Genomic DNA, 57671 nt, shown 5'->3' on the forward strand with positions numbered 1-57671 from the left:
GGCTGACGGCCAGCCCTGGGCACGGGGCGTGGAGTGTGGGGCGAACACCATTCCAGCCGCTAGGCGGGCTCCTCCTGGTTCACGCCTGGAATGCGGGGGTGGCCCCCGTCCCCCCGCTTGCGGGGGGGAAGGGTGCGGGACGGGGGCCCGCAAAGCCTGAGCACAATCCTTCATCGTCGCGCCGAGCGGCACTGCCCCCCACCCCGGCCCTCCCCACCGCAAGCGGGGGGAGGGAGCAGCCAGCGTCGCGCACGAGGCGCTTGAGACGATTTCCTTGGGGACACGGCCGACAAGATTGGCGGCCGGCTGCAGCGGGGGTCAACGCCGCGGGGCCGTCTTCAATCCTTGCGCCGCCTGCTTTCGTGACGGGTGATATGCAAGCGTACCCTGCGTGGCCGAGGTCAGCAGTCCGCGAAAGGTCGGGCATTCCAGATGCGTCGGCGCCGGACAATCGGCGATATGGCGCAGCATGTCGCGCAGCGAAGCCAAATCGCGGATCTGGCGTTCGATCTCGTCTGCCTTGGCGCGAAAGCGATCGCGGGGCAGATCGGCCCGGCCATTGCCGCCGAAGATGGCGGCGATCTCGACCAGCGAGAAGCCGGCCGCCTTGCCGAGGCCGATGAGCGACAGCTTCAGCAGCACATCGGCATCGAATTGCCGGCGCAGGCCGCTCCGCCCGAGAGATTCGATCAGGCCGATCTCCTCGTAATAGCGCAGCGTCGAGGCCGGCACGCCCGAGCGCCCGGCCACCTCTCCGATATCCAGCACAGGCATGCTTGACCTCAAGTTGACTTGAACTTGTAGGCTCTCCCCAACGCTCGATTGGCGCAAGGGGGAGATCATGGAAAACCTGCAAAATGCGATACCGACACCGGTCTGGCGCGACCGGCGCGCCATCGCGCTGCTGATGGCGGCATCGCTGACCACGATGGCCAATGCCACGATCAGCCCGGCCCTGCCCGGGCTGGAGCGTCTGTTCGCCGACGATCCGGACGCTGCGCTGCTGACGCGGCTGCTCGTCCCGGCACCATCGCTCAGCGTGGCTCTGTGCGCGCCCTTCGCAGGCCTCCTGGCCGACCGATTCGGGCGACGCAGGATGCTGCTATCAGGCACGATCCTGTTCGTGATCGCCGGATGCGCCGGCCTTGTCCTGCCCGACCTGCGCACGATCTTCGCCAGCCGCGTCGTGCTCGGCCTAGCGGTTGCCCTGATCATGACGGCGCAGACCGCCTTGATCGGTGACTATTTCACCGGCAGGGATCGAAATGCGCTGACCGGGCTGCAGATCTCGGCCCGCAATTTCGGCGGCCTGATCTTCATCTCGCTCGCAGGTTGGGTCGCGGCGATCTCGCCGCGCCTGCCCTTCGCGATCTACGGTCTCGCCGCCGCCTTCCTGCCGCTGATGTGGATCGCGATCGTCGATCCCGTCCGGCCGGTGCAAGCGGTCGCCGTGCATCCGGACGCTTCTGCGGCGGATCGCCCCTCCTGGCGGGTGCATCTGGTTTTGCTGATCCTCCTGCAAGGCGTCACCAACCTGATCTTCTTCATCATGCCGACCCAGCTGGCGTTTTTCTTCAACGCGAAGGGCTACGACAGCGCGATCATGACGGGCACGGCGCTGGCTGCGCTGATGCTGACGGGCGGGAGCTTTGCACTGCTCTATCCGCGGCTGCAGCGCGCAGTGGGCCATGCCGGCCTTTTCATCCTGGGCTATGCTGCGATGGCGCTCGGCTTCATGCTGCTGCCGCTGGCGACGGGGGCACCCGCCTTTCTCGCGGCGACGGCGGCGATCGGCGCTGGCTATGCCCTGGTCTCGCCCGGCTTCATCGCGCTGGCATTGGGCCTGGCGCCGACCCGGAGCCGGGGATTGGCGGGCGGCCTGCTGACCGCTTCGATCTTCATCGGCCAGTTCTGTTCGCCGCTGCTGAGCACGCCGGTGGTCATCGGCTACGGCTTCGATACCCTGTTCCATGGCACCGCGCTCATGCTCGCAGCCATGACGGTCGCGGCGGCAGCGGCAAGCCGGCTGCGCAGGAGCGCTTGACGGATCAAGGGCCTCCGCCGCGTTGCCGCTGCTGATGCCGCAGACGACGAACTGACGCCCTTCCTCGATGCCGCACTTGCCGATCTCGCCGACGGGGACGGTGCGTGACACGCTGCGACATCGTCACCGTCGCGATGACGGGCGATGTCGGAAAGCCCCGCCCTGCCCTCGTCGTGCAGGCCGACCCCTTCGATCAGACCGGCACGATCACCGTCCTGCTGATAACGGGAACGCTCGTCGAAGCCCCCTGATCCGCCTGCCAGTCCAGCCCGAGCCGCAGAAAGGCCTGCTTAAACCCTCGCAGACCCAGATCGACAGGCGATGTCGGTCCAGCGGCACCGGGTCGGCACCGTCGTCGGGCGACTCGACGATGCGTCCATGCTGGCGGTGACGCGGTCGCTGGCGCTGCTTCTTGGGATTGCGTGAGAGGGGCGCGGCTCGTGAGGAGGCACGCAAGGTCTGAAACCGACCCATAGCCGACATGCTATCTGATGAGCCACGTCCCGTGCTGCGGGCGATCTACGACATAAGGCCTGCCGGTGCAGATCGGCGGGCCTTTCAATTGACAGAAAATAGCCGACCGATGTAGATTGCAATAAAAATCAAGATAAATACTATAGAAACGGCAAGCAATAAACTGTTATACACCTTCAACATTCTACCTACAATGTAGACTGCCAAAATTAAAATTAAAATAGTGAACTCATATTGCTGAAATATAGTCAATATCACAGCAAGGAAGACTGTGAAAATATTAAGGTCCAAGCACGCCTCCAAAAAAACAGCGTAGGCAGGTCATCCAAGGTCACTCGGTTCCACCCTCACCATAGCGCCGCTCAAAACCCCTGCCATCCTTTTCGCCGGTCAAGCCCTGCCGTCCCCACCAGCGAAACAGGTGGGCGGCTGGGCTTCTGCTATCGACCCGTTGCGGACCTCGCAGCGAGTCTTAATCTCGCATCAGCGCCGAGGGACCTGATGACCCGAGGGAAACAAGACTGGCTCTCCCAAGAAACTGACGGTCATGGTCCCAGCCAAGAACCCGCGCTCTCCAATGTTCGGGATCCCCGCGCGACAAGGAGAATGCGCGTAATAAACATCGACGTAATTCGTATCTATCTGACCCCTAATCACAGCCAAAATATCAAATCTTACTTTACTAAACACAGATGTGACTTCTCTTTTGCCCATCTGTCGAGTTCGGATGCCTTCTTCGATCTTTCCGACACTGACTTCGAGGATGATTTTCGCATCGCGCTCTAAAGGCGGGGAGGGGAAAATAGTGTGCCATGAGGGTCCACCCGGCATGCAGGCCATAGCCGCATTGTTCAAAACGCAAACAAAAAATGCCGTCGCGGTAAATCTCACTGTTAACCTCACAGGATAGTTCGACGCCCGCGACAGCGTAGCACGAACATCTCCTAACGACCCATTTCGGAAATCGAGCAGGCAAAGTTAGCCCGGCATGTTTCGATTGATCCGCTCGCCGAAGGCCTTGAGCTCGGCGGCGGATTCAGCATCGTTGGCCGTCGCCACTTCCCGGTACAAATCTTCACCAGACAGCACCTTTTCTCCCTCGCGGGTCAAGATAACCGCCGAGCCCTTGTCAGCGGCACTGTCGTCAGGCTTACGGCGTCCCAACAGTCGAGCTAGCGCATTCAAGAGACTTCTCATGATTCTATGATGCCTCGAATTGATGGCTGCTTCCGACCCAAACCCGGCTCCGTAGCTCGGGCGGCAACTCGCACTCCCCCCAACGAAAAACCCGCCGTCACCGGCGGGTTTCCTCGTCTTAGACGGCTCGCAAAAAGCCGCTCAGATGTCCTGCTCGCCCTGCAGGGCGGCGACGGGGGCCGGGCCCAACCCATCCTTGTTGTAGATGTCGTCGCGGAACTGGACGCCGCCGTCGGGGGTCGCCCAGGCGGTGACATAGACCCAGTAGCACGGCACCGGCGTGCTGATGCGGGCATTGATGCGCTCGCCGGAGGCGATGACCTGATCGATCTTGGCGCGGTCCCAGCCGGGGGTGTCCTTGAGCAGCCAGGCGATGTAGTCGCGCACGTTCTGGACGCGCATGCAGCCCGAGGAGACGAAGCGGAAATCGTCGCCGAAGATGCCCTTGGCCGGGGTGTCGTGCATGTAGACGCCGTGCGGGCTCGGGATGTTGATGCGCACGAAGCCCAGCGAGTTGAACTCGCCGCCGGGGTCCTGCCGGAAGGTGTAGCGGGTCGCCTCGTCGGAGTTCCAGTTGACGCGCTCGGGCGCGATCTCCCCGGAGGGGCCGATGATGCGGATCTTGTTCTCGGTGAGGTAGCTCGGCTCCTTCCTCATCTTGGGGATGAGGTCCTTCTTGATGATCGAGGCCGGCACCGTCCAGGTCGGGTTGAAGTTGACCTCGGGGATCTTGGTCGAGAGCAGCGGCGACTGGCGGTCGATCTTGCCGACGCCAGCCGCATGACGGGTCGCAACGACGCCGTTCTCGACCGTCTCCACCATCGCGGCGGGGATGTTGGCGACGACGTAACGGCCGCCGAGATTGCCGGACCAGGAGCGCAGGCGCACGACATTGGTCTCGAGCTGGCGGATGCGGCGGTCGATCGGCACGTTCAGCGCGGCGACCGTGGCGCGGTTGATCGCGCCGGTCGTGGAGAGGCCGACGCGGGCCTGGAAATTCCGGACGCCGGCTTCGACATAGGAGTCGTAGACATTGCTGGTGCCGGCATTGGCATCGAGGTCGCCGGTGATGATCAGGCGCTGGCGCAGAGCGACGACGCCGGGACCGCGCGAGCCGACGCCGAGCTTGTCGCCGAGCTGCACGGGCTGCCAGCCGCCGCGGGCTGCGAGATCGCGATAGGCGACGATCGCGGCTTCGGTCGCCTGCAGCGATTCCGGCGAGAGCATCGGGGTGTGGGACCGGGCAACAGCATTGCGTGCACCCGAATCGTAGCTCTGGCGCCATTCCGCCTGTTGGGCGAAGGCAGGCACGGCCGTGGTCGCAGCGGCGCCCGAAAGCAGCGCGAGTACCGTTTCACGGCGGGGCAGGCTCTTCGTCGACATCACGTCCCTCTCAAACTCGTCCATCTTGCCCGTGCGCAGACATCGCGCCACAAGAATACTGCCGCCCCGCTTTGCAAGGGCGGTTCCATCTCCAGGCGAGGCTGCCGTAGCACAGTTAACGTGGCGTGATGAGAGCGGCGAATTTAGGGCATGGGCGCGCCTTGCGCATGCATGGCAAAAGCTTGGACGGACCTGTTGCAGCGCGGACACGGCAAAGCCCCCGGCGATCAGCCGGGAGCTTGGCAGGCCGGATTGGGCGCCGAACCGAACGAAGAGCCGGTTTCAGAGCTTGTAGCGGATCTGGTCGGTCCAGAAGCGCTCCAGGCGCAGCAGCGCGTTGTTCATACGCTCGAAGTCGTCGGGCGCGATGCCACCGATCTGCTCGACCGTGCGCACGTGCTTGTCGTAGACGCCCTTCACGAGATTGTGCACTTCGGCACCCTTCTCCGTCAGGCTGATGCGCACCGAGCGACGGTCGATGCGCGAGCGGGCATGGTGGAGATAGCCGAGCTCGACCAGCTTCTTGACGTTGTAGGAGACGTTCGAGCCAAGATAGTAGCCGCGGGTGCGCAGTTCGCTGGCGCTGAGCTCGGCATCGCCGATGTTGTAGAGCAGCAGGGCCTGGACGCTGTTGACGTCGTCACGGCCGCGACGCTCGAACTCGTCCTTGATGACGTCGAGCAGGCGGCGATGCAGCCGCTCGACGAGGGTGAGTGACTCCAGGTAGAGAGGCTTGACCTTCAGATCAGCTTCTTCAGACTTTTCGACGACCGAAGTCTTGACGCTCGTTTTCATGGTATATCCCGCCTGTTGACTGCCGGTCAGGATTGATCTCCCGATCCGCTTCTGAGAAACACCGTATGCGGGCCGGATGAAAACGAGTTTAAATATCAGGATGAATCAGGGATTTACCCCTTTGGGTGAATGCAAAGTGAAGCCAGAAACGCTTAAGCTAAAGCGTTTGTTACCGTGACTCGGCGCCATCGACCGGCGCGCACGATCAGGAGCCTTCGTTCTCCGCAGCCCATGTCGCCAGGAAATAGGCGAGAATCGCGGCGACATAGCCGCCGGCGAGCCACGGCGTCATCGGCAGCAGGCGCGGGAAGAAGAAAGCAAGCAGCAACTGGCTGATCGCCGCCAAGAGCCAGAGCACGCCACCCCAGGTCGAAGTCAGCCAGAGGCCGACGGCCGCGACGAGGTCCATCACCGCGAAGTAGACCGTGATCGCCTGGAAGGAGAGCAGGCGCGCCTCGAAGGGTGGCTGTTCCTCGCCGACCAGGCCGAAGATCACCGCCCAGGCCAGAAGACCCTTGGCCATCCAGAGCACGGAGAGGATGCGCAGCATCCAGACCAGCACGCCGCGCCAGCGCGTCGAGACGGCCTCGACGCCGCCGGAGGCATGCTCGGAGCGGGCACCGCGCAGGACGTCTCCATCTCCACCGAGGCCCAAGCTCAGGACTCCAGCACGAGTTCGTCGGCGCCCAGAGGCGCGAAATAGGCTTCCGTCGCCGCAGGATCGAGCGCCTCGATCGTGGCTGGCTGCCATTGCGGCGCCTGATCCTTGTCGATCAGCACCGCCCGCACGCCCTCGTAGAAATCGTGCGCGCGGATGACGCGCGAGACGATGCGGTACTCGGTGCGCATCGCCTCCGCAAAATCCATCCCCGCGCCACGCCGCATCTGCTCGAAAGCGATGGCGATGCTGGTCGGCGATTTGACGGCAAGCGTCTGACGAACCTTACCGGCGAAGGCGCTGCCGTCAGCGGCCGCCCTGTCGAGACGCGCCAGCACGTCGGGCAGGCTCGTGGCGCCGAAGCACTCTGCGATGGTCGCCCGCTCTGCGGCGAGCTTCTGCGGGCCGGGGTCCTGAGCGAAGCCGCCGAGAATGTCGTCCAGCGCCTCGCGCCGCGTCAGGGCTTCCGCCAACTCGGCCATGCGCGCGCTGGGAACGGCGTGGGTGGCAAGCCCGATGGCCAGCGCATCCGCCGCACCGACACGGTCTCCGGTCAAGGCGAGGTAGACGCCGGTGGCGCCCGGCAGACGCGGCAACGCATAGGTCGCGCCGACATCGGGGAAGAAGCCGATCGAGACCTCAGGCATGGCGAAGAGGTAGCGGTCCCCGGCGATTCGGTGGCTGCCATGCAAGGATATGCCGACACCGCCGCCCATGACGATGCCGTCGATCAGCGAGATATAGGGCTTGGGGTAGTGCTTGATACGCGCGTTGAGGACGTATTCCTCCCGCCAGAAGCGCAGCATGTCCTCATGCTCGCCGGCGCGTCCCTGATCGTGCAGGACGCGGATGTCGCCACCGGCGCAGAAGGCTTTCTCGATCGCGCTGACGAGCACGACGCGTTCGATCTGCGGATCGTTCTCCCAGTCGTCGAGCGCGCGCAGCAGCGAGAGCACCATCGGCCGGTTCAGAGCGTTCAGCGCCTTGGGCCGGTTGAGAATAACCATGCCGGCGGCCCCGCGCTGCTCGCAGGTGAAATAGGCCTCGTCCGACATAAGGCATCCGTCCCCGATCGCTATGACGTGGCTGCGTTCTGGGCTTTGGCGGCGGCGCTTGTCAACGCGCGCTCAATGCGTGCTCTTGCACCGCCCCGATCCGCAATTGTGACCAAGGGCCCTATTTTGGAACGGTTCCGATGTGCTAGGACTGCTGCCAGCGGAATGGCCGGCGCGCGAGCGCGACGAGGGCATGACGCGTTTCGCTGAGGCTGGATATCTCATGGATTCTCGGGTCGTGCGGCCTTTTCCCACCCCTTCGGCACGCCAGGGCGAGGCCCCTTCTCTCGGCCTGACCAGGCGCATGCGCCGCAACCGCAAGGCGGAGTGGTCGCGGCGGCTGGTTCGCGAGACGCGCCTCACCACCGATGACCTGATCTGGCCGATCTTCCTGATGGATTCGAGCGAGGCGCGCTCGCCGGTCGACTGGATGCCGGGCGTCGACAGGCTCAACATCGACGAGGCGGTGCGCCAGAGCGTCCATGCGGCCTCGCTGGGCATTCCCGCGATCGCGCCCTTCCCCTTTGTCGAGAAATCGCTGCGGGACCCGACAGGCTCGGAAGCGCTGAACGCGCGCAATCTGATGTGCCGCGCGGTCAGGGCGATCAAGGCCGAGGTGCCCCAGATCGGCATCGTCTGCGACGCTGCGCTCGACCCCTACACCTCGCATGGCCATGACGGCGTGATGGAGGGCGAGCGCGTCCTCAACGACGCCAGCGTCGCGATCCTGGTGCAGCAGGCGCTGGCGCTGGCGGATGCCGGCGCAGACGTGATCGCGCCGTCCGACATGATGGATGGCCGCGTCGGGGCGATCCGCGCCGCCCTCGATGCGTCCGGCCATGAAGATGTGCAGATCATGGCCTATGCGGCCAAATACGCCTCGGCCTTCTATGGGCCGTTCCGCGACGCGATCGGCACCAATGCGACGCTGATCGGCGACAAGCGCACCTACCAGATGGACCCGGGTAATTCCGACGAGGCCATCGCCGAAGTCGCGCTCGATCTCGACGAGGGCGCCGACATGGTGATGATCAAGCCCGGCCTGCCTTATCTCGACATCGTCGCGCGGGTGAAGGACCATTTCCGGGTGCCGACCTTCGCCTATCAGGTGTCGGGCGAGTACGCGATGATCGTCGCCGCCGCCCGCAATGGCTGGCTCGACGGCGACCGGGCGATGATGGAAAGCCTGACAGCCTTCAAGCGCGCCGGCGCCGACGGCGTGCTGACCTATTTCGCGCCGCAGGTCGCGGAAAAGCTGAAGGCGGCGGGCTGACCGGCTCCACTCCTCACCAAGGCGCAGTGTCGTCCCGGGCGACCGTAGGGAGACCCGGGACCCATTCCGGAACCTGTCCGGCAAATGCTCCGGAATGGGTCCCGGATCTCCGCTTCGCTGCGTCCGGGACGACGGCGCATATTTCAAAGCGGAAGGGCGAGCGCTACCGTCGCGCGACATGCGCCATCTGCTTCCGTCGATTCTGCTCGTTCTGGCCCTCGCCTCCTGCGGCGAGCGTTTCGACACGGACCAGATGCGGCTCTGCCGGCAGGCGATCCCGGCGCTCAATCCGCCAGGTGCCGCGATTGCGATCGATCGGGTGCAGGACGGTGCGCGCCCCCATATGCTGGGCATCAGCTATAGCGTTTCGACACCGGGCGGTGTCGCCAGGCGGCGCAGGATTGACTGCCTGTTCGCGGGCGAGGGTCAGGCGCTGACGCGCGGCGCGCTGATCGGCATCGCCGCCGACGGGCGGCCGATGAGCGATGCGAGCTTCTACCTGCTGCGGCGCTTCTACCTGGAGAATCGCGAGGAGCCGCCGCCCGATCCCGGTGCATCGCCCAGCGAGGCGCTGCCGGAGATTGCGCCCGCGCTGGCCTATGGACTGCAGCAAGGGCTGAGCGCCCTGCCCTCGGCGGCGACCTACGCGCTGCTGGCCTGTGCCTATGCGCTGATCTACGGGCTGACCGGGCGCATCGTCCTGAGCTTCGGCGAATTCGCGGCGCTGGGCGCGCTGAGTGCCGTCGTCGGGGCGGCGCTGCTGGTCGCCTATGCGGCCTCGACCCCGGCGACCGGGCTCGTCGCCGCCTTCATCGTGGCGATTCTGGTCTGCGCGCTGCATGGCTTCGCCATGGGCCGCTTCGTGCTGCGTCCGCTCGAAAGCCGCTTTCACGACGATACACTTGGCCGCCAGGCTCCGGGCCAGCAGGTGCTGATCGCGACGATCGGGCTTGCCATCGCGCTGTCGGAATATCTGCGGCTGGCGCAGGGGGCCAATCTGCGCTGGCTGCCGCCGGTCTTTAACGAGCCGCTGGCCCTGGCGCGTGCGGGCAGCTTCATCGTCACCGTCACGCCGCTGGGGCTAGCCGTCGCCGCGGCGGGCTTTGCGGTCACGCTCGGCCTCATCCTGCTGATCGCGCGCTCGGCCTATGGCAGGGCATGGCGCGCGGTCTCCGACGATGCCCGCACCGCGGCGCTGTTCGGCGTCGATCCCCGCGCCGTGCATGACAAGGCGCTGATCCTCGCCTGCGCCGCCAGCGGCATGGCGGGCGTCGTCGTCACCGCCGTCTATGGCGGCATGGGCTTTGCCGGCGGCTTCTCGCTCGGGCTGAAGGCGCTGGTCGGCTCGATCCTCGGCGGCATCGGCTCACCCGCGGGCGCAGCGCTCGGCGGGCTTTGCATCGCACTCTTCGAAGTGCTCTGGTCGTCGACCATGCCGATCGATAACCGCGATATCGCCGTCTATTCGCTGCTCGCCGTGGTGCTGATCCTGCGCCCCGGCGGGTTCTTCGGCGATGGCGCGCTGGCGCCCCGTCAGGTCTGACTGCTCAACAATGGAAGCCCTGCCATGAGCGAGCCCTTCGCGATCACACCCGAGGATGTCGAGGAAGCGGCACGGCGCATCGAGGGCCATGTGCTGCGCACCCCTTTGGTGCCGGCGCCGCGCCTCTCCGAACTGACCGGCGCGACTGTCATGGTCAAGCACGAGAACATGCAGGCGACCGCCTCCTTCAAGGAGCGCGGCGCGGTCAACAAGCTTTTGACGCTGGATGATGACGCGCGCGAGCGCGGCGTCATCGCGATGTCGGCGGGCAACCATGCCCAGGCGGTGGCCTATCACGCCCGCCGCTTCGGCATTCCAGCGACCATCGTGATGCCCGAGACGACGCCGCTGGTGAAGGTCGAGAATACGCGCAGCCACGGCGCCCGCGTCGTGCTGCATGGCGAGACGCTCTACGAATCCGCGCAGAAGGCGCGCGAACTGGCCAGGGCAGAGGGACTCGCCTTCGTCCACCCTTATGACGATCCCGCCGTGATGGCCGGCCAGGGCACGATCGCCCGCGAGATGCTCGACGACGATCCCGATCTCGACGTCCTGATCATCCCGCTCGGCGGAGGCGGGCTGATGGCCGGCAACGCTGTCGCAGCGAAAGCCCTCAAGCCCGAAATCGAGCTGATCGGCGTGGAAGCCGCACTCTACCCCTCCTTCTTCAACGCCGTGAATGCCGAGGATCTGGCGATCGGCGGAGCGACGCTGGCGGAGGGCATCGCCGTGAAGACCGTCGGCGTCCAAACCCTGCCGATCGTCTCGAGCCTCGTCTCCGACATCGTGCTCGTCGGCGAGGACCTGATCGAGCGCGCCGTCTACGCTTACGCCAGTCTTCAACACAGCCTGGCGGAGGGGGCCGGAGCGGCCGGTCTCGCGGCCATGCTCCAGGAGCCAGGGCGCTATGCCGGGCGCAAGGTCGGGCTCGTGCTCTGCGGCGGCAATATCGACACGCGCCTGCTGGCTGCGATCATGGTGCGCGAACTCGAGCGCGAGGACCGCATCGTCGCCTTCCGCCTGACCACGAGCGACCGGCCGGGCCTGCTCGGCAAGGTCGCGAGCCTGCTCGGCGAGCAGGGCGCCAACATCCTCGAGGTCAGCCATGGCCGGCTCTTCCTCGACGTGCCGGCCAAGGGCGTGACGCTCGACGTCACCGTCGAGACCCGCGGGGCCGAGCATTCCGCCGCGATCGAGACCGCCCTGCGAGAAGGCGGATTCTCGCCGCATCGCGTCCTGCCGCGTGGCCTTGCAGAACCGGGCCGCTGACCAGACATTGGGGAGGCGGGCAGTCAGGCCCGTTCATGACAGGACCCGAGACGCCGATGACCGACCCACGCTACAGCCAGCCTCCGATCGTCGCGGTCGGCAGCCGCCCCGTTCAGGACGTCAGCGGCGTGCTCGGCTCGCGCATCTTCGCCTGGATCGGCGACGCGATCGTCGTGTTCTTCCTGACCAGCCTGATCGCGACAGTGCTGTTCGTGCTCGGCATCGTCACCTTCGGCGCGACCTGGCTGCTGATCCCGATCGCCGTGGCGGCGACGGCCTTCGCCTATGCCGCGATCACCATCGGCGGCCCGCGCCAGGCGACGTTCGGCATGCGGATGGCGGGTCTGCGGGTCGAAACCGTGACGGGCGGGCGTCCGGACGGTCTTGCGGCGGCCGTCCATGCGCTGCTGTTTTATGTCGCCGCCGGCACGGTCGGCCTGTGGGTGCTCGACATCCTCTGCGGCGTTGTCCGCAGCGACCGGCGCCTGGGGCATGACCTGCTGACCGGGCTGGTGGTGGTGCGCGCCTGAGCGCGACGGCTCTTGTTGACGTCGCCGCTGCTGCTACACTGAGCGGCGACCCCGCTTCCGGAGCAAGCCTGACGTGACGCGCCCGTTGCGGGATGCCCCGCAATTCTACCTGACGTCGCCGACCACGTGCCCCTATCTGCCGGGGCGCGAGGAGCGCAAGGTGTTTACGCATCTCGTCGGCGCGCGGGCGCGCGACCTCAACGATGTCCTCAGCCATGGCGGCTTCCGGCGTTCGCAGAGCATCGCCTACCGGCCGGCCTGCGAGACCTGCCGCGCCTGCATTTCGGTGCGCGTCGTCGTCGATGATTTCCGGCCATCGCGCAACTTCAGGAAGGTCCTGTCGCACAACAGCGATTTGATCGGCGAGACCCTGCCGCCGCGGCCGCGATCGGAGCATTACTCCCTGTTCCGGTCCTATCTCGACGAGCGCCACCCGGAGGGCGGCATGGCGACGATGTCGGCGCTCGATTTCGCGATGATGGTCGAGGACACGCATGTCGAGACGACGCTGATCGAGTACCGTCGGCGTGGGCCCGACAGCGGCTTCACCGGTCGCGGCCGCGGCGATCTTTTCGCGATGGCGCTGACAGATACGCTCAACGACGGTCTGTCGATGGTCTACTCGGTGTTCGACCCCTCGCTGGAAGCGCGCTCTCTCGGAACCTTCATGGTGCTCGATCACATCGAGCGGGCGCGTCGGCTGCGGCTGCCTTACGTCTATCTCGGCTACTGGGTCGATGGCTCGCCTAAGATGGCCTACAAGGCTCGTTTCGTGCCGCAGGAGCGCCTGCTGCCGCAGGGTTGGGAACGCGTCGGCTAAAACCGCCGCCCGAGCTCGCTGACCAGCAGCACCAATGACCAAACGTCATGCTGCATTAGATTTTATTCACGTCATTGCGGCAGACTGGTTGAACAGCGGCCATCGTTGGCACAGTCGGTCACGCCTTGCGCAAGCAAGGCGTACTACAGCAAAGGCTCGGGGTCGTCATGCCGCACTCCTTGTTCAAACTCGCCGCCGAGACCTCCTCGGATGCACGGCGCCGATTGCTGCATGCCGTGACCGACCTGTTTTTGCGCGATCCAGAGCCGACGGGGATGTCGAAGCATCACTATGGCGAGATCGCGCTGCAGGCTTTGCCGCATCTCGATGTCGAGGCGCGCCAGGGCTATGCCGACGAGGTCGCTGCCGAGCCCAACCTGCCGCGCAGCGTCGCCAATGCCCTGGCCGGCGACCCGGAGAGCGTGGTGGCGCGACTGGTGCTGCGCCTGTCGCCGGTGCTGACCGATGGCGACCTCGCCGCCATCGCCCTCAACCAGTCGCAGGAGCATCTCGCCGCGATCGCCGAGCGTGTCCGCCTCTCGGAGGGGCTGACCGAAATCCTGGTCGAGCGTGGCGACAACGACGTGCTGAAGACGGTCGGCGCCAATGAAGGCGCAGTCTTCTCCGAGAAGGGTTTCGACCGCCTGCTGGAGCGCGGGCGGGACGAGCCAGCGGTACCGCGGGCCGTTGCCATCCGCTCGGATCTGAACGGGGGGCGGGCCGAGCGCGTCATGCGCCTGCTGGTCGAACTCGGCGAGGACGATGATCTCGCGTTCCAGCCTGCCAGCGAGGCTGCCGCCATCGCGCGCCAGGCACGCCGGCAGCGGCTCGAGGTGAGCCAGCTTCTCAAGGATCTGGAGTCGAAGACGCGTGTCGTCGACGACGTGCTGATCATGCTCGCGGAAGAAGACCGCGCCTATCATCTCGCCCAGATCATCGCCCGCACCTCCGATATCGCCGTCGAACAGGCGCTCCGGGCCCTGCTGAGACGCGATGGCAGCGGCATCGCGCTGGCCTGCCGCGCGCTCGATGTCGGTTCTCAGGCTTTTGCCGCAGTCCTCAACCTGCGCTCGCGGCGCCTGATGTTCGCCAACAAGGACACCAAGGAGGATTTGCGCCGCTATGCCGAGATCGACATGAAGGCGGCGGAACGCGGGATGCGCCTCGTGCGGATGAATGCCAAACTCGCGTGATGGCGCGCGGCCGACGCCGGGTTCGCGGTTGGCCGTGCGGCCGATCGGGTCGGCGCATTCAGGCCTGCAGGCATTCCTCGTTTTCCTTGATAACGCACGGTCATCTTAAGGTTCGGGCAAGCGGTTTGGCGTAGGCTGCGCTGATAGCTCGGCTTGGGATATATCATGCTCAATTCATTGACCCGGATGCCCGCGGACATGTCGTCGGAGTCCCGGCGGCAGTTGCTCAATGCCGTGACCGATCTCTTTCTGCTGGACGAAGCACCCAGCGAGGCCTCGCAGGCCCATTACGGCGACATCGCCCTGCACTCCCTGCCGCATCTCGAGACCGGAGATCGCCGCGACTATGCCGAGCGCGTCTCCGCAACGCCGACGCTTCCGCGCGACGTCGCCGTGACACTGGCATCGGACCCGGATTCGGACGTCGCGCGCCTCGTGCTGAAGCTGTCGCCGGTCCTGACCGACACCGATCTCGCGGCCATCGCCGTCAGCCAGTCGCAGCACCACCTGATGGCGATCGCCGAGCGCGTGCGGCTGTCGGAAAGCGTCACGGACATCCTCGTCGAGCGCGGCGACCGCGACGTGCTGCATACGGTCAGCGCCAATGAGGGCGCGAGCCTGTCGGAGAAGGGGTTCGACCGGCTGATCGAACGCGGCGCCGGCGACAGCGGCATCAACCTCGCGCTTTCGACGCGCTCCGACCTGACGCCCAACCGGGCCGAACGGGTGATGCGCATCGTCGAGCAGCTCAGCGACGAGGGCGGTCTCTGGTCCAAGCCGAGCAGCGAGGCCCTGACGCTGGCGCGCCAGGCGCGCCATCAGCGGCTGGAGGTCAAGCTGCTCCTGGCGGACCTGGCTGCCGGAACGCGCCCGCTGGACGAGGTCATCACGGTGCTGGCGGAGGAAGACCGCGCCTTCCATCTCGCTTTGGTGTTCGCGCAGGTCGCCAGCCTGAGTACGGAGCAGTCGCTGCGGGTGCTGATGCAGCGCGACGCGAGCGGCATCGCCGTCGCCTGCAGGGCGCTCGGCCTAAGCAACGGCGCCTATGAGGCGATCCTGACGCTGCGGGCGCGCCGCCTGATCTTCGCCAAGGATCGGGTCAAGGACGATCTGAAGAGCTATGTCGAGCTCGATACAGCGACGGCCGAGCGGACGATGCGTTTCCTCAAGCTCAAGACCAAACTCGCCTGAGCGCGCTGCGCGCCACAAATCCGCGACATTCGTACCACCTCATGATAGCTTGACGTCCGTGGGACGGACGAGGACGGCTTTCGACGTGGGGTTCCGGATTTGAGACTTCCGCTTCTCTCCAGCGCGCTCTGCGCAGCCTTGCTGTTTGCAGGCGATGCGCGGGCACAGTCCTGGCTGCCCTTCACCGGCTTTGCGCCCCTGCCCTCCTTCGCCTGGTCGGAGCCGACGCTCGCACCCGGCGGCGTCAAGTGGGACGGCTCCTATGCGCGGATCTCGACAGGCTTCAACGTCACCAGCTCCAAGAGGCTGGGCACGACGGCAGGGCCGACCTTCGGGCTCGAGGCCGGCACGATGCGCCAGGAGGGCAACTTCGTCTACGGCATCGTCGGGGCGGTGGAGTACATGCCGGCCCTGGGCGGCTATGGCGCGCCGGGCTTCGGCCAGGTCGGCTATACCCGCGATTTCGCCGGAGCCTTCCAGATCAAGACCGGCGTGCTGGTGACCCCCGAGGTGCTGCTCTACACCAAGGTCGGGATATCGGCCGCCAACGAGACCCTGCGCTATGGCGCGACGCCGTGGTCGGCGCCCTTCAATCGCAGCGACATCCTGGTCCGGCCCGAGGCACGCGCCGGCGTCGAATGGGCGGTGACCAACAACCTCACGCTCGGCCTGGAAGTCGGCGTCGTCGGCCAGGCGATCCGTTGAGAGATTGATTCAGGCGGTTGCGGGAGTGATTCCGGTGGCAGGCGCAAGCCTCCGCATTTCCAGGCTTTTTTCTATCTTTACGCGTCAGGACGAGGCGCGGGGAACCCCTCTCCTGTAAGGAGAGGGGCAGGGGTGAGGTGTCGGCCCCTGGACCCGCGGAGTGCGACATCGCAGCGTCGCGGCGGTCAGGTCGCCGCCTCAATGTCCAACGGCCTACACCTCACCCTGCCCTCTCCTTACAGGAGAGGGTTCCCCGCGCCCTACCCCCCGAATTTGTTGTTCTTCGGGAAGCCCTTGGGCGGCAGGCGGCCGGCTTCGCCGCGATGGCCGAGCCATTCCATCAGCTCGCCCTGGGCCACCGTCCAGGTCCGGCCCGAGGTGTCGCGCCAGGTCAGTCCCTCAGTCAGCTTGAAGACCTTGGCGTCGGAGACGCCGCCATCCTTGTAGCGCTGCAGGCGCACGCCCTTGCCGCGGCTCATCTCGGCGACCTCCGAGAGCGGGAAGCAGACCAGCTTGCGGTTCTGGCCGATGATCGCGACATGGTCGCCCTCGGCGGGCGTCGCCAGCAGGGCCTCGACGGGCATGTCGACATTGAGAACCTGCCGGCCCTTTCGGGTGTTGGCGACGATGTCGTCGGTCGGCGCGACGAAGCCGCGACCGTCGGTCGTCACCATCAAGAGCTTCAGCCCCGGCCGGTAGGGGAAGGCCGCGACGATCTCGGCATGCTCCTCCAGCTCGATCATCAGCCGGATCGGGTCGCCGAAGCCGCGCCCGCCGGGTAGCTTCGCGGCCTCGAGCGTGAAGACCTTGCCGTTCGAGGTCAGCACCAGGACCTTGGCGGTCGTTTCGGTGAAGAAGGCCAGCCGCAGGCCGTCATCGCCCTTGAAGGTCAGCGTCGACTGGTCCTGGACATGGCCCTTGAGCGCCCTGATCCAGCCCTTCTTGGAAATGACTACGGTGACCGGCTCGCGCTCCACCATCGCCTGCGCCAGGTCGATATCGGTGGTGTCGGGCATGTCGGCGAAGCTGGTGCGGCGCTTGCCGATCGCTGTTTCCGGGCCGAAGAGCTTTTTCACCGCGCGGATATCGTGCTGGATCAGCTTCCACTGCACGGGTTCCGACGCAAGCAGCTCCTCGATCTGGCCCTTCTCGACGGTCAGTTCGTCGAGTTCGGTCTTGAGCGCCATCTCCTCGAGCTTGCGCAAGGCGCGCAGGCGGGTGTCGAGGATGGCGTTGGCTTGAACCTCCGACAGCTCGAAGAAGCGCATGAGCTCGATCTTCGGCTCGTCCTCCTCGCGGATGATCTTGATGACGCGATCGAGGTCGAGATAGACGATCAGCAGGCCGCGCAGAATTTCCAGCCGCTTCTCGATCTGGCCCAGCCGGAAGCGCGAGCGCCGCAGCAGCACGTCGCGGCGGTGGTCGAGCCAGGCGCGCAGGGCCTCGTTCAGGCCGAGCACGCGCGGTACCAGCCCGCCGGTCAGCACGTTCATGTTCATCGAGATGCGCGCTTCCAGCTCGGTCAGCCGGAACAGCGATTCCATCATCAGCGTCGCATCGACCGTGCGGGCACGGGGCTCGATGACGACGCGGATGTCCTCGGCCGATTCGTCGCGGATATCGGCGACGAGCGGCAGCTTCTTCTCGTTGAAGAGCTCGGCGATCTTCTCGATCAACCGGCCCTTCTGCACCATGTAGGGAATCTCGGTGACGATCACGACCCAGGTGCCACGGCCGAGATCCTCGACATGCCAGCGCGCCCGGGTGCGGAAGGCGCCGCGCCCCGTGCGGTAGGTTTCGGCCATCGAGGCGCGCGATTCGACGATGACGCCGCCGGTCGGGAAATCCGGCCCCTGGACGAAGGTCATCAGCTGTTCCGACGGCGTGTCGGGATGCTGGATCAGGTAGAGCGCGGCGTCGCAGAGTTCGGCGGCGTTGTGGGGCGGAATCGAGGTCGCCATGCCCACAGCGATGCCCTGCGAGCCATTGGCGAGCAGGTTCGGGAAGGCGGCGGGGAGCACGATCGGCTCCTCGTCCTCGCCATTATAGGTCTCGCGGAAATCGACCGCGTCCTCGTCGATGCCATCGAGCAGAAGACGGGCGACCTCGGTCATCCTCGCTTCGGTGTAGCGATAGGCCGCCGCATTATCGCCGTCGATATTGCCGAAATTGCCCTGGCCATCGACGAGCGGGTAGCGCTGGGCGAAATCCTGCGCCAGCCTCACCAGCGCGTCGTAGACCGACTGGTCGCCATGGGGATGGAACTTGCCGATGACGTCGCCGACGATGCGGGCACATTTCTTGTGGACCTGGCCGGGATCGAGCCGCAGCAGGCGCATCGCATGCAGGATGCGGCGGTGGACCGGTTTCAGCCCGTCGCGCGCATCGGGCAGCGCGCGGTGCATGATCGTGGACAGCGCATAGGCGAGATAACGCTCCTCGAGCGCCGATTTCAGATCGATGCGCTCGGATTCGTCCTCCGGCGGCGGATCGACCGGCTTCCCCATGGCTTGCTCACCCCCACTACGATTTCGTCCGCGCCTCTATCGCACGGCGCGAATCGCCCCGCTAGAACGATGGCGGGCGATATCCCCCTATGCAATCGATGGGGATGCGCCCGGAACCGACGGAGAGCCGCATGACGAGCCATGACCACAGCACGGACAAGGGCATCTGCTCTCTGACCGGACAGTCGGTGCCGCGGCGCGAGCTCGTCAGCATCGACGCATTGCGGCCAGCGCTGGCCGATGCGATCCGCAAGGACCATCCCGATCTGCCGGCTCATGCACTGGTCTCGCAGGACCAGATCGCGCTCTACCGCTCCCGCTACGTCAACGCGATGCTGGCGAGTGAGCGCGGCGAGATGAACGAGCTCGACCGGCAGGTCGCCGACAGCCTTGCCTCCTCCGAGCTGATCACCAGCAACACCGATGACGAAATCGACCGCGAACGGACTTTCGGCCAGCGGTTGGCCGACAATGTCGCCAGCTTCGGCGGCAGCTGGGCCTTCCTGATCTCGTTTGGCGTCGTCATCGGCTTCTGGATCACGATCAACATGACCGGCGCCACCGCCTTCGACCCCTACCCCTTCATCCTGCTCAACCTGATCCTGTCCTGCGTGGCCGCCGTGCAGGCTCCGGTCATCATGATGAGCCAGCAGCGGCAGGAGGCGAAGGACCGCGCCCGCTCGCGCAACGACTACCAGGTCAACCTCAAGGCCGAACTCGAGATCCGGCACCTGCACGAGAAGATGGACCACCTGGTCAACCGCCAATGGCAGCGGCTGGCCGAGATCCAGGAGGTGCAAATCGAGCTGCTGCAGGAATTGCGCAGCGCTCAGGCCTCGGACGCCAAGGATGCCCGCGCTGCGATCTCGACCAGCCGCGCCCGCTCCGGCGGCTCGGCCAAACCGCGCGGCTCGAAAACGTGACGGCGCAGGAAGAAACCCGTCAGCGCGAACCCGGCCGCGAGATCGGCGGCCAAGGGCTGGCGCGCGCCCTGCCCCTCGCTCAGGAAGGGCGGCAACGCCAATAGTCGATCACGCCAGGGCTCGGCTGCCTTCCGGCTGACGGCCTTGCCTGATTTCGGCGAGACATGGCTGAGATCGTCGGGCGAGCCGGTGACGGCGCAGCGCGCCAGATCCAGCCCGAAGCCCAGTTCGGCCAGCATCGCCACCTCGAAGCGCACGACCAGTGCCGGCGCCAGGTTCGGTTCGTGCAGATGCTCGATCATTACCGCCAGCGCCTCGTGCAGGCCGGGATGGGGATCGCGCTCCGGCAGCAGCCGCAGCAGGCCTGAGATCGTCGCCAGCCCATAAAGCGCGACCGGCGCCTCGATCAGCCGCGCCGCATGCGAGGCCAAAAGCTCGACCTTGTATTCGCCGAGATGCTCGTCGAGCCTGGCCCGCCAGGTCAGCGAGACGGCGTTGCCGGGCTGAAGCACCGGCTGCTGCTTTGACGAGCGGCCGCCGCGCACCAGGCCGAGATGGCGGCCATGGTCCCGCGTCATCGCCTCCAGGATCACGGCGCTCTCGCCATGCCTGCGGACGCCGATGATCGTGGCCTCGTCGCTCCATTCCATGGGATGGGTTTAGGGCAGGACACCGCAGGGCGAAACAGCGCCGGCACGTCATGGTCGGGCTTGACCCGACCATCTCGGAAACCAGAGCCCTCTCGTCTGAGAGATTCTCGGGTCTTCGCTTCGCTTCGCCCGAGAATGACGCCTAAGCCACATACTGCGCCACGCCGCCGCCGAAGGACCAATTCTCGCGCTTGACCTCGAGCAGGTTGATGAAGATGTCGTCCGGCTTCAGCCCGGGCTCCTGCTGGAGATTGGCCGCGATGGCGGCGAAGAGCGCCTTCTTCTGGGTGACGCCGCGGGTGTTTGCGACCGTGATCTGGATGATCACCAGCCCCGCCGAGCGCTGAAAGCCGAAGAAATTGGCGTCGAAGACGAATTCGTCGGCGTCGTGCTGGTGGACGACGGCGAAGAGATCGTTCTCCGGCACCTCGAAGGTCGCGCGCAAGGCGCGGTAGACGCCGTCGACGATTGTCGCGGGATGCGAGGCCGGGCGGCCGCGACGCATCGAAATCCGGATCAGGGGCATGGTCGGCTCCAGGGTACAGGCGGGGCGGCACGCCTCGCGAACGCCTGCACGCTAGGCCCCTTGCGTCGATCCTGAAACCGTATCTATGATGATAGCAATGATATGGATATTTGATCGCTCATGAACGCCACCCTGGACCTCGATGCTGTCTCCGCCTTCCTGCAAGCGGCGGAGCTCAACAGTTTCACCCGCGCGGCCGAGGCGCTGGGGACAGCGCAATCCCTCGTCAGCACGCGGATCAAGCGGCTGGAAGACGGGCTCGGACAGACGCTGCTGCTGCGGCATCCGCGCATGGTCAAGCTGACATCGGAGGGCGAGCGCTTCCTGCCTGCCGCGCGCGACCTGATGGCAGCCCATGACCGCGCGCTGGGAGCCTTCCGCCAGCCCAGCGAGCGCATCACGATGGGCATCAGCGAGCAGGCTGTCGGTGCCGAGATCCCGGCCGTCCTGGCCAGGCTCACGGCGCAGCATCCCGGCATCGTCATCAATCTCAGGATCGAGGCGTCGCGGGCGCTGGAGGCGGCGTTCGAGCGGGGCGAACTCGATGTCGCCATCATCCGCCGCCTCGGCACGGGGCGGACTGGCGAGGTGCTGCGCGAGGACGCGTTCGGCTGGTTCGCAGCGGAGAGCCTGCAGCAGCGCGCCGATGAGCCGCTGCCGCTGGTGAGCCTGATCGCAGAGTGCGGGCTGCGCCAGCATGGCATCGACGCGCTCCATCGCGCCGGGCTCGCATGGCGCGAGGCCTTCATCGGCGGCGGCATGGCAGCGGTTCTGGCTGCCGTCTCGGGCGGCATCGGGGTCTCGCCTCTGGCTGCGCGGATCGCGCCGCCAGGGGCGGTCGATGTCGGGCCGGCATGGGGGCTGCCGGCGCTGGGGCGCTCGGCGGTCGTGCTGCGCAGCCAGGTGGCGACGCCGCGCGCGAGCGCCTTCGTCAGGACGCTTGCCGCAGCGTTCAGGGCTGCAAGCTGAGCCCGCTGGCATCGGCTTTCTCCGAAAGCCGCATTCCACTTTTCAGGCCGATGCCCTACCCCACCACCCGCTCGACCCGGCTGATCACCCGCTTCTCGCGCAGTTCGCTGATGATCGCGCTGAGATGCTTCAGGTCCCAGACCGTCAGGTCGATGGTGACGTTGGTGAAGTCCTGGTTCGGGCGGTTCATCGCGACCGCGTCGATGTTGCCGTCATGCTCGGCGATGGTCGTGGTGATCTGCGCCAGCGAACCGGGCTCGTTGATCGAATGCAGCGAGATTCGCGCCGGGAAGCGCTGGGGCGCCTTGTCGTCGAGATCCCAGCGCACATCGAGCCAGCGCTCCGGCTCGTTGTCGAAGGCCGCCAGCGCCGAGGACTGGATCGGGTAGATGGTGACGCCCTCGCCAGGGGTCAGGATGCCGACGATGCGGTCTCCCGGCACGGCCCCGCCATTGGGCGCGAAGCTCACGGGCAGGTCGCCGCCGAGGCCGCGGATCGGGATCGCGTCGTCACCGGGTATCTCGGTGAGCTGCGCCTCGCCCGGCAGCTTGAACTTCAGGTTGTCGCCCTTGCGCAGCTCGAACCAGCCCTTGCCGTTGCCGGTGGTCGCGCCGGCGGATCTGGGATCGGGCGCGCCACGCTTTTCGGGCTCCAGGTCGGGATAGACAGCCTTGACCACGTCGCCGGAGTACATCTCGCCGCGCCCGACGGCGGCCAGCACGTCGTCGACGGCCGTGCGGGCGAGCCGCTTGAGGGCGGCTTTGAGCTTCTCGTCCGTGAAGGGCCGCTCGGCGCGGCTGAAGGCGCGCTCCAGGATCTGGCGGCCGAGCCCGGAATACTGCCTGCGCACGGCGGTACGGGTGGCGCGGCGGATCGCGGCGCGGGCCTTGCCGGTGACGACAAGTGATTCCCAGGCGGCGGGAGGCGTCTGCCCCTCGGCGCGGGTGATCTCGACCTCGTCGCCATTGGCGAGCTCGGTCAAGAGCGGCGCGATGCGGCCGTTGATCTTGGCGCCGACCGCGCTGTTGCCGACATTGGTGTGGATGGCATAGGCGAAATCGATCGGTGTCGCACCGCGCGGCAGCGCGATCAGACGGCCCTTGGGGGTGAAGCAGAAGACCTGGTCGTGGAAGAGCTCGAGCTTGGTGTGCTCGAGGAATTCCTCGGGGCTGTCGCCTTCCGCCAGGAGATCGACGGTGCGCCGCAGCCACTGATACGCCCGGCTTTCATCGGCATATTGCGCGAGTTCGGTGGTCCGCCCGTCCTTATAGTGGGCATGGGCCGCGATGCCGAACTCAGCGATGCGGTCCATCGTATCGGTGCGGATCTGCAGTTCGACGCGGCTGTGGCCGGGCCCGACGACGGTTGTGTGGATCGAGCGATAGTCGTTCTGCTTGGGCGTCGAGATGTAGTCCTTGTAGCGGCCGGGCACCATCGGCCAGGTCATGTGGACGATGCCGAGCACACGGTAGCAATCTTCGGGCGCCTCGACGATGACGCGGAAGCCGAAGATGTCCGAGAGCTGCTCGAAGGAGACGGATTTACGCTCCATCTTCTTCCAGATCGAATAGGGGCGCTTGCGGCGGCCGTGGACCTCGGCGTGGATGCCGCTGGCGGCGAGCTTGTCCTTGAGGTCCTTCTCGATTTCGCCGATGACGCGGCCTTCACGCTCGGTGACCTCTTCCAGCCGCTTGGTGACGGTGGCATGCGCCTCCGGCTTGATGTGGCGGAAAGCGAGTTCCTCCAGCTCCTCGCGCAGCTCCTGCATGCCCATGCGGCCGGCGAGCGGCGCGTAGATCTCGGCGGTCTCCTCGGCGATGCGCAGGCGCTTCTCGGGCGCCATGAAGTGCAAGGTGCGCATGTTGTGCAGGCGGTCGGCGAGCTTGACCAGCAGGACGCGGACATCGTCGACGATGGCGAGCAGGAGCTTGCGGAAATTCTCGCCCTGGGCCGCCTTCTTGGAGACGAGGTCGAGCTTCTTGATCTTGGTCAGCCCGTCCACCAGCCGGCGGATGTCGGGCCCGAACATGCTCTCGATCTCTTCGAGCGTGGCGGCCGTGTCCTCGACCGTGTCGTGCAGAACGGCTGCGACGATCGTGGCGTCGTCGAGCTTGAGATCGGTCAGGAGAGCGGCGACCTCGAGCGGATGGGCGAAGAACGGATCACCCGAGGCGCGCTTCTGCGTGCCATGGGCGCGCATGGCATAGACATAGGCCCGGTTGAGCAGGTCCTCGTCGGTGTTGGGATTATAGCTGCGAACCCGGTCGACGAGTTCGTATTGCCGCATCATGCCCATGGGGGGCGTCTATCCTGCCTGATCTATCGCAAATCCAAAGCATTGCTCGCGAAACAGCGCCTCCCGCCTTTTCGCGCGATGCTTTTGTCCAGAGTCCGTCAATATCGGCGCGCCTCGCATCCGCAGCAAGACCAATCTCTACGGGCAGGCATGAAAAAGCCCGGCATTGCCGGGCTTTAGCTGAACTGGTGAAGAGATCGTGCCAGATGGCCCTGCGGGCCACTCGCCGTCCGGAGGATCAATCCTCGTCGTCGGCGCTCTCGGTGGGAGGCACGAGGCCGTCGAGGCCACGCAGCAGGTCGTCTTCGCTCATGCGATCGAACTGGACCTCCGAATCGGGGATCGAGGCCCCGGGCACGGAATGGGTGAGCAGCGGCACGGTCTCGGCCTCCGGCTCGTCGACCTCGACATGCTTCTGCAGCGAGTGGATCAGGTCTTCCTTCAGATCCTCGGGCTTCAGCTTCTCGTCGGCGATCTCGCGCAGGGCGACGACGGGGTTCTTGTCGTTGTCGCGGGAGACCAGGATCGCCGAGCCCGACTGGATCATCCGGGCGCGATGGCTGGCGAGGAGAACCAGCTCGAAGCGGTTGTCGACCTTGTCGATGCAATCCTCAACGGTAACGCGAGCCATGGCGCGGCTCCTTCTGATCTTTAGCGATGCAGGGAAGATGATGTGTGCCGGCCTTACAGCCAAAGCGCGCGAGATGCAAGATTGAGCGTGGCGTTCCGGGCGCCCGCGGATCAGCTCCGCATCCGCCTGACCATCTCGTCGAGGCCCGGTTCGCGGCGCCCCTCGACGCCGACGACGCGGTCCATCGCCGGCAGCTCGCTCGGCGCGAGTTCGGCGAAGCGCATCCGCATCGTCGTCGCGACGCCCTCTCCGAAGGCGATCGCCTCGCGGTTGCCCACCGAGGACAGGAATTTCAGCGTGCTGGCGGAGGCATCCGAGATGGCGGCCCGGATGATCTGCTGGTCCACCTCGTTGGCGAGGCGCATCGCGAAGATCGTCGAGCACTGCGACAGGATGGTCGGATCGAGCTCGCCGGGGCGTTGCGTGACCACGCCGAGATAGGCGCCGTATTTGCGGCCCTCCTTGGCGATGCGTGCGATGGCCTGCCGTGTCGGCAGGAAGCCGAGCGACTGGTCGGCGGGGACGTAGCGATGCGCCTCCTCGCAGAGCAGGAGGATCTCATAGGTGCCCTGGCTCGCCATGGCGAGGTCGAAGGCCAGGCGCGCCAGCACGGAGGCGACCGCATCGACCACCTCCGAGGGCAGTCCGCCGAGCTGGAACACCGTGATCGGGCGGCCGTGATGCGGGACGCGGAAGATCTGGGCGACGATCGGCGCCATCGTCTCGATCATGTTGGCGCGGGCGAACATGAACTGGTAGCGCGGGTCGGCATGCAGCGTCTCGAGCCGTACCTTGAGCGAACGCAGCGAGGCGCGCGGCCAGCGGACCTCGTGCAGGCCGATCAATTCGTCGACGATGCGCAGCGCGTCGGTGATGCGATAGGGCGTCGGCATGTCGCCAGCGCCGCCCATTGCGTCGTCGCGACGCCCGAGCCCGGAGTCGAGCGGCCGCTTCAGCAGGCTGGAGTTGATGTCGCGCATCGGGTTGCGCTCGCTGCCGCCGCGGTAGCGCTCGCGCGCCAGGCCCACGACCTCGCGCAGGATGTCAGCCTCCTCCTCGAAGGCCGGACGACCGCGGAAGACGACCTCGGCGAACTCCTCCAGCTTGAACATCCAGAACGGCAGATCGAGCCCATCGGCGTCGATGGACAGGGAGCGGTCCGGGAAGGCGCCGGAGTATTCGTTGTGCGGATCGAGGATCAGCACGCGCAGGCGCGGCCTCGCGGCGATCGCCCGGCGCAGCAGCAGCGCCACGGCGCTCGACTTTCCAACGCCAGTGGTGCCGAGCAGGGCGAAATGGCGCGACAGCATGTCGTCGATGCAGACGGTGGCGGGAATCGAAGCGTCCTGCGTCAAGGTCCCGACAGCGACACCGTTGCGGGCGCCGAGGTCATGCACCATTGCGAGATCGCCGGTCCGGATGCGGTGCGCGATGGCGCCGATCGGCGGATAGGTCGAGATTCCGTTCTGGAAGCGTGCGCGCCCGTCCTGGCTCTCGCTGACCTCGCCCAGCAATTCGACCTGGATATGGATGACGTTGTCCGTCGCCTCGTCCCAGACCGGATTGACGGCATGCATCTCGTAGACCAGGCCGACGATGCGGGTCGTGCCGAGATTGATCGAGATCATCCGGCCGACCGTCCAGGATTCGGGGCCGAGCCGGCCCATGCCGGCAACGGTGCTGGCGATCGTCGCGCGCGAGCCGTCGCAGGAGACCACGCGCCCGAGGGCACGTTCCGGATCCTGGCTCCGATCACGCCGGTCCGGCGCGATATCGCTCTCGAAGAGCCCTGTCTTCACAGCAAGCTGCACGTTCCGCGCCCCGCCTTCCGGCCTGTCCCCCGATCGCCAAGGTTACCGCCAAGCTCTTTATGATTGCCTTATGTGCCGGCAATCATGCGCCGGGGGGTGGCGACGCGGTTACCAAATTGCGAAGACGGCGAGCCCGCCCGTCACCAACCGATCACGAAACGTGGCGTCACCCATGACGATCACTGCCTTGAGCCAAGGCCACGTCATCGTCTATGCCCCCGTTGACGGGCATTCATGACAGCGATTTCGAGGGAGCAAACCATGGCGAGCCGGCTGCGACTGGGCGTCAACATCGATCATGTCGCGACGGTGCGGAACGCCCGCGGCGGCGCCCTGCCCGACCCCGTCCGCGCCGCGCATCTCGCCGTCGCAGCCGGAGCCGACGGCATCACCGCGCATCTGCGCGAAGACCGCCGCCACATCCGCGACGCCGACATGGAACGGCTGGCGGCCGAACTGACCAGGCCGCTCAATTTCGAGATGGCGGCGACCGACGAGATGATCGCGCTGGCGGAGCGGCTCAAGCCGCATGCGGCCTGTCTCGTTCCGGAAAAGCGCGAGGAGCGCACCACCGAAGGCGGGCTCGACGTGGTCGGCCAGGAAGCCGCGCTCGCGCCGGCCATCGCGCGTCTGCGCGCCGCCGGCTGCCGCGTCTCGCTGTTCATCGAGGCCGATGCGGCGCCGATCCAAATGGCGGCCAAGCTGCGCGCGCCCGTGGTCGAGCTGCATACCGGAAGCTGGTGCGAGGCGGTGGCGGCTGGCGAACGCGACAGGGCAGACAGCGAATTCCACCGTCTGGCAGAGGGCGCCGCGCTGGCTTCCTCGCTCGGGCTCGAAGTTCATGCCGGCCACGGTCTCGACTACGACACGGCCAGGCGTCTGGCTGCCGTGCCCGGTTTCGTCGAGTTCAACATCGGGCATTTCCTGATCGGCGAGGCGATCTTCATCGGACTCGAGGCCGCCATCGGCCGAATGCGCCAGGCGATGGACGAAGGTCGCGCGGCCAAGTAGACCCTGGCCATGATCCTCGGCATCGGCTCCGACCTCTGCGATATCGACCGCATCGAGAAATCGCTGGCTCGCTTCGGCGAGCGCTTCACGCATCGCGTCTTCTCGGAGGGCGAGCGCAGCAAATCCGACCGGCGCGCGACCCGGGCAGCCTCCTATGCGCGGCGTTTCGCGGCCAAGGAGGCCTGCTCGAAGGCGCTCGGCACTGGCCTCCGCGCCGGCGTGTTCTGGCGCGACATGGAGGTGGTCAATCTTCCCAGCGGCGCGCCGACCATGCGGCTCGCCGGCGGAGCGGCCGAACGGCTGAGGGCGATGACGCCAGCCGGATACGAGGCCATCGTGCATGTCTCGATGACCGACGACCCGCCGATGGCCCAGGCCTTCGTGGTGATCGAGGCTCGGCTCATTCCGGCGCCACCGTCGCAATGAGCCCGTCCGGGACGCGCTTCCGCCGCCCCGGGATCATGGCGTAGGAGCCGCCCTCACTCGGCCGGCGCGGTTCCGACGACCGCGCCGCGCGGCTCCTCGCTGAGCCAGCGATAGACGATGCCGCCGAGCGCGCCGCCGATCAGCGGCGCCAGCCAGAACAGCCAGAGCTGCTGCAAGGCCCAGCCGCCGACGAAGAGCGCCGGGCCGGTGCTGCGCGCCGGATTGACCGAGGTGTTGGTCACGGGAATGCTGACGAGGTGGATCAGGCAGAGGCCGAGACCGATCGCCAGCGGGGCGAAGCCTGCCGGCGCCTTGCCGTGGGTCGCCCCCATGATGATGAAAAGGAACATCATCGTCATGACGATCTCGGTCAGGAAGCCCGCAAAGAGACTGTACTTGCCCGGCGAGTGATCGCCATAGCCATTCGAGGCGAAGCCCTTGGCGAGATCGAAGCCCGGCGCGCCGCTGGCGATCAGGTAGAGCACGCCGGCAGCAACGATGCCGCCGACCACCTGCGCAATGATATAGGGCAGGATCTGGTTCGTCGGGAAGCGCCCGCCAGCCGCGAGACCGACCGTGACGGCCGGGTTGAGATGGCAGCCCGAGATGTGGCCGATGGCGTAGGCCATGGTGACGACGGTCAGGCCGAAGGCGAGGGAGACGCCGAGCAGACCGATACCGACCTGGGGGAACCCAGCCGCGATGACCGCGCTACCGCAGCCGGCGAATGTCAGCCAGAAGGTTCCGATCGCCTCGGCAGCGTATTTCTTGGTGTTCATGCTTATCCCCCCGGATGTCATCGGCGGGATCGTGCACGCCGTCGAGGTCGCGGTCAATTGCCGCACCGTCGGATTCGTTTGCTGCGGCGCCGGTGAACCTTCGCCGGTCCGTTGCGTTGCAATATGATGCTACCGTCAACTCGCCCACGAGACGCATGAACCAGACTGCAATCTGGATCGGCAGCACGCTGCTGCTCGTGCCGTCCTGGCTGGCCAGCCTCGTCATCTTCGCCTGCGCCATCGCGCTCGCCCTCATCGCCCACCGGACGGTCTTTGCGATCGTGACCCGGCTGGTGGCACGAATGGACCTGTTCTGGCGCTCGCTGGTGTCGCGCACCCGTGGGCCGACGCGTTTTGCGGTCATCACGGTCGCTTTGGGCTTCGCGGCCAGCGTCTCTCCCCTGACGGTCGAGCAGGCGACGCTGATCCGGCAGTTGCTGCTGCTCTGCTTCATCGCGCTCGTCGGCTGGATCGCCAAGACGGCGCTGCATATCTGGACGACCGTGTATCTGCGTCGCTTCAAGCTCGACGCAGACGACAACCTGCTGGCGCGCAAGCACGTCACCCAGACGCGCATCCTGCGCCGCGTCGGCGACATCATGATCGTCGTCGTCGGCGTCTCGACAATGCTGATGAGCTTCGACGGCGTCCGGCAATACGGGGTCAGTCTTCTCGCCTCGGCGGGAGCGGCCGGCCTGGTCATCGGCCTGGCGCTGCAGCCGGTGCTGAAGAACATCTTCGCCGGCATCCAGCTTGCGGTGACACAGCCGATCCGCATCGACGACGCGCTGCTGGTCGAGGGCGAGTGGGGCAATGTCGAGGAGATCACCTCGACCTATGTCGTCATGCGACTGTGGGACTGGCGCCGGATGATCCTGCCGCTGTCCTATTTCATCGAGAAGCCGTTCCAGAACTGGACGCGCGACAACGCCGCGCTGATTGGCACGGTGATGCTGTATCTCGACTATGAGGCGCCGATCGATGCGGTGCGGGCCAAGGTCGAGGACATCGCTTCCGCCTCGCCGCTGTGGGACCGGCGCGTCGTCAGCGTCCAGGTCACGGATTTCCGGCAGTCGACCATGGAAGTCCGCATCCTCGTCAGTGCCGGGACAGCGCCGCGCGCCTTCGACCTGCGCTGCGAGGTTCGCGAGAAGCTGATGGCCTTCCTGCAGAAGAAGCATCCGCGTGCCCTCCCGCGGTTGCGTGCAGAAGCGCTATCCGAAAACAACGGCGCGCGGCCTCCGGCACTCGCCGCAGCAGAGGTCGCGACCAGGCAGTAAGGCAGGACAAAACGGCGGTCAGACGGGGAATTCGACTCTCGTCGACACGCCGAGATGCGACGTCCGCGAGATGGTGCCGAGCAGCTGCCTGGCCAACGCCTCGATGATGCGGTTGCCGAGACCGTGCCCGGCGGCAGTGCCCTCGGGCATGGCGTCGAGGCCGATGCCGTCGTCGGCAATGGTGAGGATCGCCGTCATGCCATCACGACGCTCCAGCGTCACCGAGATGCGGCCGGTGCGCCCCTCCGGAAACGCATGCTTCAGTGAGTTGGTCACGACCTCCGATACGAGCATGGAGAGCGTCGTGAGCTTGCGGATATCGAGGCTGATCGGCAGAACGCTGACGTCGCAGGCGACGCCGGAAACGCCGCTGGCTTCGATGACGTCGGAACACAGCTCCTCGAGATAGGTCCCGATCGGCAGCTCGACCTGATTGGGATCGTGCAGGCGCCGGTGGATCCGGGCCATCGTTTCGATGCGACCCCTGGCCTCGTCGATGATCGCCGGGGCGGCCGCTGGATCGGACAGGACACGCCGCCTCGACATGCCCAGCAGGCTCGCGACAAAGGCCATGTTGTTGGCGACGCGATGCTGCAGTTCCTCGAACATGGTGCGCTGCTGTTCGGCCAACGCGGTGGAGACACCCTTCTCGACCTCGAGCCGATGCAGCGCCTGGGTCATGGCATGGATCAGGGCGATGTCGACGGTCACGATGAAGACGTAAAACAGCAGTGCGAATCCGCTCTGGAAATCCAGGCCAAAGCCGTCAGGCGGGATGAACCAGTACCAAGCGGCGAGACCGCAGAGCACGGCGCACAGCGATCCGGCGCGCGTCCCGCAGACGAAGGTGGTCAGGATCACCGCCGGGAAAAAGGTCAGAAACGGGTAGCCGGGCGGCAGCGTACCTTCGAGCGCGAAGCGGGCCGCCAACGCACCAACGAAGATGGCGCAGCCAAGGGCCAGCGACGAGACCGGCCCCAGAGCCGAACGTGCTTGCGACAGGAATGGGATCAAGCGGTCGAAGGACTTCACAGTGACCTATTGGGACGATCGGTGGATGTCGGCGTGCGTTGCCGGGGGGCAGGGCGACGATACGCTGTCCTAATGCGCTTTTGCGCCAGGTCTATGTGAAATCATGCATGCGGGCGAAAAGGCGCCTGCAAACGCGCAACGCCGTATCGGACGCGCGCCGTTGTCTGTGAAGCGACATTCCGCTAGACCGCGCGCTGGACCATCGTCCCAGGAGCGCCCGCGTGGCCAACGACGTCGAAGCCAAGACCAAGAGCAAAGCGGCCAAAGACGAAGGCGGCGTCCTCGAGACGATCAAGGTGGTCGTCCAGGCGCTGCTGATCGCGCTGGTGATCCGGACCTTGCTGTTCCAGCCCTTCAACATCCCCTCGGGATCGCTGATCCCGACGCTGCTGATCGGCGACTATCTGTTCGTCTCGAAATACACCTATGGCTATTCCAAGCACTCGATACCGCTGAGCCCGCCGCTGTTCTCAGGAAGAGTCTGGGCCGCCGAGCCAAAGCGCGGCGACATCGCCGTGTTCAAGCTTCCGACCGACAACTCGACCGATTACATCAAGCGCGTCATCGGCCTGCCGGGCGAGCGCATCCAGATGATCGACGGCATCCTGCACATCAACAACGTCCCGGTGAAGCGCGAGCGCATCGCCGACTTCGTCACCACCGACAACTGGGGCCGCAGCACGCCCGCGATCCAGTATCGCGAGACCCTGCCCAACGGCGTGTCCCACCAGATCATCGAGCGCGAGGGTGACACCGGCAGCTTCGACAACACGCCGGTCTACGTCGTGCCGCCCGGTCATTTCTTCATGATGGGCGACAACCGCGACAATTCGCTCGATTCGCGCGACCGCAGCGTCGGCTTCGTGCCGTTCGAGAATTTCGTCGGCCGCGCCGAGATCATCTTCTTCTCGATCGAGGACGGCGCCTCGGCCTGGAAGATCTGGGAATGGCCCTGGACGGTTCGCTGGGACCGCCTGTTCAGCGGCATCAAGTGAGCAAGGCAGGCGACACCGGGCGCAAGGCCCCGGACACCGTCCGCCTGCAAGAGACGCTCGGGCATGTCTTCGCCGATCAGCGGCTGCTGACCACCGCCCTGACCCATATGAGCGCGGAGGGTCCGCGGCTGGAGAGCTATCAGCGGCTGGAGTTCCTCGGCGACCGCGTGCTCGGCCTGAGCGTCGCCGACATGCTGTTTGCGCGCTACCCTCAGGCGGAGGAAGGCGACATGTCGCGACGCCTGGCCGACCTCGTCCGCAAGGAGACCTGTGCCGACGTCGCGCTCGCCTGGAATCTGGGCGCGTTCATGCGGCTGGGCGACGGCGAAATCCTCGCCGGCGCGCGCAAGAACAAGGCGATCCTGGCCGATGCCTGCGAGGCGATCATCGGCGCGGTCTTCATCGACGGCGGCTACGAGGCGGCCCGCGGGCTGGTCGAGCGTGCCTTCGGCGAGCGGCTGCTGAAGCCCGTGCGCCCGTTGCGCGACGCCAAGACGGCGCTGCAGGAATGGGCGCAGGGCCAGGGCTACCAGACACCGACCTATACCGAGCGTGGCCGCTCGGGCCCCGATCATGCTCCGGTGTTCCGCGTCGCGGCCCGCATCAATGGGCTGACTGATGCCGAGGCGCAGGGCACCTCGAAGCGGCTGGCCGAACAGGCCGCCGCGGAAGCCTTTCTGCGGCGCGAAGGCCTGTGGAGCGAAACGATGGAGAGCGACCATGGCTGATGCAGAGACAGGCGGCGAACCCAAGCGGCCGAGCCGTTGCGGCTTCGTCGCGCTGATCGGCGCACCCAACGCCGGCAAGTCGACGCTGCTCAACCAGCTCGTCGGCGCCAAGGTCTCGATCGTCTCGCGCAAGGTGCAGACGACGCGGACGCAGGTGCGCGGCATCGCGCTGTCGGGGCCGGCGCAGGTGATCTTCGTCGATACGCCCGGCATCTTCGCGCCCAAGCGCCGGCTCGACCGCGCCATGGTGACGAGCGCCTGGGGCGGCGCCACCGATGCCGACCTGATCGGCGTGCTGATCGATGTCGAGCGCTTCGACAACGAGGAGAACACCCGCCTGCTGGAGAAGCTCGCCGAGCTGAAACAGCCGAAGTTCCTGATCCTCAACAAGATCGACATCGTCGCGAAGGAGAAGCTGCTCGAGATCACCACCAAGGTGAACCAGCAGGGCACGTTCGAGGCGACCTTCATGATCGCGGCTTTGACCGGCTACGGGGTCAAGGACATCATGACATGGCTGGAAACCCGCCTGCCCTACGGGCCCTGGCTCTATCCGGAGGACCAGATCTCGGATGCGCCGCTGCGTTTCCTCGCCGCCGAGATCACCCGCGAGAAGATCTTCGAGCGGCTGCATGACGAACTGCCCTATCGCTCGACCGTCGAGACCGAGCAGTGGCAGGAGCGGCCCGACGGCTCGGTCCGGATCGAGCAGACGATCTATGTGGAGCGTGAGGGCCAGCGCAAGATCGTGCTCGGCGAAGGCGGCCAGACGATCAAGGCGATCGGCCAGAAGGCCCGCATCGAGATCGCGGAGGCGGCCGAGGCCAAGGTCCATCTCTTCCTGTTCGTGAAGGTGCGCGAGAACTGGAGCGATGACCCAGCACGCTATCGCGAGATGGGGCTGGAGTTCCCGAAGGGGTGAGCGCGGCCACTTCGTCATGCTCGGGCTTGACCCGAGCATCTCCGGCCGATGCGAACCTTCCAGGAGATTCTCGGGTCTGCGCTTCGCTGCGCCCGAGAATGACGCCGGGCGCTTGTCATCTCTTGCACCTGGCCGCGATCCAACGCAAAGACGCCGCCGACCGATTTGCGCGCAGGAGCCAACCATGACCGACGACGAGGTTCTTTCCGAATTCCGCGAGGCCGGCGCGCTGCTCGAGGGCCATTTCATCCTGTCCTCGGGGCGTCGCAGCGCCGTCTTCCTGCAGAAGATGTTCGTCTTCCAGGACCCGGTGCGGACCGAGCGGCTGTGCAAGGCGCTCGCAGCCAAGATCGAGGCCCGGTTCGGCAAGATCGACTATGTCGTGTCGCCGGCCATCGGCGGCATCGTGCCGGGCTACGAGACCGCCCGCCATCTCAAGGCCAAGGCCGTTTTCGTCGAGCGCGAGGGCGGGACGTTCAAGCTACGCCGCGGTTTCGTACTGCCGGCGGGGGCGCGCTGCGTCATCATCGAGGACATCATCACGACGGGCCTGTCGCTGCGCGAATGCCGGGATTCGGTGATGGATGAGCCTGGAACCATCGTCGGAGCCGCCTGCCTGATCGACCGCTCGGCCGGGCGCGCCGAGCTCGGCATGGATCTGGTCAGCCTGATGGATTATGATGTCCCCGATTATGCGCCCGATGCATTGCCGCCGGAACTCGCCGCGATCCCGGCGATCAAGCCGGGCAGCCGGGGCCTGAGCGCCTGAAACCGGATGATTTGCCGACCGGGGCGAGAGGTCACTGCCGGAGGCCGCCCCTCTCTGACATTTGATTGCGAACCAACACCGTTAGACCGCGTTTCGATTGCATCGCACCTATTCGAATTGATTCATCCGGAGTGATTTCCATGGCGGCCGACCCGCGCATCGCGCTTTTCATCGATGGCGCCAATCTCTATGCAACCGCGAAGCAGCTCGGCTTCGACATGGATTATCGTCGGCTGCTGCGCGAATTCCAGGGTCGCGGCAACCTGATCCGGGCCTTCTATTTCACCACGCTGGTCGAGAGCGAGGAGTATTCCTCGATCCGGCCGCTGGTCGATTGGCTCGACTACAACGGCTACCGCGTCATCACGAAGGCCGCCAAGGAGTTCACCGACGCCACGGGCCGTCGGCGGATCAAGGGCAACATGGACATCGAGCTCGCCATCGAGATGCTCGAACTCGCGCCGCACCTCGACCAGATCTATCTGTTCTCAGGCGATGGCGATTTCCGGCCACTGGTCGAGGCCGTGCAGCGCAAGGGCGTCAAGGTCTCGGTCGTCTCCACCGTCTCGACCAGCCCGCCGATGGTCGCCGACGATCTGCGCCGGCAATGCGACGAGTTCATCGATCTGGCGCAACTGATGCAAAAGATCGGCCGCGACCCCTCCGAGCGCAATGCCCGCAGCGTCGGCGCGCCGGGCGCTCCGGGGACGCCGGGCAATCCCGGGCTGGAGCGGCGCTACGGCATCCGCCAGGGCGACGAGACGGTCGAGGGGTAAGGCGCACCGAAAGCCCCGGCCGGCTGGACGCCGCGGGTTTTCGGGCTCTACGAGGCGAATCCGAGGGGATGCGCGGGACGAAGTGGCGTCGCAGTCGACGGCTGCGTGCCGATGTCGATGTCGAAGTCGAGATGTCGAAGCAGCGCCGTCAGCCGCCGCCTCGCCCCGCGCGCGATTCTCTGGGGCCCGTCGTCATTGGGAGTCCGGCGAGGACCCGGGCCTGCCTGTTTCAGCCCGGATGACGAACGGCGCCTCCATGACGCCGGCCCGCAACGGCCGGACGCCATGAACACCGCAACCCCGCCCGGCCGCACGATGCCTCGCGACAGCCCCCTTGGTCGGGCGGAGCGAGCGCAGGATAGGGGCGGGTTCGGGGCGCGGGGATAAGATTGTCCGCGCCGTCATGCTCGGGCTTGACCCGAGCATCTCAGGACGAGAAGCCTCCGGCGCCTCACCCGGCCGGAGATTCTCGGGTCTGCGCTGCGCTCCGCCCGAGAATGACGGGCTCTTCCCCTCTTCCCTTCTCCCCTCGCGGGAGAAGGGAACGTTACTCACGCACCGCCCTTCAAGATCCTGGCCTTGTCGCGGTTCCAGTCGCGGTTCTTTTCGGTTTCGCGCTTGTCGTGGAGCTTCTTGCCGCGGCCGAGGCCGAGCTCGACCTTGGCCCTGCCCTTGTCGTTGAAATAGACCTTGAGCGGGATCACCGTGTAGCCGTCGCGCTGGATGGCGCCCATCAGCTTGTTGATCTGGCGGCGATGCAGCAGCAGCTTGCGGGGCCGCTTGACGTCATGGTTGAAGCGGTTGGCCTCGAGATATTCCGGGATATGGGCGTTGAAGAGGAAGAGTTCGGTGCCCATCGGCCCGGCATAGCTCTCGCCGATCGTGGCGCGGCCGCCGCGCAGCGACTTGATCTCGGTGCCCTGCAAGGCGATGCCGGCCTCCAGCGTCTCCATGATCTCGTAGTTGTAGCGCGCCTTGCGGTTGTCCGCGGCGAGCCTGAAGCGTTCGGGGTCGAGCTTGCTCATCACATCCTGCCCGCGGTCCGGGCTCCCTGGCGTCGACCGGGAGGCCCGAACGAACGCAGCATCCTTATCTAGGCATTCAGCAGGCCGGCGAACACCATCGCCTCGCGAATGACCTTGCCTGTCGATGCCGTCACCGGCAGCAGCGGCAGACGGACCTCCTCCTCGATGCGGCCGAGCAGGCTGAGGCCATGCTTGGCACCGGCGAGGCCGGGCTCCTTGAAGATCGCGTCATGCAGAGGCACGAGCCGGTCCTGGATCTTGAGGGCGCCCGCATAGTCGCCCTTCATCACAGCCGCCATCAGCTCCGCGCAGAGCTGCGGCGCGACATTGGCGACCACCGAGATGCAGCCATGGCCGCCCGCCGCCATATAGGCCAGCGCCGTCATGTCCTCGCCCGAGAGCTGGATGAAGTCCGCCCCCATGGCGTGGCGTTGCTGCGAGACGCGGGCGAGATTGGCCGTGGCGTCCTTGACGCCTACGATGTTCTTCAGCTCGTAGAGCCGCGCCATCGTCTCGACCGACATATCCACGACCGAGCGCGGCGGGATGTTGTAGATGATGATGGGGATGCCAATCGCGTCGTTCACCGCCTTGAAGTGCTGATACATGCCCTCCTGGGTCGGCTTGTTGTAATAGGGCGTGACGACGAGGACCGCATCGGCGCCGGCCTTCTCGGCATGAACCGCGAGTTCGATCGCCTCGGTCGTGTTGTTCGAGCCGGCACCGGCGATGACCGGCACCCTGCCCTTCGCCTCATCGATGACGATCTCGACGACGCGCTTGTGCTCGTCATGGGAGACGGTGGGGCTCTCGCCCGTGGTACCGACCGGAACGAGCCCCGACGAGCCGCTCTCGATCTGCCAGGCCACCAAGCCACGCAGAGCCGCCTCGTCGATCTTGCCGCCCTTGAAGGGTGTCACCAGTGCGGGAAGCGAACCGGTGAAAGCGGGGTGCTTGGTCATGAGAGCGGCATCCTGACACGAAACGGCCATTTGGAGGGCGTCACACATAAACCCTCCCCCGCCGCAGGCAAAGCCGGCAACCCATTAAAATCCGCGGCCTCATGGTTAAGCCTTCATAAACGCCGTTCCGCGACCATCACAGGCTGACGCACCCGACCGTGGAGCCTGCCATGGCCTTAGCCACCGCCCGCACGGGGCTGATCTGCCTCACCGCTGTGGCTCTGCTCGCGGCCATGCCTGCGGACGCCGCCGATGACGGCGCCCATCGCGCACAGCAAGCCCGCGCCGATATCGTCGATGTCGAGACCACGGCGTCGCTGCCGCCCTATCCCGGCGAGGCGTTGACGGCCGGCGCGGCCAATCCGGACAGCGTCAAGAGCGCGGTTTTGGCCTATCGCCGCGGCGCGCTCAGTGAAGGCGACGCGATCGCAGCGACGATCGACGACCGCGTCGTGCGCGCCTTGCTGGAATGGGTCGCGATCCGCTCAGGTGCCAATCTGATCCCGTTCACGCGGATCGACGCCTTCCTCAAGGCCTATCCGAACTATCCCGCGACGACGCTGTTCAGGCGCCGCGCCGAGGAGATGCTGATCGCAGAGAAGAAGAGCCCGACGGCGATCCGAGCCTTCTTCCATGGCCAACGGCCGGCGAGCCCGGCCGGGCGGATCGCGCTCGCGCTCGCCTTGAAGGCCGAGGGCAAATCCGAGGAGGCTGCGGCGCTGGCCCGGCAGAGCTGGCTCCAGGACCATCTCGGCTCAACCCTGGAAAAGGTCGCTCTCGACGCTTTCGGCGACAGGCTGACCACGGCGGACCATCGCCTGCGCGCAGAGCGCTACATCTTCCGGGGGAACGACACGGCGGCGCTGCGCAATGCTGCGCGCGTCTCGGCCGATTACGTCGTGCTGGCCCGGGCAAGGCTGGCGAGCGGCCAGGCCAAGCGGCCCATCGCCCCCGCGCTGATTGCGGCGGTGCCGGCGTCACTCAAGAGCGACCTTTCCTTTGCCTTCCTGTTGGCCCAGCAGGCCAGACGCTCCGACAAACTGCTCGAGGCCGCCCAGGCGCTGGCGAGCGTTCCGCGCGATTCCACCCTGCTCGGCGACGGCGACGAGTGGTGGACCGAGCGACGGCTGATCGCCCGCAAGCTGCTCGACACCGGCGATGCCGCCCGGGCCTATGAGGTCGCGGCCGGCCATGGCGCCGAGGATGCCGCCGAGCGCATCGACGCAGAATGGCATGCCGGCTTCATCGCGTTGCGCTTCCGCGACCAGCCCGGCATCGCGCTGGAGCATTTCCGCGAGGCCGGCGGGCATGCCGAGACGCCGATCTCGGTCGCACGCGCGGCCTATTGGCAGGGCCGTGCCAGCGAGGCGATGGGCAAGGCGGAGGATGCCAGGGCGGCCTATGAGCGCGCGGCCGAGCATCCGATCGCCTATTACGGCCAACTCGCCCGCGCGCGGCTCGGCCTGCCGGATCTGCCGTTGCGGCGTTCGGCATCCGCCTCGCTGATGCATCTGCCCGGCCATCAGGGCGTGCGCCTGCTCTACCGCATCGGCGAGCGCGATCTCGCCGTGCAGCTGCTGATCGACCTTGCCCAGCGGCTCCACACGACGCCGGCGCTGGAAGCGCTCGCCGCCATCGCCCAGCGCGAAGGCGACACGCGCGCCTTGCTGGCTTTAGGGAAAACGGCGCTGCAGCGCGGCTTCCCGCTCGACACGGCCGCTTTCCCGATCTCGGGCGTGCCGGAGTTCTCCGTGCTGGGCGACCCGATGGAGCGGGCCATCGTCCATGCGATCGCCCGCCAGGAAAGCGCCTTCGATCCGACTGCGATCTCGCATGCCGGCGCACGCGGGCTGATGCAGATGATGCCGGCGACCGCCCGCGAGACGGCGCGGCGTGCGAACCTGCCCTTCGACTGGCCGAGGCTCGGGCGCGACGCGCTCTATTCGGCACAGATGGGCGCGGCCCATCTCAACGACCTGCTGAAGGAGTGGCGCGGCTCCTACATCCTGACCTTCGCCGCCTACAACGCCGGCTCCGGCAATGTGAAGAAGTGGATCGAGGCCTATGGCGACCCGCGCAAGCCCGAGGTCGACGCCGTGGACTGGGTCGAGCGCATCCCGTTCTACGAGACGCGCAACTATGTGCAGCGGGTGATGGAGAACCTGCAGGTCTACCGCCAGCGCCTGAACCAGCGCACCGCCTATCTGATCGACCACGACTTGAAGCGCGGCGGCCGGCGGGATTAGGGTCGGGCTCTGCTTTCGTTACCAACCTCAGCGCCGGTCATCCCGGGCGACCGCAGGGAGACCCGGGATCCATGCCTGAACCTCTCGAAAACAGCGTTCCGGAATGGATCCCGGGTCTGCGCTGCGCTCCGCCCGGGATGACGGCGCGGGAGGACGGAAGGCTGCATTCGTGACGTCCGACGCCGGCTTCACCTCCCTCTGCATCAGCGCCCGCGACGGGCTGCGGCTGCATGCGCGCGACTACGGTCCGCTGGCCGCTCCCGCGCTGCCGGTGGTCTGCCTGCCCGGTTTTGCCCGGACCTCCGCCGATTTCCACGAGCTGGCGCTGGCACTCTCGCAGGACGAGGCCAAGCCGAGACGCGTACTGGCGCTGGACTATCGCGGCCGCGGCCTGTCGGGCTTCGACAAGGACTGGAAGAACTACGACATCCGCATCGAGCTCGACGATCTGATGCAGGTGCTGGTCGCGGCCGGCATCGAGGCGGCAGTGTTCGTGGGCACCTCGCGCGGCGGCTTGCTGACCATGGCGCTGGGCGCTGCCCGGCCGGGCACGATCGCGGGCGTCGTGCTGAACGATATCGGGCCGATCATCGACGCGCGCGGCCTGCTGCGGGTGCGGGGCTATGTCGGCAAGCTGCCGCTGCCGCGCAGCTTCGCGGAAGGGGCAGAGATCCTGAAACGGCTGTCCGACCAGCAGTTCCCCATCCTCGGCGACGCGGAATGGGAGATCATGGCGCGCCGCACCTGGACGGACCGCGACGGCGCGTTGAAGCCGGACTACGACACCAACCTGATGAAGGTGCTGGAAGAACTCGATTTGGAGGCGCCGCTGCCGGTGCTGTGGAGCTATTTCGACGGGCTGAGGGCGGTGCCTATACTGGCGATCCGCGGCGCGAATTCCGACATGTTGGCCGACAAGACACTCGCCGAGATGGCCGAGCGGCACCCCGATTGCGAAACCTTCGTCGCCCCGGGACAGGGCCATGCGCCGATGCTGGGAACGAAGGACATGGTGCGGCGGATCGGAAAGCTGATCGCCCGTGCCGAGCGCAAAGCCTTCTGAGTCATCGCCGCCTGAGTAGTCTCAGCCCGCCGGCTTGGTCTCAGGCGTGCCATCGGCCGTGTCGAGCGCGACCACATTGTCCTGACCGGCTAAGCCGTCATCGCGCGAGGTCTCGACGAGTCCGGCCTTTGCCCGCATCGCGAATTCGGTCTGGCCACCTGCGGCAAGCGTCCTGGCCTGCCCGACCCAGTCCTCCCGCTCGATACGACCGGGAAAGGCGAGATAGCTCCCGACCCATTCGATGTTGCCGGGCGTCCATCCCGCCATCTGCTCGAAATGCCAGATGCCCAGCCCGTGCAACCGGGCCTCGTTCTGGCGACCGACGCCCTTGATCAGCTTGAGGTCGTCGGGCTTGTCCTGCCGGGCAGAAACCAGACCGGCGGGACGCTGGCCGGGGATATCGGCTTCGCCCTCCACCGGCGGCATCGCCGCGATGGGCGCTGCCGCAGCCTCGGAGTCGATCGCAGCCGAGGCGCGCATGCCGCGCAGAAGGCTGCCCAGAATACAGCCCGCGACATAGACGCCTGTGAACAACAGCGCCGATTCGACCCAGGCCGCGAGCTCGCCATTGAGCAGCTGGAGCCATGTCAGCGCGGCGCCCAGGCCCCAGATGGCTGCAAACCAGCCCGCGGTGCCGCCCGCGAGCCTGAGATTGCCGCCGTCACGGCCAATCCAACCCATGACGAGGCCGAGCACGAAAGCCGCAGCGAGGAACCAGGCGAACTGGCTTGCGAGATACAGCATGTCCGTCTCCCCTACCTTGCCACGGTGAACTGGACGCGCCGGTTCATTGGCTTCGCCTCCGGGGAGCCATGTGGCACCAGCGGCCGTTCGACGCCGAAGCCGCGCGTCTCGAGCCGGGCCGGATCGATGCCGCGCCGGACCAGTTCGTCGCGCACGCGCAAGGCGCGGCGGGCGGAGAGGTCGAGATTGTTGAAGCCACCGCGTTCGCCGTCGCTGTTGGCATGGCCCTCGATCGTGATGCGCGCGTCGGGACATTGCTTGAGAATGGCCGACGCCTCGCCGATCACCCGCTCCGTCGCCGGGTCGAGCGTGACGACGGTCGTCCCCTGCGCGAACAGCACGGTGTTGCGCTTGGTCAGCGCGTCGAGATCGTTCTGGCAGGTTGCCGGCGGATCGACGACGCAGCCGGTCTGGCGCAGCCCAATCGCCGCATCGGCGCGATAGCCCGACGGCAGGCCCGACGACGCGCTGGTCTCGACCTCGCTGCGGATCAGTTCGCGGCAGGTCAGGCCCCGGAGGGTGACGAGGCCTTCCGCAACCGAGGCGGTGCCGAAATCGAGGCGCAGCAGATTGGTCGCCGCCATCCGTGCGGCTGCAGCAAAGCCTGCGGGAGCGCCGGGAACCATCTGCGTCTCGTCGGCGACCTTGCCTTTGAGGGGGGAGGCTTCCACGAGCGCGAGCAGCGCCTCGCGGATTTGCGCGTCGGGGATGGAGCCGGTCAAGGTGATGCCGGTCCGGTCGGCGGCGAGAGACAGGACATAGGGCCGAAGTGCGACCACGGCCGCCCCGTCGCCACGGAAGGTCAGTCCGGCCGGCAGCGGCTGGCGGCGCAGGGCGGCATCGAGATCGCGCCAGGCCTGGCCGTCGCCGACCTCGCCGGACAGCGCGAGTTCGGTCCCCATAAGCGTGACCGAGCCCCGCTTCAGCTTGCCGAGCAGTTCGAGCGCAAAGCCTGTCGCCTCGCCGTAGTCCGGCTCGGCGCGCAGATCAGACTTCAGGTTCATTTCGTCGGTCACGGCGCCTGATGGGACGAGACGACGCGCCTGCTCCAGGAGCGCTGCGCGGGCGGGCTCGTCGCGAACCATCCCCTTGAGCGTCAGTCCGTCCTCCCCGATCGCCGCACTCCAGGCCAGGGACGCGGCGGGCGGTGGCGGCGGTGGTGGTGGTGGTGGCGCGGGAGGCTGCGGCACGCTTGCGTCGACAGGCGGTGCGGGCGGCGGGGCGACCACGGGAAGTTCGGACGGCAGGAAGCGCGGCTCGGGGACGTCCGGCAGCGGCGGCATCAGGCTTTCGACCGGCGGCGGAGGCGGCGGAGGCTCCGGCGGGCAGGCTATCGACGCCTGGGCAACCGAGTCAGGACCATCTCCCTGCGCGATCTGCAGCCGCAGAGCCTGACAGGCCTGGAAAGTGGCTGGGCCCTCGCCCGTGAGCGCATAGGCGTCACCCGTCAGATCCGCACGGCCCTGCCGCAGACGGGCGAGATCGGCGATGGCGCGCGTGACCTTCTCAAGAAAAGCCGCCGGCGCACCCGCGGCCGGTTTCAGAGCGTCCTCGATGCTGATCGGACCGGGAAAGGCGCGCCGGAGCAAAGCGAGGACCTGCTGGCGTGCGGCCTCGGACGGATAGAATCCATTCAAGCGGAGCAGGTCCGCCGTCGGATGATCGATGCTCAGGCGATAGGGCGTCACCACCGGGGGCTCGAGGGCGCAAGGCACAGCCTGGAAGCCGTCGCGCGCGAGCGCTGTCATGGCGGCCCGCAAGGCGACGAAATCATCGGGCGTGGAGGCCGTGCCTTCGATACAGAAGCGTGCGTCATCGACGGCAATCTTGCCGCTGGACAGTCTGGGCAGCAGTGCGAGAGCCTCCTGCGTCATCGCCTGGAAACCCGAAGGCGCGCCAAAGGCCAGGCGCTGGCGATCATCGACGCGAACGCCCGGAAGGGCTTTGCCGGCCGCCGCGACATTGGCGATGGCACTGGCTTCGTCCGGCACGAAACCGCTCAGGGCGACGAGATTGTCCTCGCGGCTCGCCTGCCAGCTATAGGGGCGCTGGGCGACCACCTGCGACAGACCGCCGAGCGCCCGGCGGATGCCGAACTCGGAGCGCAGCCGCGCAATGGCCCGCGCCGCGCCGTCGGCCGAGAGTGACTCGCCTGATATCGTGACGTCGCGCCCATCGACCCGAGCTGCGATCGGACGCGCGCCAGGGGCCTCGCCGGCCACTGAGGCCGCGGCTGCGACGGCACGGCGCCCGACATCTCGCTCGATCGCCTCGCCCAGGAACAGGTTACCGGCGCCCCAGAGCAGCGCCAGCGGCACCAGCCCCCAAAGCCAACGTCCCGGCTGCGACATGCCGACTCCCTTCCAAGGCCCGACCGGCTCGTCCCTCGCGGGCGCCGTTACAGCTTCGCCCGAAACCAAAAAGTAATGCGGTTTCAGGCCCTTCAACGCTGCCGTTCATGAATGCGCACAATTCGCTGCCAGCGGCTCCCCAAGGCGAGGCGCACCATTGCGATATGTGTCGGAAACAAGACGGCGCCATCTAAAAGGCGCTTCGCAGGCCGGCTGTCAACTGGCACGGCCTTCCCCGCCGCGCAGATCACGGGCCTTTCACCACGCAACGTCCGCCCGCCGCCCATTCGATCCGCGCCGACGTTGTCACCTGCACGCAGAGGCAGTCCACACAAGCAAAAAGCCCCGGGTTTCCCCGGGGCTTTCCGATCAAATCGCTTGAAGGCGATCAGAAGTCGCGCTGGATGCGCAGACGGCCAGCAATGGCGTCGTCCGACTTGACCAGGCGGCCACCGGCGGCCAGACCCAGGCGAGCGCCAGCGTTGTTGGCCTGCAGAACGGCCTGCTTCAGCTCGGTGCGGGTGTAGACAACCTCAACACCGATATCGAGACCCGAAACCGGCGACCAGATCAGGTTACCAGCAACGATCAGCTCCTTGGGATCGAGCGGACGCGCAACCACACCGGGAACAGCCTGAGCAGCCAGCGTGTAGCCGAGGCTCAGCTCAGAGTACGAACCGTAGATCTCGGTGCGCAGCTGCGGGGTCCAGAAGTGCTTCAGGGCCGCAACGATCGACCAGCCGGTCGCCGACTTGGTGTTGCCGAGCGCGTTCACGCCGTAGTCGGCAACGGCGAGCTGGCTGCCAGCAACCGAGGTCGTCTGACGACCGGCGCCGAACTGACCACCCCAGCCGAGATAGCCGAGAGCGCCGTCAGCATAGGCAGCCTGCAGGAACAGCTGATCGCCAGCCGCAAGCATCGGCAGGTTGATCTTCACGCCACCCTGGATCGCGAAACCGGTCTCATCCTTCGAACGATTGAAGAGCGGGCCGGTGTTGGAGATGTTGCGCTGGGTGAGAGCACCCGACAGCTGGGCCGAACCCCAACCCTGATCGACGCGGAGCGAAGCGACGACATCCGGGAAGTCCTGACCGAGGGTCGTGGAAACCGCAGCCGGGCTGACAACGCCGTTTTCACGGGTGCCGGTGCCGGTGTTGCGATCTTCGAGCGAGACCGTGGCCGAGAAGCCCGAACCGAAGGTGGCGGTATAGGCCAGCAGGTTCAGACGGGCGTCAGCCGTACGCACGGTCGAGTAGCCGAAGTCGTTGGCGTAGAAGTCGAAGAACGACTGCGCGCGACCAGCGGTGATCGGGCCGAACTGGATAAAGGCCAGGTCGAGGTTCGAGGCGGTGCCGGAAGCCAGATTACGACCGGTGCCCGGAGCGATGATGCCCTGGTTGCCGTTGGTCGTGCCGGAGTAGAAGCCCGACGAAACGGTCAGCTCGTAGCGGAAGAAGGTACGCAGCGTGCCGTAGGCGGTCGCGGTGCGGGCGTCGACGTTCAAGCGACCACGCGAGCGGGTGCCGTAAGCGTCCTGGCCTTCGCCGTAACGGGTGCCGACAGTGTACTCGGCGCGAACACGGCCACCAACGCGGAGGCAGGTGTCGGTGCCGGGGATGTAGAAGAAGCCAGCGCCGTAAGCAGAGCAGACGCGGACGTATTCAACGGGGGCTGCCTTCCGCGAGGGAAGATCGGCAGCGTGAGCCCCGGCGACCGCGGCGATGCCGGCGGCGGAACCGAGGAGGAGGCTCTTAACGAGCTTCATTGGTAACCTCCAAATGAGTTTCGAGACCCTCGGGTTTCGGCCTGTTCTGCTGGTGATTGGCCCCAGGAGACCCAACCACCGAACCTGCCTATTCCCGGCCTTTCGCCCGCGTCCCTGACCATTCAGAGGCGAAGACGAAAAACAGCGACCGGGAACGTCCCGACGCAGGACAACCATTACGAATGCCGGGGTGCCGATCAACCTTCATCACGCTGCGAACGGCCCCTGGGGGGTGCTTTGGACCCTGGTGTTGCAGGCAAGTCACGCTTTGACCGCCGAAATTTACGGACCGTTAACCGCGTGACGTCCGACAGCCTTGTTTCGAGCCGTTCCAGAGCAGAATCGAGAGGTGCGGCTGTTCGGTCGGCGCCAACACGGCCGGATTTGATTCTCGGGCGATCGGCGCAGCCGCTCAGTATTCCCACTCTGCGCCGACACCGACCGAGGCGCTGCCATCGGCGCCGGTCTCGGCCTGGACCTTGACCCGGCGCGTCACGTCGATGTTGACGGAGACGCCGCTGTCCTCCGGCCTGGCGCCGGCCTTGATGCCGACCGAGACGTTGTCGCCGATATAGCGCGACACCCCGACGGTCGGGCCACCGGCGCCGACCTGGATGTCGAGATTGTCGACGCCGAGCGATTTGCGCAGGCGCTCGAACGAATCGTCGCCGCCCCCGCCGGCGAATTGCGCCGCCGTCTGCGCCAGTTGCAGCGCCTGGAAGGGCGACAGCGAACCCGAAGCCCGCGCGAAGAGCAGGCGCGAGAGCACCTCGTCCTGCGGCAGATCGGGATTCGAGGTGAAGGCGAAGGACGGCTGGTCGGCCGGGCCGGTGACGATGACGCGCGCCGTGACATCCGATGCGCGGGTCTCGGCGACGAAATCCAGTTCCGGGATCGTGCCGCCGGTGAAGGTCAGGCGGCCGCGGCTGAAGTCGAGACGCTGGCTCAGCACGCTGAGCCGGCCGCGCCGCAGCTCGAAGCCGCCATTGAGCGCCGGGGCCGCCAGGGTTCCGGCGACCCGCAGCTCGCCGCCGAGTTCGGCGTCGATGCCCCGGCCGCGGACGAAGACCCGATTCGGGGCGGAGACCGTGAGCGCGAGCACCGCATCGAAGACCGGCGCCGGGCGGCCACCGCGCGTCGCTTGGCGCGCCTGCCGCTTTTGCGCCGCGAGGCGGGCTGCGGCCGTGCCTGTCGGCCTGATATGCTTGATGCCGTCGACCGGACGCAACGAGGCCGGCAGGCGGTCGGGCACCGCGACATCGAGCGAGAGCACATCGACGCGCCCGCTCAGGCGCGGGCGCTGCGACAGCGGCCCCGAGATCTCCAAGCCGAGATTGGCGACGGCGGTGACGATGCCGCTCGACAGCAATTGCGCGCGGTTGCCGGTGATGCGGATCGCGCCCGGGAAGCCGGCGGCCGGATCGAGCGAGAGCCGCCCGCTCGCGGAGAGGGTTCCGCCATTGGGCGTCTGGGCGCTGGCGCGCTCGATCACGAGGTTCTCGCCTGTGGCCGCGACGCGCGCCTCGACGGCGGTGAGGCGGACACCCTGGAGCGCGTCGGTGAAGCTGCCGCCGGAGAGGGTGGCCGATCCGCTGAGGCGCGGCGTTGCGAGCGCGCCGGCAGCGCGCATGTCGAGCGCGACCGCGCCAGTGACCCGCCTGCCCTGCGCACCGATCAGCGGATTGACCAGGCCGGCGTCGAGCCGCCCCTGAGCAGCCAGGTCGAGTGCGCCCGCCGCGTCGAGCGGCGCGGTGCCGCGAATGGTCAGGCTGGCGCCACGGCCGGCGCTCACGGTGGCGTTGACGCTGGTCTCGTCGCCCTTGAAGGCGCCCTCGCCTGCGATCTCGATCGGCGGCAGGCCGGCCTGGCGGGTCTCCGGCGTCACCAGGCGGGCGATGCGGAGGTTCCAGGGGCCCGTCAGCGCGTCCGGCGTGCCTGTTACTTTCGCCTGCGCGTTCAGCGTTCCCGCGAGGTCGAGCCCCGGCGCGACGATGCGGGCGGCCGAGAGCGGAATGTCGCGGGCCGTCAGGTTGAGGTCCAGCGTCTCGCCGGCACGGCCGTCCAGCGTCAGCCGGCCATTGTCGATCGCAACGGCCAGACCGGCGATCTCGATGCCGGCGGCGGGAAAGGCGAAGGTCGCGGGATTGGCGAGCGCGATGCGGCGGCCGTCGCGGCGGGCCTCGAAGGCGGCGAGTTCGAGCTTCAGCGGCTCGCCCGGCACGAGCCGGCCGGCACCGTTGAGGGCAAAGCCGCGCGCAGCGGCGCTCAGCGTGAAGGCGCTGGCCTCGGGGGCGCCTTTCGAATCGAAGCGGATCGCGCTGATCGCCTCGCCCGCCACGGATGCGCGGTCGATGGCGAGGGCGGCGTCGAGGCTCGGCCTTCCATAGATGTCGGTCGCGTCGGCCTTGGCGTCGAGCTTGTCGATCGAGATGGAAGGGCCTGCGAGTTTGCTGCCCTTGGCCGTCAGACCGAGGTTCTGCCGGCCTTCGACGACGGCAAGGGTGATGTCGGCATCGAGCTGGCCGCCGAGCTTGGTCAGCGCCAGCGCCGAGAGATCGTCGAGATTGCGGGCCGCCAGGGTCAGCCGGCCGGCGGCGCGGCTGGCGGGGTCGAGCGTCAGCGCGCCGTTCAGCCGGACCGAGCCGATGGCGAGTTCGAGAGCGGACAGGTTCCAGCCGTCGCCGGGGGCGCGCGCAAGCGCTATCGTCCCGGTGGCAGGCTTCGAATCGATCTCGCCATTCAGTGTCAGGCGGGAGTCGAGCGCGCCCTGGAGGTCGCGAATGACGGCGTCGATGGCGAGGCGCGGGATCGGGCGGGCGAGCGCGGTGGCATTGGCGATCGCGATACGCGCGGTGGCGTCGAGCTTGTCTCGGGGGCCTGTGATCTGCGCCGTGACATCGCCACGGCCCGACAAACGCGGGTCGGCGCGCTTCAGATCCGGCAAGGCGAGTGCGAGCTTGAGATCGGAGGCCTGGCGGCCGATACCGCCATCAGCGGTGACGGTGGCGTGCTGGCCGGCCACACGCAGGCCGGCCACGCTGAGGTCTCCCGCGAGGGACCGGACCTGCCCGGCGAGGGTGAGGTTGCCGGCGAGCAGGCGGTCCAGCACGGCATCGCCGGTGGCGAGCCTGTCGCCGCGTCCCGTCAGCGTCGCGCCGTAATCGGCGAGGCGCGGCGTCGCATCGATCTGCGCGCCGATCTCGGCGCGACCGCCGAGCGGGCGCCCGGCCAGGCCGCTGAGGCGGGCCAGATCCGGCAGCACGGCCTGGAGGCGGCCCAGCACGCGGGCGTTGCCGGCCTTGCCCTTATAGTCCAGTTCGACGCCGGACATGGCCAGCCGCAGCGTCTCGAAATCGGCGGTGCCGTCATCCTGGCCGATGCCGCGCAGGGAGAAGCTGACGCGCTCGCCGACGGCGCGGGCGAGCGCGCGGTCGGTCAGCGCGATGCCGGAGGCCTCGCCATCGGCCGTCAGGGTGATGCGGGTGCCGGGCTCGCCGATGATGCCGGTCGGCGTGGCGTTGAAGGTCATCCCGAGCCTGGCGAAGCGGCCGCTCGGCAGCCTGGCATCCTGCGCGTCGAGCGTCGCAACGACGGTCGGACCCGCCACCGGGCCTTTTAGGGTCGCCTCGAAAGCGAGCTTGCCGATCTCGGTGCCCGACGCGACGGTCTTGCCCTCGGCATTGGGGCGCGCAGCGGCTGTGACGCGCAAATCGAGTTGCTTGTCGGCGGTGTAGCGCCCGAGCACGTCGAGCCGTGCCAGCGCCGAGACCAGCGCCATGTTGCGGATGTCGATGTCGCCGCCATCGGCGAAGCCGACCGAGCCGTCCAGCCGGGTCGAGCCGGCGAAGACCGGCGCGACGGGCGCCGGCATCAATCCCTCGATGCGGGCATCGAGCGCGAGATTGAGCTGGCGCTCGGTGCCGCTGCGGTCGAGGCGGGCATCGCCGCGCGCGCCGATGGTGGGGCCGGCGTTGAAGATCAGGGTCGAGCCGAAGGAATCGAGCGGTCCGTCGCCGCCGAGATCGAGCGTGACCGGCGGTTCACCGGGCAAGCCGACGACCTTGGAGATCAGGCCGCCGGCCGGTTCGTCGAGCTTGACCGCGAGCTGCAGCCGCGTCGTGTCGGGCACGAAGGCGATGTTGACGTCGAACTGGCCCGGCGAATCGAGCCGGCGCGCAGCCAGTTTCAAGTCGAGGCCCTCGCTGGGCGGCCCCAGCGATGCCGAGCCGGTGGCGCCCAGGCGCACGGGCACGCCGAGCACGGGCTCGCCCAGCACGAGTTCATTGAGCTGGAAGGCACGGACGATCACTTTCAGCGGCAGTTCGGGCAGGATCGGCTCGTTGCTCGGCGGCGCGGCGCCGGCAGGCGGCGGCGCCTGACGACGAAGCACTTCCAGCTTGCCGATTTCGAGACGGTCGATGTCGAGCCGGCGCAACAGGAGCGCGCTGCGCGTCCAGATCAGGCGGGCGCGATCGAGCCTGAGCCAGGGGCCGTCACGGTCCGACAGGACGATGTCGCGGATCTCGACATCCGACGAGAGCGCGCCGTTGACCTCCCCGATCGAGACCTGGCTGGTGTCGCTCGACAGGGCCTTGGAGATCAGGTCGGCGACGACGCCGCGATCGGTCTGGGCGTTCTGGGCGAAGCCGCCGAAGGGCGCGAGGGCGAGGAAGCCGGCGATGAGCAGCGTCGCGACGAGCGCGAGGCGCGGCAGGTTGAAGCGCGGGAGAGCAAAACGATACCGCATCAGAAGGCCTGCCCGATGCTGACATAGAGCGCGACCGGCTTGTCGCCCTTGCGCGGATTGAGCGGGGCGGCGACGTCGACCCTGATCGGGCCGATCGCCGTGTAGTAGCGCAGGCCAAGACCCGCTGCCATTTGCAGCCGCTGCTTGAAGTCCGGCAGGCTGCCCTCGAACGCCGTGCCGGCGTCGAAGAAGGGCACGAGGCCGATGGTGTCGGTGACCTTGATGCGGGCCTCGACCGAGCCCTCGAACAGGCTGCGTCCGCCGGTCAGCCGGCCGAGCGGGCCCAGCGGTGAGAGCGTGCGGTAGGCATAGCCGCGCACCGAGCCGCCGCCGCCGGCATAGAAGCGCCGGGTCGATGGCACCTCGTCGAGATCGGCCCCGGAAATCGAGCCCAGCCCGACGCGCCCGGCCAGGACATAGCGCGCGTCCTCGTCGAGCGCGTAATAGGCCGAGAACGCGGCCTTGCTCTGGACGAGCCCGACGGTGGAACCGAGGAAGGTCGGATAAGGCGTGACCGAAGCGCTGGCGCGGAAGCCCCGCGTCGCGTCGAGCAGGCTGTCGGTGGAGTCGTATTTCACCGAGAGCGGGACGCCGACGAGGGTGTAGTCGACCTGTCCGAGCACGTCGCTGGTCTGGCCCTTCTCGACCTCGAGGCCGGCCGAGATCGAGAATGTATCGCTGAAGCGCCGCTGAATCGCGGTGGTGACGTTGCCATAGCGGGCGGTGTAGCCGCCATAGCGGTTGGTGCCGACGCGCTGGCGCGTGGCGACGCCGTCCAGCAGCCAGTCGTAGCGGCTGCCGCCGAGCGCTGGCTTCAGGAAGCTGAAGGAAAAGCGGCCACCGAGATCCGAACGCTCGAAATCGCCGATGTCCTTGATCTTGGTGCCGTCGATGCGCGGCGCCAGGAAGATATCGCCTTCGAGGCGCAGGCGTTCAGCCCCGCCGAACAGATTGCGATGCTCCCAATAGGTCTTCACCGCAGGCCCATCGATGGTCGAGTAGCGCGCCGAGAAGCCGATCAGGCGCTTGGGTCGCTCGGTCACCTCGACGAAGATCGGCAGGTTGCCGGCGGCGTCGAGCTTGTCGTCCTCGCGAATGCGCACCGAGGCGATGGCGGGGATCGTCGCGATCGATTTGCGGGTGTCGGTCAGCGCCTTTGGCGAATAGGGGTCGCCCGGTTCGAGATAGATGAAGGAGCGCACGACGGCCGGCGGGATGTCGGCGGTGTCGCCGATGCTGATGTCGCCGAAGCCCGCCACCGGGCCGGGCTCGACGACATAGGTCACGTCCATGATCCGCGCCGCGTGGTCCACGACGGGGCGCAACTCGACGACCTTCGCGAGCGGGCGTGACTGGGCGCGCAGGTTGTCGACGAGTGCAGCCTGCGCCGCCCGCAACGCCGAGGCCGTCGCGGGGTCGCCTGGTTTCAAGCGCGTGACCTTTTCGGGGTTCGCGATGGCGGGCGCGCCGGTAATGCCGCGCTCGCTGACGGCGACGTTACGAAGGCCGAAGACCGGCCCAGGGGCGACGCGAACGGCAATCGGCACGGCATCGCGATTGCGATGGGCTTCGAGCGCGCGGATCAGCGACGCATCGGGCTCGGCGCCGACCTTCAGCGTCGCGCCATCGACGACGATCGCGACCTCGGCGTTGAAATAGCCTTGCGACCAGAGCGCATCGACGAGCGGGTTGAGATCGACAGCCATGCGGCGTGCCAGCGTCTCGCCATCGGGCGGCGCGTCCTGGCGCAGGCGATAAAGCAGGGACGCGTCCTGCAGCGTTCGCGTCAACGCCTTTGCGTCATCCGCCTGGCCGAGGTCGAATTCGAGGCGATAGGGCAGCGCCGCCGCACTGGCGGCCGGCGGTTCGTCCTTCTTGGTGAACAGCCCGAAGACATCCAGCGAGGACAGATCGAAGGCGTGCGCAGGCCGCGCCTGCATGCCCAGGAGCGTGGCGAGCGCATAACCGCTCAGCGCAGCAGCGCCGCTCGCCCTCCGACAAAACCGCATCCGACCTCCAAGCAACCCCCCACACCGCAACAACGCCGTCTCGCCGATGTTCCCCGCCCTACCCTACCAAGACGTGCCGCGCTGGGGCAAACCCGACGAATTTGACCGGCTTGGCTAACGAAGTGTTAGCGATACCGAACCGAGCGGGCTGAGCTTCGTCACGATCTCGCCCTTGCCCGGCGAGAGCACGCCGCCGCAGAGGCTGCCCGTGGTGACGATCTGGCCGGCGCGAAGGCCGCCCATCAGCTCGTTCTTGCGATTCGCCCAGGCAAGGAAGGGCGTCATCGGATCGCCGTTGCCGTGCACCGCCGGCTGATCGTAGATGGTGACGCCGTTGAGCGATATGAAACAGCCGAGCCCGGTGAGATCGTCCAGCACCTTCATGTCGAGTTCCTGGCCGAGATAGTAGCCGCCATGGCCGAGCGCGTCGGCGAGCCACAAGGCGAAGGGCACGCCCTGCCAGTTGGCCAGCCGGCTCTCGACGATCTCGATGCCGAGATAGGCCTTGTCGCAATGAGCCAGCAGCTCGGCCCGCGAATAGGGCTGGTTGGGACGCATCGGCACGTCCTTGGCCAGTCGCAGCGCGATCTCGATCTCGACGCGCAGCTCGGCGCCGATCGCGCCGTCATAGACATCGCCCGGCGCCAGCCAGGGCCCCGGCATCAGGCCTGCGACCGGCGTTCCGTCCTCGGCGATGGCGACCTTCCAGCCGGCCTGCGCATGGCCGAGCGTCTTGGCGATGTCGGCCTGGATCGCCAGCCCATCGAGGAAAGAGCCCGGCACCGGCTGCTCGGCCATCTCGATCAGGCTCTTGTCGCGGCGGGTTGCGACCAGCGCATCGCGCAGGGTCTCGTGGGTGGTCGGCATGGCGTCTCGTCCCTGTCCTCGTCATCCCGGCCTGGCCGGTGTTCGCCGCGCACCCTGCACGAGCCGCGCCCGCGAGGCCACCCCCCCGCCGCGGCGATGGCGAGCCACGGCCCGACGGAACCGCTTCGGCGCAGCGGGGTTGTTCTCCCCATCAGCCAATGTTCCGAAAAGGCAGCACGCCGCGATGAAACGGCTTCTCCCGATCATGACGGCCACCCTGCTCTGGGCGATGGGCGCCGTCGCCCAAACCCCGATGCCGCCGCAGGATTTCGTGCACAAAGCGACGGTCTCGACCATGTTTGCGGTCGAATCGGCGACGCTGGCGCTGCACAAGACGGTCTCGCCCGAGATCAAGAGTTTCGCCCACCGCCTCGCCAACGATCGCGGGACCACCGGCAGCAGCCTGCGGCAGATCATCGCCAAGCGCTCGGACATCGCGCTGCCGGAGCGCCCCGACGGCCCGCAGCTCGATCTGCTGCGCGATCTTGCCGACTTGCAGGGCCCGGAGTTCGACCGCGCCTATGTGCTCGCCCAGCGCGCCGCGCAGGAGGAGAGCCTCGCGGTGGTATCAGCCTATGCCGAGACCGGGTCCGACCCCGAACTCAAGGCCTTCGCCGAGAAGACGCTGCCGATCCTGCAGAAGCTGGACGCCGAGGCGAAGGCGCTGCCCAAGCCTGAATAGTCGCAGCCGGTCTCACGGCCCCTCCTCTGCGTCTGCTTGACAGCCGGGCGCCGCTCCCCTCCGCTCAGCGTCAAAAGAACGCTCAGGGGGGGAAGGGAGGACAATGCTCACCTTGCGGCAGATCGAGGTGATCCGCGCCATCATGATCACCGGCACGATCAGCGGTGCGGCCAAGCTGCTCGCGGTCTCGGCGCCGGGCATCAGCCGGCTGATGAAGCATACCGAGAAGACGCTGCGGCTGAAGCTGTTTGAGCGGCGGCACGGCCGCTATGTGCCGACGCCGGAAGCCAACGACATCTTCGAGCAGATCAACGGCGTCTACAAGAAGGTCGACGACCTCCACTACACGCTGGCGCGGATCGAGCGCGGCGGCGGCATCGAACTGCGCATCGGTTCGGTGCCGAGCATCTGTCATGTCATGGTACCGCGCGCGATCGAAAGGCTGAAGCGCAAGCACCCCGATCTCAGGCTCGACATCAACATCCTCAAGATCGAGGAGGCGATCGACTATCTCCTGCTCGGCAAGGGCGAGATCGCGGCGATGAGCTACAAGCTCGACCATCCCGGCATCGATTTCGTGCCGCTGTCGATGGGCGAACTTCGCTGCATCGTTCCGGACGGTCATGAGCTGGCCGGACGCACGATCATCTCAGCCGCCGAGATCGTGCGCCATCCGCTGATCGGCATCGACCCCAACGACCCCTATGGCCGGATCATGGCCGAGATCTTCAGCCGCCAGGGCCTCGCCTACGACATCGTCATCAAGGCGCGCTTCGGCACGACCGTCTGCTCGCTGGTGCGGGCCGGGCTCGGCATCGCGGTCATCGACCAGTTCACGGTGGCGCATGGCTCGATGCAGGGCATCACGACGATCCCGATCGCCGAGCCGACGCAGTTCCAGACCTATGTCGCGATCAAGAACGACAAGGCGCCCTCGCTCTATGCCGAGACCTTCGTGACGCTGCTGCGGCAGGAGATGGATATGGTGGTGAGGGCCAGGCCGGGATAGCAGCCTCACCTTTCTGCGCGAGCGTCGCCGGGCAGCGGAGACCATCATCCTCCGGGCTCGCCTGCGCTTCAGCCAGCGGTGGTTCCTCAGCCAAACGAATGATGTGGCATGCCCGCTCGATGCCATATCCCTAGCTGATCTCATGGGGTCGGCGGCGACGGGGAATCCGATGGCAGACAGGGTGACGATCGACGGGCCGGTCGGACTCCGCTTCCGAAAGCAGAACGTCAAGAACAACGCCAGCGATCAGGGCAAGGTCATCCAGCTGCTGGCAAAGATCCCAAAGGCGCAGGGGGGCAAGAGCGAGGAGTGGCGGGTGCCGCCGTTGTCGGGACCCAACGGCAATTGCCCGCAATTCGTTGCCGATGCCATCTGGGATTTTCAGCTGTTCTGGAAGGGCAAGGGCCATTTCCAGCACATCGACGGCGTGGTCGACCCGGACAAGAACACGCTCGCTCAACTGAACATGCTGGCCCTGGGCACGACACCACCGAAGCCCCCGCCCGGCCCCTCCACGCCGTTCGTGGCGCCGTTGAAGCAGAACCCGATGATCATTCTCGACGGCGCCAGGGCGGTCGAGCGCACGACACCGATCCACCCGGCCGAATGGGTGCGCAGGACACAGGAAACCTTCGACATCCTTTGCGGCAATGCCCTCGGCAGGCAGATCGTGATGGGGCGGCGCAGGCGCGTCTTCGTGGAGCCCTATCGATTCGACGATCTCAATGCGCACTCCTCATCGACAGCCGCCTTCCAGTCCGTCCTGTTCACGCCCCACAACTTCGACAGTTCGCAGAGCAAACCCGGCTGTCGGGCCGACGAGATTCTGCTGCATGAGTTGATCCATCTCGCGGAAAACAACTACGCAGCTTATGGCGATGTCACGGGCATTCGCCTCGAATATGCACGATCGGACTTCCTGACCGTCATCGGAACCAACATCTATTCGTCGATCCTGGGACGCGGCCTCAGGGCCGACCACAACGAATACAAATTCATGCCATCGCCTTTCGATGCCGACCCCAGCCAGCACGCCACGGCCTTCCACGACAATTACGGCTTGGTCCACAAATTCCAACGGGGGATGTTCGACCTGTTCAAGATCCAGCCGGCGGCCTGGAATCCCTTCAAGTTCCACACGCCCTGAGCCGGGGGCGCAGCGTTCGAGCCGCGAACCGCGACCAGTCGGCTCGCGCGAGACAGCCGCTCCCCAAACGGCCCTTCAGTCAGTCCAGGTCGGCCACCGTATCTCGTCCGGCCATGATCGACCGACGAGGCTGATGACCCCGAATGTCGTGGCCGAGAAAATAACATCAGGTTAGGCAGCACGTCCAAATTGGTTATCGCGTTAGCGGGCGCCGTCGGCTTATCTGCATGCTGCAACGCCTGCCGGAAGACGGGCGAGCGCAACAGGGACGAGACCATGCCGGGCTTTCCGATCGCCAACCGGACGAAGCGCGTGCTGCTGGGCCTGATCGGTACGCCGATCGCGCATTCGGCGGCACCGGCGATGCATGAAGCAGCGGCGCGGGCCGCCGGTTTCGACCTGCACTACCACCTGATGGACGTGGCAGCAGCCGGTCGCGCCGACCTCGTGGCAATGCTCGACGGCATCCGCCGGATGGGCTTCTCCGGCATCAACGTGACCTTTCCCTACAAGGAAGCGGTCGTGCCTCTGCTGGACGCGTTGTCGCCGGAGGCCGCCGCCATGGGCGCGGTCAACACGGTCGTGGCGCGAGACGGCACGCTGACCGGCCACAACACGGATGCGACCGGCTTTGCCACCGCCTATCGCGCATTGGGGCGCGATGATGGCGACGCCCCCGTCGCGATCATCGGCACGGGTGGCGTCGGCAAGGCGATCGGCTTTGCGCTGGCAGGCAGCGGCGTGCGCCATCTCAAGCTGTTCGACAGCGACCGTGCCAAGGCGCAGGCGCTGGCGAGCCAGATCGGCGAGCGGGCGCAGGTGCAGATTTCGGCCAGCGTCGAGGAGGCGGTGTCGGGTGCAGCCGGCATCGTCAACGGCACGCCGATCGGCATGCTGCCCAACCGCGACAGCCCCGTGCCTGCCGATCTCATCCGAAAGTCTCATTGGGTTGCGGACGCGGTCTATCATCCGCTCTGGACTCCGCTGCTCAAAGCCGCGCAGAAGGCCGGCGCCATGGTGATGACGGGACGCGAGCTCAGCATCAACCAGGCCGTGGATGCCTTTGCGCTGTTCACCGGGGTACAGCCCCCGGCCGGCGTGATCGCCGATGCCTTCGACAAAGCCTTGGCCGCGCAGGAGGCGAGCCACCGAGCAGCCTGAGACCACCACGACCCACGACCAAGACCCAAGACCAAGACCCAAGACAACGACCCGCGACAGTCGGGCGGACAAGAACGCCAAAGAAAACCCTGGAGGAGACACCCATGAAGACTGACTGGATCATTGCCGCCGCGCTGAGCGCGGGCCTCTCTCTGCCCGCTCTGGCGCAGGACAAGGTCAAGCTCGTCGACGTCGTCGAGTTGTCCGGCGCCGGCGCCACGGCCGGCACCAACTGGAAGAACGGCATCGACCTCGCCGTCGCCGACATCAATGCCAAGGGCGGCATTCTCGGCAAGCAGATCGAGATCACCCATTACGACACGCAGACCAACCCCGGAAACACCCGCGCCGCCGTGCAGCGCGCCATCGACGAGGGCACCTATGCCGTCCTCGGTCCGGTCTTCTCCGGCCCGATCGGCGCCTCCATGCAGATCGCCCAGCGCGCCGAGATCGCGCAGCTCGTCGGCGGCGAAGCGGCCGGCCTGACCAAGCAGGGCAACCCCTACATCTTCCGCACCTCGCTCAGCCAGAGCGCGGCGATGCCCAAGATCGCCAAATACCTCAAGGACACGGTGAAAGCCGGTTCGGTCGCGGTGGTTTGGGTCAACAACGATTTCGGCAAGGGCGGTCGCGACGCGATCATCCCCGAGCTGGAGAAGGCCGGCATCAAGGTCGCGGCCGACATCGCCACCGAGCAGGGCCAGGCCGATTTCGCCGCCGACGCGATCAAGA

General features: G+C 66.8%; 49 protein-coding genes (1 of these 49 running past the window's edge). 27 read left to right on the top strand and 22 right to left on the bottom strand.

The window, feature by feature from the left end; genetic code table 11:
- Positions 1-318 precede the first annotated feature (318 nt).
- On the bottom strand, positions 319-774 hold the full coding sequence (locus AE618_RS03505) for a helix-turn-helix domain-containing protein (RefSeq protein ID WP_054207677.1): 456 nt from the start codon (positions 772-774) through the stop codon (positions 319-321).
- Between the two features lie 67 nt (positions 775-841).
- On the opposite strand from AE618_RS03505, the gene AE618_RS03510 reads away from it, so the two are divergent.
- Together AE618_RS03510 and AE618_RS29220 are read left to right on the top strand one after the other, a co-directional pair.
- Positions 842-2044 carry an MFS transporter gene (locus AE618_RS03510; RefSeq protein ID WP_054207678.1) on the top strand — a complete coding sequence of 401 codons (1203 nt, stop codon included), beginning with the start codon at positions 842-844 and terminating at the stop codon, positions 2042-2044.
- 104 nt (positions 2045-2148) lie between these two features.
- Complete coding sequence (locus AE618_RS29220) at positions 2149-2295, top strand: type II toxin-antitoxin system PemK/MazF family toxin (RefSeq protein WP_432704483.1); 147 nt, start codon at positions 2149-2151, stop codon at positions 2293-2295.
- A 1201-nt stretch (positions 2296-3496) separates the two neighbouring features.
- Here AE618_RS29220 and AE618_RS27775 read toward each other — a convergent pair.
- From AE618_RS27775 to AE618_RS03545, 5 genes are all read right to left on the bottom strand, one after another.
- Positions 3497-3703, bottom strand: a complete 207-nt coding sequence (locus AE618_RS27775; RefSeq protein ID WP_156330078.1) for a hypothetical protein — start codon at positions 3701-3703, stop codon at positions 3497-3499.
- Positions 3704-3856: 153 nt separating this feature from the next.
- The gene (locus tag AE618_RS03530) at positions 3857-5098 is read right to left on the bottom strand and encodes a L,D-transpeptidase family protein (protein WP_054207681.1); all 1242 of its coding nucleotides are present in this window, start codon (positions 5096-5098) and stop codon (positions 3857-3859) included.
- Between the two features lie 282 nt (positions 5099-5380).
- Complete coding sequence (gene ldtR / locus AE618_RS03535) at positions 5381-5893, bottom strand: transcriptional regulator LdtR (protein WP_054207682.1); 513 nt, start codon at positions 5891-5893, stop codon at positions 5381-5383.
- Positions 5894-6098: 205 nt separating this feature from the next.
- Entirely contained in the window at positions 6099-6548 is a 450-nt protein-coding gene (locus AE618_RS03540; RefSeq protein ID WP_054207683.1) for a DUF6163 family protein, read from the bottom strand.
- Positions 6549-6550: 2 nt separating this feature from the next.
- On the bottom strand, positions 6551-7606 hold the full coding sequence (locus AE618_RS03545) for an enoyl-CoA hydratase/isomerase family protein (protein WP_054207684.1): 1056 nt from the start codon (positions 7604-7606) through the stop codon (positions 6551-6553).
- A gap of 223 nt (positions 7607-7829) precedes the next feature.
- Between AE618_RS03545 and hemB the strand changes: the two genes are divergently transcribed.
- From hemB to AE618_RS03585, 8 genes are all read left to right on the top strand, one after another.
- Positions 7830-8879 carry a porphobilinogen synthase gene (gene hemB, locus AE618_RS03550; protein ID WP_054207723.1) on the top strand — a complete coding sequence of 350 codons (1050 nt, stop codon included), beginning with the start codon at positions 7830-7832 and terminating at the stop codon, positions 8877-8879.
- 178 nt (positions 8880-9057) lie between these two features.
- Positions 9058-10422 carry a branched-chain amino acid ABC transporter permease gene (locus AE618_RS03555; protein WP_054207685.1) on the top strand — a complete coding sequence of 455 codons (1365 nt, stop codon included), beginning with the start codon at positions 9058-9060 and terminating at the stop codon, positions 10420-10422.
- 24 nt (positions 10423-10446) lie between these two features.
- Positions 10447-11691, top strand: a complete 1245-nt coding sequence (locus tag AE618_RS03560) for a threonine ammonia-lyase (RefSeq protein ID WP_054207686.1) — start codon at positions 10447-10449, stop codon at positions 11689-11691.
- 56 nt (positions 11692-11747) lie between these two features.
- Positions 11748-12221, top strand: coding sequence for an RDD family protein (locus AE618_RS03565; RefSeq protein WP_054207687.1), 474 nt, complete (start codon positions 11748-11750; stop codon positions 12219-12221).
- Between the two features lie 73 nt (positions 12222-12294).
- The gene (locus AE618_RS03570; protein ID WP_054207688.1) at positions 12295-13041 is read left to right on the top strand and encodes an arginyltransferase; all 747 of its coding nucleotides are present in this window, start codon (positions 12295-12297) and stop codon (positions 13039-13041) included.
- Positions 13042-13208: 167 nt separating this feature from the next.
- The gene (locus AE618_RS03575; protein WP_054207689.1) at positions 13209-14234 is read left to right on the top strand and encodes a DUF2336 domain-containing protein; all 1026 of its coding nucleotides are present in this window, start codon (positions 13209-13211) and stop codon (positions 14232-14234) included.
- A 198-nt stretch (positions 14235-14432) separates the two neighbouring features.
- Positions 14433-15425: a DUF2336 domain-containing protein gene (locus tag AE618_RS03580; protein ID WP_197280667.1), complete on the top strand. Its 993-nt coding sequence runs from the start codon at positions 14433-14435 to the stop codon at positions 15423-15425.
- 99 nt (positions 15426-15524) lie between these two features.
- Positions 15525-16130 carry an outer membrane protein gene (locus AE618_RS03585; RefSeq protein ID WP_054207691.1) on the top strand — a complete coding sequence of 202 codons (606 nt, stop codon included), beginning with the start codon at positions 15525-15527 and terminating at the stop codon, positions 16128-16130.
- Positions 16131-16390: 260 nt separating this feature from the next.
- Here AE618_RS03585 and parC read toward each other — a convergent pair whose 3' ends face one another.
- Complete coding sequence (gene parC / locus AE618_RS03590) at positions 16391-18637, bottom strand: DNA topoisomerase IV subunit A (protein WP_054207692.1); 2247 nt, start codon at positions 18635-18637, stop codon at positions 16391-16393.
- Between the two features lie 131 nt (positions 18638-18768).
- On the opposite strand from parC, the gene AE618_RS03595 reads away from it, so the two are divergent.
- On the top strand, positions 18769-19560 hold the full coding sequence (locus AE618_RS03595; RefSeq protein WP_082364975.1) for a DUF1003 domain-containing protein: 792 nt from the start codon (positions 18769-18771) through the stop codon (positions 19558-19560).
- Here AE618_RS03595 and recO read toward each other — a convergent pair.
- Both recO and AE618_RS03605 read right to left on the bottom strand, forming a co-directional pair.
- A complete protein-coding gene (gene recO, locus AE618_RS03600; RefSeq protein ID WP_054207693.1) occupies positions 19467-20210 on the bottom strand; it encodes a DNA repair protein RecO in 744 nt (247 codons plus the stop codon). The two genes, AE618_RS03595 and recO, sit on opposite strands and share 94 nt — an antisense overlap.
- 142 nt (positions 20211-20352) lie before the next feature.
- Positions 20353-20736 (bottom strand): tautomerase family protein, encoded by a 384-nt coding sequence (locus AE618_RS03605; RefSeq protein ID WP_054207694.1) that lies wholly within the window; start codon positions 20734-20736, stop codon positions 20353-20355.
- A gap of 120 nt (positions 20737-20856) precedes the next feature.
- Here AE618_RS03605 and AE618_RS03610 point away from each other — a divergent pair, with 120 nt between their 5' ends.
- Positions 20857-21705 (top strand): LysR substrate-binding domain-containing protein, encoded by an 849-nt coding sequence (locus AE618_RS03610; RefSeq protein WP_054207695.1) that lies wholly within the window; start codon positions 20857-20859, stop codon positions 21703-21705.
- A gap of 55 nt (positions 21706-21760) precedes the next feature.
- On the opposite strand, the gene AE618_RS03615 is transcribed toward AE618_RS03610, so the two are convergent.
- From AE618_RS03615 to AE618_RS03625, 3 genes are all read right to left on the bottom strand, one after another.
- Positions 21761-23995, bottom strand: a complete 2235-nt coding sequence (locus tag AE618_RS03615; protein ID WP_054207724.1) for a RelA/SpoT family protein — start codon at positions 23993-23995, stop codon at positions 21761-21763.
- 244 nt (positions 23996-24239) lie between these two features.
- On the bottom strand, positions 24240-24632 hold the full coding sequence (gene rpoZ / locus AE618_RS03620) for a DNA-directed RNA polymerase subunit omega (RefSeq protein WP_054207696.1): 393 nt from the start codon (positions 24630-24632) through the stop codon (positions 24240-24242).
- Between the two features lie 110 nt (positions 24633-24742).
- Entirely contained in the window at positions 24743-26443 is a 1701-nt protein-coding gene (locus AE618_RS03625; RefSeq protein WP_248310732.1) for an ATP-binding protein, read from the bottom strand.
- A 261-nt stretch (positions 26444-26704) separates the two neighbouring features.
- Here AE618_RS03625 and AE618_RS03630 point away from each other — a divergent pair, with 261 nt between their 5' ends.
- Positions 26705-27454, top strand: a complete 750-nt coding sequence (locus AE618_RS03630; protein ID WP_054207698.1) for a pyridoxine 5'-phosphate synthase — start codon at positions 26705-26707, stop codon at positions 27452-27454.
- A 9-nt stretch (positions 27455-27463) separates the two neighbouring features.
- On the top strand, positions 27464-27880 hold the full coding sequence (gene acpS, locus AE618_RS03635) for a holo-ACP synthase (RefSeq protein ID WP_054207699.1): 417 nt from the start codon (positions 27464-27466) through the stop codon (positions 27878-27880).
- A gap of 53 nt (positions 27881-27933) precedes the next feature.
- Here acpS and aqpZ read toward each other — a convergent pair whose 3' ends face one another.
- Positions 27934-28659, bottom strand: coding sequence for an aquaporin Z (aqpZ, locus tag AE618_RS03640; RefSeq protein ID WP_054207700.1), 726 nt, complete (start codon positions 28657-28659; stop codon positions 27934-27936).
- A gap of 155 nt (positions 28660-28814) precedes the next feature.
- Here aqpZ and AE618_RS03645 point away from each other — a divergent pair, with 155 nt between their 5' ends.
- Positions 28815-29939 carry a mechanosensitive ion channel family protein gene (locus AE618_RS03645; RefSeq protein ID WP_054207701.1) on the top strand — a complete coding sequence of 375 codons (1125 nt, stop codon included), beginning with the start codon at positions 28815-28817 and terminating at the stop codon, positions 29937-29939.
- A gap of 18 nt (positions 29940-29957) precedes the next feature.
- On the opposite strand, the gene AE618_RS03650 is transcribed toward AE618_RS03645, so the two are convergent.
- The gene (locus tag AE618_RS03650) at positions 29958-30953 is read right to left on the bottom strand and encodes a histidine kinase dimerization/phosphoacceptor domain -containing protein (protein WP_197280668.1); all 996 of its coding nucleotides are present in this window, start codon (positions 30951-30953) and stop codon (positions 29958-29960) included.
- A gap of 239 nt (positions 30954-31192) precedes the next feature.
- Here AE618_RS03650 and lepB point away from each other — a divergent pair, with 239 nt between their 5' ends.
- The 5 genes from lepB (at position 31193) to AE618_RS03675 (ending at position 35161) form a co-directional block, all read left to right on the top strand.
- Complete coding sequence (lepB, locus tag AE618_RS03655; RefSeq protein ID WP_054207702.1) at positions 31193-31966, top strand: signal peptidase I; 774 nt, start codon at positions 31193-31195, stop codon at positions 31964-31966.
- Positions 31963-32694: a ribonuclease III gene (gene rnc, locus AE618_RS03660; protein WP_248310733.1), complete on the top strand. Its 732-nt coding sequence runs from the start codon at positions 31963-31965 to the stop codon at positions 32692-32694. The genes lepB and rnc overlap by 4 nt, the downstream gene beginning before the upstream one ends.
- A complete protein-coding gene (era, locus tag AE618_RS03665; protein ID WP_054207703.1) occupies positions 32687-33616 on the top strand; it encodes a GTPase Era in 930 nt (309 codons plus the stop codon). The genes rnc and era overlap by 8 nt, the downstream gene beginning before the upstream one ends.
- A gap of 184 nt (positions 33617-33800) precedes the next feature.
- Positions 33801-34385: an orotate phosphoribosyltransferase gene (gene pyrE, locus AE618_RS03670; protein ID WP_054207704.1), complete on the top strand. Its 585-nt coding sequence runs from the start codon at positions 33801-33803 to the stop codon at positions 34383-34385.
- A 140-nt stretch (positions 34386-34525) separates the two neighbouring features.
- Positions 34526-35161 carry an NYN domain-containing protein gene (locus AE618_RS03675; protein WP_054207705.1) on the top strand — a complete coding sequence of 212 codons (636 nt, stop codon included), beginning with the start codon at positions 34526-34528 and terminating at the stop codon, positions 35159-35161.
- 551 nt (positions 35162-35712) lie between these two features.
- Here AE618_RS03675 and smpB read toward each other — a convergent pair.
- Both smpB and dapA read right to left on the bottom strand, forming a co-directional pair.
- A complete protein-coding gene (gene smpB, locus AE618_RS03680) occupies positions 35713-36186 on the bottom strand; it encodes an SsrA-binding protein SmpB (RefSeq protein ID WP_054207706.1) in 474 nt (157 codons plus the stop codon).
- Between the two features lie 68 nt (positions 36187-36254).
- Entirely contained in the window at positions 36255-37148 is an 894-nt protein-coding gene (gene dapA, locus AE618_RS03685) for a 4-hydroxy-tetrahydrodipicolinate synthase (RefSeq protein ID WP_054207707.1), read from the bottom strand.
- Between the two features lie 170 nt (positions 37149-37318).
- On the opposite strand from dapA, the gene AE618_RS03690 reads away from it, so the two are divergent.
- Positions 37319-39394, top strand: a complete 2076-nt coding sequence (locus tag AE618_RS03690; RefSeq protein WP_054207708.1) for a lytic transglycosylase domain-containing protein — start codon at positions 37319-37321, stop codon at positions 39392-39394.
- A 169-nt stretch (positions 39395-39563) separates the two neighbouring features.
- On the top strand, positions 39564-40457 hold the full coding sequence (locus AE618_RS03695; protein ID WP_054207727.1) for an alpha/beta fold hydrolase: 894 nt from the start codon (positions 39564-39566) through the stop codon (positions 40455-40457).
- 21 nt (positions 40458-40478) lie between these two features.
- On the opposite strand, the gene AE618_RS28390 is transcribed toward AE618_RS03695, so the two are convergent.
- The 6 genes from AE618_RS28390 to AE618_RS03725 all read right to left on the bottom strand — a co-directional run bounded on the left by AE618_RS28390 (position 40479) and on the right by AE618_RS03725 (position 52940).
- The gene (locus tag AE618_RS28390) at positions 40479-41201 is read right to left on the bottom strand and encodes a hypothetical protein (protein ID WP_054207709.1); all 723 of its coding nucleotides are present in this window, start codon (positions 41199-41201) and stop codon (positions 40479-40481) included.
- 11 nt (positions 41202-41212) lie between these two features.
- Positions 41213-43552 (bottom strand): OmpA family protein, encoded by a 2340-nt coding sequence (locus AE618_RS29020; protein ID WP_054207710.1) that lies wholly within the window; start codon positions 43550-43552, stop codon positions 41213-41215.
- A 388-nt stretch (positions 43553-43940) separates the two neighbouring features.
- On the bottom strand, positions 43941-45317 hold the full coding sequence (locus AE618_RS03710; protein WP_054207711.1) for a porin: 1377 nt from the start codon (positions 45315-45317) through the stop codon (positions 43941-43943).
- Positions 45318-45729: 412 nt separating this feature from the next.
- On the bottom strand, positions 45730-50064 hold the full coding sequence (locus AE618_RS03715; protein ID WP_054207712.1) for a translocation/assembly module TamB domain-containing protein: 4335 nt from the start codon (positions 50062-50064) through the stop codon (positions 45730-45732).
- Positions 50064-52073 (bottom strand): autotransporter assembly complex protein TamA, encoded by a 2010-nt coding sequence (locus tag AE618_RS03720; RefSeq protein WP_054207713.1) that lies wholly within the window; start codon positions 52071-52073, stop codon positions 50064-50066. Before AE618_RS03720 ends, AE618_RS03715 begins: the two co-directional genes overlap by 1 nt.
- 114 nt (positions 52074-52187) lie before the next feature.
- Positions 52188-52940 carry a hypothetical protein gene (locus AE618_RS03725; protein WP_054207714.1) on the bottom strand — a complete coding sequence of 251 codons (753 nt, stop codon included), beginning with the start codon at positions 52938-52940 and terminating at the stop codon, positions 52188-52190.
- Positions 52941-53124: 184 nt separating this feature from the next.
- Here AE618_RS03725 and AE618_RS28395 point away from each other — a divergent pair, with 184 nt between their 5' ends.
- The 5 genes from AE618_RS28395 to AE618_RS03750 form a co-directional block, all read left to right on the top strand.
- Positions 53125-53622, top strand: coding sequence for a DUF4142 domain-containing protein (locus AE618_RS28395; protein WP_054207715.1), 498 nt, complete (start codon positions 53125-53127; stop codon positions 53620-53622).
- 103 nt (positions 53623-53725) lie between these two features.
- Positions 53726-54631, top strand: coding sequence for a LysR family transcriptional regulator (locus tag AE618_RS03735; protein WP_054207716.1), 906 nt, complete (start codon positions 53726-53728; stop codon positions 54629-54631).
- 169 nt (positions 54632-54800) lie between these two features.
- Positions 54801-55778: a hypothetical protein gene (locus tag AE618_RS03740; protein WP_156330085.1), complete on the top strand. Its 978-nt coding sequence runs from the start codon at positions 54801-54803 to the stop codon at positions 55776-55778.
- A 276-nt stretch (positions 55779-56054) separates the two neighbouring features.
- Positions 56055-56939 carry a shikimate dehydrogenase gene (locus AE618_RS03745; RefSeq protein ID WP_054207718.1) on the top strand — a complete coding sequence of 295 codons (885 nt, stop codon included), beginning with the start codon at positions 56055-56057 and terminating at the stop codon, positions 56937-56939.
- Positions 56940-57043: 104 nt separating this feature from the next.
- On the top strand, positions 57044-57671 hold the 5' portion of the coding sequence (locus tag AE618_RS03750; protein ID WP_054207719.1) for an ABC transporter substrate-binding protein. 509 nt of this gene lie beyond the right edge of the window; the window shows 628 of its 1137 coding nt (coding positions 1-628); its start codon is at positions 57044-57046; its stop codon lies off the right edge, out of view.

The sequence above is a fragment of the Allobosea vaviloviae genome (assembly GCF_001298265.1).
GTDB classification, from domain to species: domain Bacteria; phylum Pseudomonadota; class Alphaproteobacteria; order Rhizobiales; family Beijerinckiaceae; genus Allobosea; species Allobosea vaviloviae_B.

Bases quoted from the DNA above. Each gene is read 5' to 3' on its own strand.
- AE618_RS03505 (WP_054207677.1), bottom strand. From the start codon at position 774: ATGCCTGTGCTGGATATCGGAGAGGTGGCCGGGCGCTCGGGCGTGCCG.
- AE618_RS03510 (WP_054207678.1), top strand. From the start codon at position 842: ATGGAAAACCTGCAAAATGCGATACCGACACCGGTCTGGCGCGACCGG.
- AE618_RS03530 (WP_054207681.1), bottom strand. From the start codon at position 5,098: ATGTCGACGAAGAGCCTGCCCCGCCGTGAAACGGTACTCGCGCTGCTT.
- ldtR (WP_054207682.1), bottom strand. From the start codon at position 5,893: ATGAAAACGAGCGTCAAGACTTCGGTCGTCGAAAAGTCTGAAGAAGCT.
- AE618_RS03545 (WP_054207684.1), bottom strand. From the start codon at position 7,606: ATGTCGGACGAGGCCTATTTCACCTGCGAGCAGCGCGGGGCCGCCGGC.
- hemB (WP_054207723.1), top strand. From the start codon at position 7,830: ATGGATTCTCGGGTCGTGCGGCCTTTTCCCACCCCTTCGGCACGCCAG.
- AE618_RS03555 (WP_054207685.1), top strand. From the start codon at position 9,058: ATGCGCCATCTGCTTCCGTCGATTCTGCTCGTTCTGGCCCTCGCCTCC.
- AE618_RS03560 (WP_054207686.1), top strand. From the start codon at position 10,447: ATGAGCGAGCCCTTCGCGATCACACCCGAGGATGTCGAGGAAGCGGCA.
- AE618_RS03565 (WP_054207687.1), top strand. From the start codon at position 11,748: ATGACCGACCCACGCTACAGCCAGCCTCCGATCGTCGCGGTCGGCAGC.
- AE618_RS03575 (WP_054207689.1), top strand. From the start codon at position 13,209: ATGCCGCACTCCTTGTTCAAACTCGCCGCCGAGACCTCCTCGGATGCA.
- AE618_RS03580 (WP_197280667.1), top strand. From the start codon at position 14,433: ATGTCGTCGGAGTCCCGGCGGCAGTTGCTCAATGCCGTGACCGATCTC.
- parC (WP_054207692.1), bottom strand. From the start codon at position 18,637: ATGGGGAAGCCGGTCGATCCGCCGCCGGAGGACGAATCCGAGCGCATC.
- AE618_RS03595 (WP_082364975.1), top strand. From the start codon at position 18,769: ATGACGAGCCATGACCACAGCACGGACAAGGGCATCTGCTCTCTGACC.
- recO (WP_054207693.1), bottom strand. From the start codon at position 20,210: ATGGAATGGAGCGACGAGGCCACGATCATCGGCGTCCGCAGGCATGGC.
- AE618_RS03605 (WP_054207694.1), bottom strand. From the start codon at position 20,736: ATGCCCCTGATCCGGATTTCGATGCGTCGCGGCCGCCCGGCCTCGCAT.
- AE618_RS03610 (WP_054207695.1), top strand. From the start codon at position 20,857: ATGAACGCCACCCTGGACCTCGATGCTGTCTCCGCCTTCCTGCAAGCG.
- AE618_RS03615 (WP_054207724.1), bottom strand. From the start codon at position 23,995: ATGATGCGGCAATACGAACTCGTCGACCGGGTTCGCAGCTATAATCCC.
- rpoZ (WP_054207696.1), bottom strand. From the start codon at position 24,632: ATGGCTCGCGTTACCGTTGAGGATTGCATCGACAAGGTCGACAACCGC.
- AE618_RS03630 (WP_054207698.1), top strand. From the start codon at position 26,705: ATGGCGAGCCGGCTGCGACTGGGCGTCAACATCGATCATGTCGCGACG.
- acpS (WP_054207699.1), top strand. From the start codon at position 27,464: ATGATCCTCGGCATCGGCTCCGACCTCTGCGATATCGACCGCATCGAG.
- aqpZ (WP_054207700.1), bottom strand. From the start codon at position 28,659: ATGAACACCAAGAAATACGCTGCCGAGGCGATCGGAACCTTCTGGCTG.
- AE618_RS03645 (WP_054207701.1), top strand. From the start codon at position 28,815: ATGAACCAGACTGCAATCTGGATCGGCAGCACGCTGCTGCTCGTGCCG.
- era (WP_054207703.1), top strand. From the start codon at position 32,687: ATGGCTGATGCAGAGACAGGCGGCGAACCCAAGCGGCCGAGCCGTTGC.
- pyrE (WP_054207704.1), top strand. From the start codon at position 33,801: ATGACCGACGACGAGGTTCTTTCCGAATTCCGCGAGGCCGGCGCGCTG.
- AE618_RS03675 (WP_054207705.1), top strand. From the start codon at position 34,526: ATGGCGGCCGACCCGCGCATCGCGCTTTTCATCGATGGCGCCAATCTC.
- smpB (WP_054207706.1), bottom strand. From the start codon at position 36,186: ATGAGCAAGCTCGACCCCGAACGCTTCAGGCTCGCCGCGGACAACCGC.
- dapA (WP_054207707.1), bottom strand. From the start codon at position 37,148: ATGACCAAGCACCCCGCTTTCACCGGTTCGCTTCCCGCACTGGTGACA.
- AE618_RS03690 (WP_054207708.1), top strand. From the start codon at position 37,319: ATGGCCTTAGCCACCGCCCGCACGGGGCTGATCTGCCTCACCGCTGTG.
- AE618_RS28390 (WP_054207709.1), bottom strand. From the start codon at position 41,201: ATGCTGTATCTCGCAAGCCAGTTCGCCTGGTTCCTCGCTGCGGCTTTC.
- AE618_RS29020 (WP_054207710.1), bottom strand. From the start codon at position 43,552: ATGTCGCAGCCGGGACGTTGGCTTTGGGGGCTGGTGCCGCTGGCGCTG.
- AE618_RS03710 (WP_054207711.1), bottom strand. From the start codon at position 45,317: ATGAAGCTCGTTAAGAGCCTCCTCCTCGGTTCCGCCGCCGGCATCGCC.
- AE618_RS03715 (WP_054207712.1), bottom strand. From the start codon at position 50,064: ATGCGGTATCGTTTTGCTCTCCCGCGCTTCAACCTGCCGCGCCTCGCG.
- AE618_RS03720 (WP_054207713.1), bottom strand. From the start codon at position 52,073: ATGCGGTTTTGTCGGAGGGCGAGCGGCGCTGCTGCGCTGAGCGGTTAT.
- AE618_RS03725 (WP_054207714.1), bottom strand. From the start codon at position 52,940: ATGCCGACCACCCACGAGACCCTGCGCGATGCGCTGGTCGCAACCCGC.
- AE618_RS28395 (WP_054207715.1), top strand. From the start codon at position 53,125: ATGAAACGGCTTCTCCCGATCATGACGGCCACCCTGCTCTGGGCGATG.
- AE618_RS03735 (WP_054207716.1), top strand. From the start codon at position 53,726: ATGCTCACCTTGCGGCAGATCGAGGTGATCCGCGCCATCATGATCACC.
- AE618_RS03740 (WP_156330085.1), top strand. From the start codon at position 54,801: ATGGCAGACAGGGTGACGATCGACGGGCCGGTCGGACTCCGCTTCCGA.
- AE618_RS03745 (WP_054207718.1), top strand. From the start codon at position 56,055: ATGCCGGGCTTTCCGATCGCCAACCGGACGAAGCGCGTGCTGCTGGGC.